The 57,671-nt window shown below is 33.9% G+C and carries 46 protein-coding genes and 4 tRNA genes (1 of these 50 only partly in view); 16 read left to right on the top strand and 34 right to left on the bottom strand.

Annotation, left to right across the window (positions count from 1 at the left end; all coding sequences use genetic code 11):
- From xth to Q9Q97_RS15430, 4 genes are all read left to right on the top strand, one after another.
- On the top strand, positions 1 to 178 hold the end of the coding sequence (gene xth / locus Q9Q97_RS15445) for an exodeoxyribonuclease III (RefSeq protein ID WP_306158655.1). It extends 599 nt beyond the left edge of the window; the window shows 178 of its 777 coding nt (coding positions 600–777); its start codon lies off the left edge, out of view; it ends in the stop codon at positions 176 to 178.
- 8 nt (positions 179 to 186) lie between these two features.
- Positions 187 to 813 carry an alpha-ketoglutarate-dependent dioxygenase AlkB gene (locus Q9Q97_RS15440; RefSeq protein ID WP_306158653.1) on the top strand — a complete coding sequence of 209 codons (627 nt, stop codon included), beginning with the start codon at positions 187 to 189 and terminating at the stop codon, positions 811 to 813.
- 160 nt (positions 814 to 973) lie between these two features.
- Entirely contained in the window at positions 974 to 1,435 is a 462-nt protein-coding gene (locus Q9Q97_RS15435) for a DUF1810 domain-containing protein (RefSeq protein WP_306158651.1), read from the top strand.
- A 160-nt stretch (positions 1,436 to 1,595) separates the two neighbouring features.
- Positions 1,596 to 2,000, top strand: coding sequence for an MFS transporter (locus Q9Q97_RS15430; RefSeq protein ID WP_306158649.1), 405 nt, complete (start codon positions 1,596 to 1,598; stop codon positions 1,998 to 2,000).
- Positions 2,001 to 2,080: 80 nt separating this feature from the next.
- On the opposite strand, the gene Q9Q97_RS15425 is transcribed toward Q9Q97_RS15430, so the two are convergent.
- Complete coding sequence (locus Q9Q97_RS15425; protein ID WP_306158647.1) at positions 2,081 to 3,490, bottom strand: APC family permease; 1,410 nt, start codon at positions 3,488 to 3,490, stop codon at positions 2,081 to 2,083.
- A 437-nt stretch (positions 3,491 to 3,927) separates the two neighbouring features.
- Here Q9Q97_RS15425 and Q9Q97_RS15420 point away from each other — a divergent pair, with 437 nt between their 5' ends.
- The 6 genes from Q9Q97_RS15420 (at position 3,928) to Q9Q97_RS15395 (ending at position 8,167) form a co-directional block, all read left to right on the top strand.
- Positions 3,928 to 4,326: a hypothetical protein gene (locus Q9Q97_RS15420; protein WP_306158645.1), complete on the top strand. Its 399-nt coding sequence runs from the start codon at positions 3,928 to 3,930 to the stop codon at positions 4,324 to 4,326.
- A 42-nt stretch (positions 4,327 to 4,368) separates the two neighbouring features.
- Positions 4,369 to 4,764, top strand: coding sequence for a DUF5958 family protein (locus Q9Q97_RS15415; protein WP_306158643.1), 396 nt, complete (start codon positions 4,369 to 4,371; stop codon positions 4,762 to 4,764).
- Between the two features lie 46 nt (positions 4,765 to 4,810).
- Positions 4,811 to 5,155: a hypothetical protein gene (locus Q9Q97_RS15410; RefSeq protein WP_306158642.1), complete on the top strand. Its 345-nt coding sequence runs from the start codon at positions 4,811 to 4,813 to the stop codon at positions 5,153 to 5,155.
- A gap of 33 nt (positions 5,156 to 5,188) precedes the next feature.
- Entirely contained in the window at positions 5,189 to 5,947 is a 759-nt protein-coding gene (locus Q9Q97_RS15405) for a methyltransferase domain-containing protein (protein ID WP_306158640.1), read from the top strand.
- A 416-nt stretch (positions 5,948 to 6,363) separates the two neighbouring features.
- Entirely contained in the window at positions 6,364 to 7,788 is a 1,425-nt protein-coding gene (locus tag Q9Q97_RS15400; RefSeq protein ID WP_306158638.1) for a HAMP domain-containing sensor histidine kinase, read from the top strand.
- Positions 7,778 to 8,167, top strand: coding sequence for a response regulator (locus tag Q9Q97_RS15395; RefSeq protein ID WP_306158636.1), 390 nt, complete (start codon positions 7,778 to 7,780; stop codon positions 8,165 to 8,167). Before Q9Q97_RS15400 ends, Q9Q97_RS15395 begins: the two co-directional genes overlap by 11 nt.
- Here the strand turns inward: Q9Q97_RS15395 and Q9Q97_RS15390 are convergent.
- A complete protein-coding gene (locus Q9Q97_RS15390) occupies positions 8,164 to 9,327 on the bottom strand; it encodes a C40 family peptidase (RefSeq protein ID WP_306158633.1) in 1,164 nt (387 codons plus the stop codon). The genes Q9Q97_RS15395 and Q9Q97_RS15390 overlap by 4 nt on opposite strands.
- A gap of 250 nt (positions 9,328 to 9,577) precedes the next feature.
- Between Q9Q97_RS15390 and Q9Q97_RS15385 the strand changes: the two genes are divergently transcribed.
- Together Q9Q97_RS15385 and Q9Q97_RS15380 are read left to right on the top strand one after the other, a co-directional pair.
- Positions 9,578 to 10,957: a carboxypeptidase-like regulatory domain-containing protein gene (locus Q9Q97_RS15385; protein WP_306158631.1), complete on the top strand. Its 1,380-nt coding sequence runs from the start codon at positions 9,578 to 9,580 to the stop codon at positions 10,955 to 10,957.
- Positions 10,958 to 11,037: 80 nt separating this feature from the next.
- Positions 11,038 to 12,438, top strand: a complete 1,401-nt coding sequence (locus tag Q9Q97_RS15380) for a carboxypeptidase-like regulatory domain-containing protein (protein WP_306158630.1) — start codon at positions 11,038 to 11,040, stop codon at positions 12,436 to 12,438.
- A gap of 75 nt (positions 12,439 to 12,513) precedes the next feature.
- On the opposite strand, the gene Q9Q97_RS15375 is transcribed toward Q9Q97_RS15380, so the two are convergent.
- From Q9Q97_RS15375 to Q9Q97_RS15360, 4 genes are all read right to left on the bottom strand, one after another.
- Positions 12,514 to 14,778, bottom strand: coding sequence for an aconitate hydratase (locus tag Q9Q97_RS15375; protein WP_306158628.1), 2,265 nt, complete (start codon positions 14,776 to 14,778; stop codon positions 12,514 to 12,516).
- A gap of 124 nt (positions 14,779 to 14,902) precedes the next feature.
- A complete protein-coding gene (locus tag Q9Q97_RS15370; RefSeq protein WP_306158627.1) occupies positions 14,903 to 17,674 on the bottom strand; it encodes a bifunctional aconitate hydratase 2/2-methylisocitrate dehydratase in 2,772 nt (923 codons plus the stop codon).
- A 377-nt stretch (positions 17,675 to 18,051) separates the two neighbouring features.
- Positions 18,052 to 19,005 carry a MoxR family ATPase gene (locus tag Q9Q97_RS15365; RefSeq protein WP_306158625.1) on the bottom strand — a complete coding sequence of 318 codons (954 nt, stop codon included), beginning with the start codon at positions 19,003 to 19,005 and terminating at the stop codon, positions 18,052 to 18,054.
- 78 nt (positions 19,006 to 19,083) lie between these two features.
- Positions 19,084 to 20,514: a peptidylprolyl isomerase gene (locus tag Q9Q97_RS15360; RefSeq protein WP_306158624.1), complete on the bottom strand. Its 1,431-nt coding sequence runs from the start codon at positions 20,512 to 20,514 to the stop codon at positions 19,084 to 19,086.
- Positions 20,515 to 21,003: 489 nt separating this feature from the next.
- Between Q9Q97_RS15360 and Q9Q97_RS15355 the strand changes: the two genes are divergently transcribed.
- Both Q9Q97_RS15355 and Q9Q97_RS15350 read left to right on the top strand, forming a co-directional pair.
- Positions 21,004 to 22,443: an alpha-amylase gene (locus Q9Q97_RS15355; RefSeq protein WP_306158622.1), complete on the top strand. Its 1,440-nt coding sequence runs from the start codon at positions 21,004 to 21,006 to the stop codon at positions 22,441 to 22,443.
- A gap of 341 nt (positions 22,444 to 22,784) precedes the next feature.
- The gene (locus tag Q9Q97_RS15350; RefSeq protein WP_306158619.1) at positions 22,785 to 24,377 is read left to right on the top strand and encodes a peptide chain release factor 3; all 1,593 of its coding nucleotides are present in this window, start codon (positions 22,785 to 22,787) and stop codon (positions 24,375 to 24,377) included.
- A 70-nt stretch (positions 24,378 to 24,447) separates the two neighbouring features.
- Here the strand turns inward: Q9Q97_RS15350 and Q9Q97_RS15345 are convergent, their stop codons facing one another.
- The 20 genes from Q9Q97_RS15345 to Q9Q97_RS15250 all read right to left on the bottom strand — a co-directional run bounded on the left by Q9Q97_RS15345 (position 24,448) and on the right by Q9Q97_RS15250 (position 43,111).
- Positions 24,448 to 25,200, bottom strand: coding sequence for a hypothetical protein (locus Q9Q97_RS15345; RefSeq protein WP_306158617.1), 753 nt, complete (start codon positions 25,198 to 25,200; stop codon positions 24,448 to 24,450).
- A gap of 337 nt (positions 25,201 to 25,537) precedes the next feature.
- Positions 25,538 to 25,849, bottom strand: a complete 312-nt coding sequence (locus Q9Q97_RS15340) for a DUF3467 domain-containing protein (RefSeq protein ID WP_201998146.1) — start codon at positions 25,847 to 25,849, stop codon at positions 25,538 to 25,540.
- 10 nt (positions 25,850 to 25,859) lie between these two features.
- Entirely contained in the window at positions 25,860 to 30,167 is a 4,308-nt protein-coding gene (gene rpoC, locus Q9Q97_RS15335; protein ID WP_306158615.1) for a DNA-directed RNA polymerase subunit beta', read from the bottom strand.
- A 250-nt stretch (positions 30,168 to 30,417) separates the two neighbouring features.
- The gene (gene rpoB / locus Q9Q97_RS15330; protein WP_306158613.1) at positions 30,418 to 34,230 is read right to left on the bottom strand and encodes a DNA-directed RNA polymerase subunit beta; all 3,813 of its coding nucleotides are present in this window, start codon (positions 34,228 to 34,230) and stop codon (positions 30,418 to 30,420) included.
- A gap of 267 nt (positions 34,231 to 34,497) precedes the next feature.
- A complete protein-coding gene (gene rplL, locus Q9Q97_RS15325; RefSeq protein ID WP_008466917.1) occupies positions 34,498 to 34,869 on the bottom strand; it encodes a 50S ribosomal protein L7/L12 in 372 nt (123 codons plus the stop codon).
- Between the two features lie 92 nt (positions 34,870 to 34,961).
- Positions 34,962 to 35,465, bottom strand: coding sequence for a 50S ribosomal protein L10 (gene rplJ, locus Q9Q97_RS15320; RefSeq protein ID WP_091492767.1), 504 nt, complete (start codon positions 35,463 to 35,465; stop codon positions 34,962 to 34,964).
- A 22-nt stretch (positions 35,466 to 35,487) separates the two neighbouring features.
- Complete coding sequence (rplA, locus tag Q9Q97_RS15315) at positions 35,488 to 36,177, bottom strand: 50S ribosomal protein L1 (protein ID WP_008466920.1); 690 nt, start codon at positions 36,175 to 36,177, stop codon at positions 35,488 to 35,490.
- A 13-nt stretch (positions 36,178 to 36,190) separates the two neighbouring features.
- Positions 36,191 to 36,628 (bottom strand): 50S ribosomal protein L11, encoded by a 438-nt coding sequence (gene rplK / locus Q9Q97_RS15310; protein ID WP_008466923.1) that lies wholly within the window; start codon positions 36,626 to 36,628, stop codon positions 36,191 to 36,193.
- A gap of 67 nt (positions 36,629 to 36,695) precedes the next feature.
- Entirely contained in the window at positions 36,696 to 37,247 is a 552-nt protein-coding gene (nusG, locus tag Q9Q97_RS15305) for a transcription termination/antitermination protein NusG (RefSeq protein WP_008466925.1), read from the bottom strand.
- 10 nt (positions 37,248 to 37,257) lie between these two features.
- Positions 37,258 to 37,455 (bottom strand): preprotein translocase subunit SecE, encoded by a 198-nt coding sequence (secE, locus tag Q9Q97_RS15300; RefSeq protein WP_125722465.1) that lies wholly within the window; start codon positions 37,453 to 37,455, stop codon positions 37,258 to 37,260.
- 18 nt (positions 37,456 to 37,473) lie between these two features.
- A tRNA-Trp gene (locus tag Q9Q97_RS15295) sits at positions 37,474 to 37,544 on the bottom strand.
- A 58-nt stretch (positions 37,545 to 37,602) separates the two neighbouring features.
- The gene (gene tuf, locus Q9Q97_RS15290) at positions 37,603 to 38,790 is read right to left on the bottom strand and encodes an elongation factor Tu (RefSeq protein ID WP_026730432.1); all 1,188 of its coding nucleotides are present in this window, start codon (positions 38,788 to 38,790) and stop codon (positions 37,603 to 37,605) included.
- 55 nt (positions 38,791 to 38,845) lie between these two features.
- A tRNA-Thr gene (locus Q9Q97_RS15285) sits at positions 38,846 to 38,917 on the bottom strand.
- Positions 38,918 to 39,004: 87 nt separating this feature from the next.
- Positions 39,005 to 39,085, bottom strand: a tRNA-Tyr gene (locus Q9Q97_RS15280).
- Positions 39,086 to 39,146: 61 nt separating this feature from the next.
- Positions 39,147 to 39,220, bottom strand: a tRNA-Thr gene (locus Q9Q97_RS15275).
- A 90-nt stretch (positions 39,221 to 39,310) separates the two neighbouring features.
- Positions 39,311 to 39,613: a ribosome hibernation-promoting factor, HPF/YfiA family gene (gene hpf, locus Q9Q97_RS15270; protein WP_125722466.1), complete on the bottom strand. Its 303-nt coding sequence runs from the start codon at positions 39,611 to 39,613 to the stop codon at positions 39,311 to 39,313.
- Between the two features lie 32 nt (positions 39,614 to 39,645).
- Complete coding sequence (locus Q9Q97_RS15265; protein WP_306158604.1) at positions 39,646 to 40,539, bottom strand: tyrosine-type recombinase/integrase; 894 nt, start codon at positions 40,537 to 40,539, stop codon at positions 39,646 to 39,648.
- An 89-nt stretch (positions 40,540 to 40,628) separates the two neighbouring features.
- On the bottom strand, positions 40,629 to 40,823 hold the full coding sequence (gene rpsU, locus Q9Q97_RS15260) for a 30S ribosomal protein S21 (RefSeq protein WP_026730435.1): 195 nt from the start codon (positions 40,821 to 40,823) through the stop codon (positions 40,629 to 40,631).
- Between the two features lie 247 nt (positions 40,824 to 41,070).
- Positions 41,071 to 42,210 (bottom strand): acyl-CoA dehydrogenase family protein, encoded by a 1,140-nt coding sequence (locus Q9Q97_RS15255; protein WP_306158599.1) that lies wholly within the window; start codon positions 42,208 to 42,210, stop codon positions 41,071 to 41,073.
- 13 nt (positions 42,211 to 42,223) lie between these two features.
- Complete coding sequence (locus tag Q9Q97_RS15250) at positions 42,224 to 43,111, bottom strand: helix-hairpin-helix domain-containing protein (RefSeq protein ID WP_306158597.1); 888 nt, start codon at positions 43,109 to 43,111, stop codon at positions 42,224 to 42,226.
- 264 nt (positions 43,112 to 43,375) lie between these two features.
- Here Q9Q97_RS15250 and Q9Q97_RS15245 point away from each other — a divergent pair, with 264 nt between their 5' ends.
- Positions 43,376 to 44,845 carry an APC family permease gene (locus Q9Q97_RS15245; RefSeq protein ID WP_306158595.1) on the top strand — a complete coding sequence of 490 codons (1,470 nt, stop codon included), beginning with the start codon at positions 43,376 to 43,378 and terminating at the stop codon, positions 44,843 to 44,845.
- Positions 44,846 to 44,904: 59 nt separating this feature from the next.
- On the opposite strand, the gene Q9Q97_RS15240 is transcribed toward Q9Q97_RS15245, so the two are convergent.
- The 7 genes from Q9Q97_RS15240 to Q9Q97_RS15210 form a co-directional block, all read right to left on the bottom strand.
- Complete coding sequence (locus Q9Q97_RS15240) at positions 44,905 to 45,132, bottom strand: PspC family transcriptional regulator (RefSeq protein ID WP_008466940.1); 228 nt, start codon at positions 45,130 to 45,132, stop codon at positions 44,905 to 44,907.
- A gap of 77 nt (positions 45,133 to 45,209) precedes the next feature.
- A complete protein-coding gene (locus Q9Q97_RS15235; protein ID WP_306158585.1) occupies positions 45,210 to 46,481 on the bottom strand; it encodes a DUF2851 family protein in 1,272 nt (423 codons plus the stop codon).
- A 76-nt stretch (positions 46,482 to 46,557) separates the two neighbouring features.
- Complete coding sequence (locus Q9Q97_RS15230) at positions 46,558 to 47,040, bottom strand: 3'-5' exonuclease (RefSeq protein WP_306158582.1); 483 nt, start codon at positions 47,038 to 47,040, stop codon at positions 46,558 to 46,560.
- A gap of 78 nt (positions 47,041 to 47,118) precedes the next feature.
- The gene (locus Q9Q97_RS15225; protein WP_306158580.1) at positions 47,119 to 48,480 is read right to left on the bottom strand and encodes a pyridoxal-phosphate dependent enzyme; all 1,362 of its coding nucleotides are present in this window, start codon (positions 48,478 to 48,480) and stop codon (positions 47,119 to 47,121) included.
- Positions 48,481 to 48,528: 48 nt separating this feature from the next.
- Positions 48,529 to 50,514: a putative porin gene (locus tag Q9Q97_RS15220; RefSeq protein WP_306158578.1), complete on the bottom strand. Its 1,986-nt coding sequence runs from the start codon at positions 50,512 to 50,514 to the stop codon at positions 48,529 to 48,531.
- Between the two features lie 246 nt (positions 50,515 to 50,760).
- Entirely contained in the window at positions 50,761 to 52,275 is a 1,515-nt protein-coding gene (locus Q9Q97_RS15215) for a SusD/RagB family nutrient-binding outer membrane lipoprotein (RefSeq protein WP_306158576.1), read from the bottom strand.
- Between the two features lie 3 nt (positions 52,276 to 52,278).
- A complete protein-coding gene (locus Q9Q97_RS15210; RefSeq protein ID WP_306158574.1) occupies positions 52,279 to 55,563 on the bottom strand; it encodes a SusC/RagA family TonB-linked outer membrane protein in 3,285 nt (1,094 codons plus the stop codon).
- 444 nt (positions 55,564 to 56,007) lie between these two features.
- Here Q9Q97_RS15210 and Q9Q97_RS15205 point away from each other — a divergent pair, with 444 nt between their 5' ends.
- Complete coding sequence (locus tag Q9Q97_RS15205; protein WP_306158572.1) at positions 56,008 to 56,673, top strand: ribonuclease HII; 666 nt, start codon at positions 56,008 to 56,010, stop codon at positions 56,671 to 56,673.
- 30 nt (positions 56,674 to 56,703) lie between these two features.
- Here the strand turns inward: Q9Q97_RS15205 and Q9Q97_RS15200 are convergent, their stop codons facing one another.
- Positions 56,704 to 57,555 carry a nuclear transport factor 2 family protein gene (locus Q9Q97_RS15200; protein ID WP_306158570.1) on the bottom strand — a complete coding sequence of 284 codons (852 nt, stop codon included), beginning with the start codon at positions 57,553 to 57,555 and terminating at the stop codon, positions 56,704 to 56,706.
- Between the last annotated feature and the right edge of the window lie 116 nt (positions 57,556 to 57,671).

The raw sequence follows: 57,671 nt of genomic DNA, 5'->3' as shown, positions 1-57,671 counted from the left end.
GTTTTGGGATTATTTCAGAAATGCTTATCAGCGAGATGCCGGACTTCGAATTGATCATTTTTTATTGAGTCCGCAAATTGCTAAAATGTTGCGTTCGGGCGGAGTTGACCGTCATGTGCGCGGTTGGGAAAAAACGAGTGATCACGCGCCTGTTTGGATTGAAATTGACAAAAAATAAATAGAATCATGACATTATTTAACGACACCGAATTGTTTACAACAGGTTTGGGAGGAAAAAAAATATTTGACATCCCAGATTCTGAATTGATTTTAATTGATAATTTCTTCTCCAAAGAAGAGTCTGACAGTTTTTATGAAAGAATACTCCGCAAAACCAAATGGAGAGAACATCAAATGGAGATTTATGATAAAACCTATACCGTTCCTAGAATGATAGCTTGGTACGAAGACAAAGATAATGTTGGAGCAGACCCCAAAGGACCAGATTGGACTTATGAATTATTAAAAATAAGAGGCCGTGTCGAAAAAGAAACGCAACTTGATTTTAATACCGTTCTGCTTAATTTATATCGAGACGGAAATGATGGCGTGGGCTGGCATAGCGACAAAGAGCATAATACAGGACCAAATCCGATTATTGCTTCTGTAACTTTTGGAGAAACTAGAATGTTCAGACTTCGTCATAAATACAGCAAAGAAATTCCGCAAATCGAAATTCCGCTGCATCATGGATCTTTTTTATTAATGGCAGGAACAACTAATAGTTTTTGGCAACATCAAGTTCCAAAAACTGCTCGAGATGTTTTGCCGAGGATCAATCTTACCTTTAGAAGAACCAATCGAAATCTTTGATTTTTATAGAATTGAAACTCCAAAAGAAGCATTTTTTATAAAAACAGACGTAAGATATTACTTGCTCTAAAAGTTAAAACATGCACTGTATGAACGTTTTATTAGGCAAAACCTATCTTTTTTACTATTTTTGCAACCTTTTTTTAAATACAATACCGTAATGGCTTATTCGAACAATGATTTAGCGCGTTTCTTAGACGCACAGAACAAACTTTATCTTACTGCTCTTTCTGAAATCAGCAAAGGGAAAAAAGAAACACATTGGATGTGGTTTATTTTTCCGCAAATAAAAGGCTTAGGAAAAAGCGATACTGCAAATCTTTATGCCATTAATGATTTAAAAGAAGCTACTGATTACTTGGAACATCCTATCTTAGGAAAACATTTAATTGAAATTTCAGAATTATTATTAACCTTTAAAATGAAATCGGCTGACGGGATTTTTGGAGATTTAGATGCTCGAAAATTACGCTCTTGCATGACTTTGTTTTCTTTGGTAGAAAATGCAAATCCGGTATTTCAGGAAATTCTAGATGCATTCTTCTCTGGAGAAACCGATCCGCTTACTTTGTCTATTATTAATTCAACTATAAAATCTGTTGATGAACCGGTTGTATTATAACCCGAGTTTACAGCGATTATTTACATTTAAAAGACACTAATTTTAGTGTCTTTTTTTTGTTGGAAGAATATGCACTTGAATAAAATCTAAACAGTAAAATATTCATTTAAAAAGAATTAACCTTAACTTGCATATTATCAACCTCAAATCACACCCAATCATGACCGAAAAAATCAAAACTTTACAAATTATCCATCTTGCCATTTGTGCAGGAGCCATTATCGCTTATTACATTATGGGAGATCTTTCTTTAGAAAAACTGAATATTCCTGTTATCGATTCAAATTCAATACTATATCTTGCCATTCCAGTTCTGGCTTTTGTTTTAAGCAGTATATTATTTAAAGCACAATTAAAACAGATAGATCCGAAATTAAAACTCGAAGATAAACTGCCTGTTTACCAAGCTGCTTCGATTATGCGATGGGCGGTTCTAGAAGGTGCCGCTTTTTTGATCTTATTTGTAAAGCCAGAATTTATAATCTTCGGAATACTTATCCTCATTTATCTTCTTTTTCTAAGACCTACAGAAGAAAGAATTATTAATGATTTATCTGATCGTTAAACTACGAAGCATAAAAAAAGCATCTTGAGAGAACAAGATGCTTTTTTTATGAAATAGCTTTTCAGTCTAAACCAAAAATATTATTCGCTAGGTTTTGTTAAATAATAAACTGGAATTCCAGTTAACATAATTAATACTCCCCACCCGCAAGTTGAGAATTTTGTAATTAATAACGAAATACAAATCGCTGATGCTACAATAATATACACCATTGGCAAAAATGGATAACCAAATGCTTTATAAGGTCTTTCTGCATCTGGCATCTTTTTTCTTAGAATAAAAATTCCGTAGATAGTCAGGATGTAGAAAATCAATACAATTATAATTACGAAGTCCAGCAAATCGCCATATTTTCCTGTCAGACATAAAGCCGAAGCCCAAATACACTGTGCCCAAAGTGCCCATGCAGGAACACTCGAACTATTTAAAACAGCTGCTTTTTTGAAAAACAAACCGTCTTTTGCCATCGTATAATATACTCTTGCACCCGCCATAATTAGCCCGTTGTTGCAGGCAAAAGTCGAAATCATAATCATAATTGCAATAATCAATGCTCCAATATTTCCGAAAATATAATCGGAAGCAACTACTGCAACACGATCAAACTTTGCTGTTGCCATTTCGTCAAACGGAATTACAGCCAAATACATCAAGTTTGTCAAAACATAAATACAAGTCACGATAAAAGTTCCCAGAAACAAACTAAGACCTACATTTCGTTTCGGATTTTTAATTTCACCTGCAATAAAAGTCACACCATTCCAAGCATCACTCGAAAATAATGAACCAACCATAGCTGCCGAAATTCCAGAAATCAAGGCCGTACCACTAATAGGCAGCCATGAACCACTTTCTTTGTCAAATGTTCTTGTGCTCCATCCGTCTGCCCAGTTTGCATCCCAAATAGAAGCTTTCGCGGCAAGCGCTAATCCAAAAATGACTAATCCGAGGAGCGATAAAATTTTGATTATAGTTAAAACGGTCTGCAGAATTTTCCCGTTTTTGACACCGCGACTGTTGATAAAAGTCAGTATGATAATCGTAAGGATCGAAACCAATTGAGCTGCATTTAGTTTAAAAGCGCCTAACTCGTAAAGAATGTTTTCGTCACTTAACGGCTCATATAAATAAGCCGCAAATTTAGAAAAAGCCACTCCTACAGCCGCAATTGTTCCAGTCTGAATAACCGCAAAAAAACTCCAGCCGTACAAAAAGGCAATCAGTTTGTTGTAGGCTTCTTTTAGGTAAACATATTGTCCTCCAGCTTTAGGAAACATTGCGCTCAACTCGCCATAACTAACGGCTGCGACAACAGTAATAAATCCAGACAAAAGCCAGATCAATGTAAGCCATCCTGCCGACCCTACTTGTCGGGCAATATCTGCACTTACAATAAATATCCCGGATCCGATCATAGAGCCAACCACAAGCATGGTTCCGTCTAAGAGCCCGAGTTCTCTTTTAAAATGTTCTTGGTCGTTTTCTTGCATTTTTATTGGTTTAGGTTGGCTAAAGATATACTTTTTTCTGAAATCTTAATCTTCAAATTATAATTTCTATAAATCCTTAAAAAAGAGATTTTTTTCAGCAGGAAATTCTAAAATTAATAAGTGCGATTACGGTTTTCCATAAAATTCAACTTCTTGAAGACTTTACTTTTGAGTTCAATAAAACTTCTAATTCTAAATCATATGCCACTTATAAACTGTCCAGATTGCAAAACCAAAATTTCTGATAAAGCTGATACATGTCCACAGTGTGCTTATCCTTTAAAATCTAAACAATATAATAATAAAACCAATGAGGGCTGTTTTCTTCAAACCTTAAATTTTGGATGCATGTTTATAGTCATCACTTTCGGGGTTATAATCCTATTCTTTGTTCTTATTAGTATTTTTTCTTAATTAATCACAAAAAACAAATTACTATGAAAAATTTTCTCCTTACTTTACTCTTAATCACATTAAACTCATGTTCTTCAAATTATTATTTTGTAAATATTGATGAAGACACCAATATATACGGCTCTAAAGATTCAAAAGAAATAATTGCTACAATTCCAAAAGGATATGGAGCATATATCAATACTAGCGATAATAAATATCGAAAAGTTAAATGGAAAAAATATAAAGGATGGGCTTTAAATCCTGTTTACAGCAATACTCTTATGAGTTCAACCTCTAAATCAAATTCCAATTATACTAAAACCAATTATACAAATAATCAATCAAGTACTTCAGGAGGATCTGTACACGTAAAAGGTTATACTCGAAAAGATGGAACCTACGTAAGTCCACATACTCGAAGTGCTCCAAGACGTCGATAATTTTTTAATATCGTATTGAAATAGTATCTTTATCTTTCATTTATGAATCAACAGGAATTATTAATCAACAAAATTGCTCAAGATAAAATAGATTTTCATCTTGGCTTACATCTTTTGTTAGAAGACAATTATAACTTCAAAGAGCTTTTTACGACTCTACATAACTATATTATTAATTCGATTCCTAACAAAACAGATTATAATACCGAAGCTTATCAAAGAGCGATAAATACTATTCCGCTAAAATCAACTTATACGCCAATTGTAATCTTAAAAAGTTTTCCCACCAAAATTGCTTTTAATAAATTGGCTTCTCTGCCAGAAGATGAAAATAAAAAAGTGATAACCTCCTTACTTTGGATTTTTAAAATTACGGATACCGAAAGAAGAAATACGGAATGCAAAAATGGATGTGGACATTTTTGGCATGAATTATAATAAAATTCCTAACTTTATCTAAGTCTTTAATTTAATTCTAAAACACATGAAAAAAGTTACTTTGTTGCTATTATTCTTTTTTGCTTCTTTAAATACTTTTGCTCAAGATGCCACAGGTGACTGGAAAGGCGTACTTAAAGTTCCAGGTGCCGAACTTAATCTCGTTTTGCATATCACAAAAACAGATAATGGTTTGAGCGCGACACTTGATAGTGTTGACCAAAAAGCGTTTGGAATTCCTGTAACGACAGTTAGCTTCGAAAATTCGGCACTCAAATTTACTGTTTCCAACTTACAAATTGAATATGAAGGTGTTCTCGGAAAAGACCAAACTATCACGGGAACTTTTAAACAAATGGGACAACCGCTACCATTGGTTTTGAAGCGATAGAAATTTTGCTTATTTTTAAATAAAAACAATATTATGACTTGGGATCCTAAAAAATACAACGAATTTAAAGAAGAGCGTTCTAAACCTTTTGATGATCTTACAAGTCATATTATTGACAAACCCAATCTGAAAGTTATAGATCTCGGATGCGGAACCGGGGAACTTACTAAAAAGCTGTCTCAAAAGCTTACGAATGCATTTGTTCTTGGGATTGATAATTCTGCAGAAATGCTATCAAAAGCTCCAAAACAAGAAAATCTTGAGTTTAAAGAAAGAACCATTTTAGAACAAATCGGTGATGAAACCAAATGGGACTTAATTTTTTCGAACGCTGCACTGCAATGGATTGACAATCACGGCGAACTTTTTCCGAAAATTATTTCACGCATAAATCCGGGTGGGCAGTTGGCAGTTCAGATGCCTCAGCAAAACGAAAACATCCTTAATAAGATACTTTTGCAATTGGTGCAAGAAGAACCTTTTGCATCGCATCTTAAAAATTGGACACGTCCGTCGCCTGTGTTAACTTTAGATGAATATGCTAAAATTCTATTCGAAAATGGCGGTCAAGATTTGGTTCTCTATGAAAAAGTTTATCCTTTAATTTCGAATCAAAAAGATGATTTTTTCGAATTCATTTCTGGCTCTGCTTTAACTGTTTACCAAGAAAGATTAAAAGAAGAAGAATTTACAGCACTTACTACCGAATTTAAGAAAAGAATAAATGCTTATTTTCCTTTAGTTCCATCTATTTATGCATTTAGACGGTTGATTATTTACGCTAAGTTTTAATTAAATTATTCATTAAGAATACATTCCAATCATTAAACAAAAGAGAGCTCGTCATTTTTTAATTTATTGTTTCTTTTAATTCTTTTTTCCTCTCCAAAATTGTTCTTTTGCTTGCTTAAAAATTTTATCAAAAGCAAAAAAAGCCTTCCAATCAAATCACAACAAACTAAACAACAAATAGTTAAACAAACAAACTTGAAATAAAAATATTTTTGTTTGAATATTATTTTTTTTGCGAAATCTATAAGATAAATTTTATTATATTTGAGAGAATCATTTTAAAGGCATTTTTAAATAGCAAAATATATTAACAAGTGTTTAATGTTTAATAATGAATTAATTCCCATATTGTTTATTCATAATTGCTAAAAAACACGCAAAAGACAGTTTATTATTAACCTACTAATTTTAAGATTATGTCTAGATTGCAAGCTTTAAAAAACTTTCGTTTTCCCAATGTTTTTATCCTCATTTTAATAGTTTTTGTTTCATGTGCGTTGTTAATCTGCATCAATTTTTTTACTATTAAAATCTTATCTGCCAACAGAGCTTATGTAAATGGAGAATCACATTATTCGAAAGGACAAAAAGATGCATCAAGACATTTAATCACTTATTTATTTACCAAGAATACCATACAATGGAATTTGTTTCTTGAAGAATTAAAAGTTCCACAGGGTGATGGCATTGCAAGGATCACACTTTTAAAGGCTGGAGATAATGAAGTTGCAAGAAAAGGGTTTCTTATTGGCAGAAATGACGAAGATGATTTAGACGATATTATCTGGCTATTTGAAAATTTCAAAAATGTAAGCTTTTTATCTAAAGCTATAGAAGAATGGGGACAAGGAGACAAACTTATTTTTAATTTGTTTGTTATTGGCCATCAGATCAATGCAAAAATCGAACATAATTTGTTAACCGCAGCAGATCAGAAAAAATTCTTAAAACAAATAAGCTCAATAAGTGATCGATTAACTGTTAATGAACGTAATTTTTCAAACACATTAGGAGAAGGAACCCGAAAAATAAAAGATTTACTAATTATTACAAACATCTTTTTTATCCTGATCATAATCTTAAGTGTCTGTTTTTATTATTCTATAATGGTTAAAAGACTATTGGTTTCGAAAAAAGAGACTGAAGTTAAAAATGAAAATCTTATTCTGGTCAATCGTGAATTAGATCGGTTTGTTTATAGCGCTTCACATGATTTGCGGTCGCCAATTACTTCGCTGAAAGGTCTAATCGAAATAACAGCATTGGAAGACGATGCTCAGCAAGTTCGAAATTATTTGCAAATGATGCACCACAGCCTGGAAAGACAAGACCAGTTTATTAGTGATATTATTGACTATTCTAAAAACAAGAGAAAACAAGTCATCATAGAGCCAGTAAGTTTGAAAGAATTGTGCAATGAAGCTATTTTGCAATTAATGCATATTGAAAATGCAGACAGAATTAAATTTACACAAGAACTTTTGGTTGATCAGATTGAAAGCGATGGATTACGATTAAAAATCATTATCAACAACCTGCTTTCAAACGCTATAAAATATGCAGATTGCAATAAACAGGAAATGTTTATCACGATTAAAACCTATTTTAGCGAAGGTCTGAATAAAATAGAAGTAACAGATAATGGAATCGGAATTCACGACGATCATAAAGCTAATATTTTTGATATGTATTTTGGAACAAATAAAAACAAAGGTTCTGGCTTAGGCCTTTATATTGTAAAAGAAGCTGTCGAAAATATAAGAGGAGATATTTTTGTTTTTTCTGAAAGCAGTGTTGGAAGTAAATTTATAGTAACAATACCTAATTCTTATGCCGTATAGATCTCAATTTATAATTATAGAAGACAATTTGATTGATCAATTTGTAACTAAAAAGCTTCTTAAAAAAGGACTTGACATCAATCCTGCTTATATCGCTAATAATGGAAAAGAAGGAATGAATTGGATCTTGAAAAATCAGAACCAAAATCCATTAATTATTCTTTTAGACATTCAGATGCCTATTATGAATGGGTTTGAATTCTTAGAAGAGTTTGACAAACTGCCAGAAGATGTAAAAGAAAATATAGAAATTTTTGTGCTTTCATCGACTCTCGATATCGACGAAATTAAGAAAGTAAAAGAGAATAAGTACGTATCTGACTTTTGGAATAAACCTTTTAGATTAGAAATATTGCAAAATGCTTTTCTGCATGCTTAATTTAAAACGCGGTTTACCTGAGAAAATGCTCTTGTGTAGTAAGGCTCTTTTGTAGAAGAGATAATTACTCCGCCGTGTGTTGATGAGTGTACGAATTTAATTTCGCCTTCTGCAACTTCAACAATCATCCCAACATGGTTGATATGGCGTCTTCCATTGGTTCTAAAGAAAATTAAATCGCCTTTTTGAGCTTCATCTGTACTTACTTTTGTTCCTACGCGCGATTGTTCAATCGAGCTTCTCGGCAATTTAATATCAAAATTATTAAAGGTGCAAATCATTAAACCCGAACAATCAAAACCTGCTTTTGTAGTTCCTCCAGATCTATAGCGAACTCCGATATTTTCTGTAGCATTTGCAATAAGCTGGTCAATTAATTCGGAGTGATTCCCCGTTCGAACCAATGTAGAATCTCTTTTTATTTCTGATACCGCTTCCACTGTTGGATTTGAAACTGGAGTTGAAGAAGCAATTGTATTATTTTCAGTAGATTCTTGAGAAGCTTTTAATGCTTGAATTGCATCTGCTTTTTCTTTTGGAACTTTAATTTTCAGAAGATATCCAACTGGCACTTTTCCTTTAATCGATGGATTCTGGCGTTCCAATTCTGCAACTGTAATTCCATATTCTTTAGAAATGCCGTATTTTGTTTCTTTAGCTTTAACTTCTCTATAAAGTTCTACATCTGTCGAAACTACCTCTGCCGTACTTTCTACGGGTTTTTCAGCTGCTACAGCTATATTAGAAGGAATGATGATCTGTTGTCCTATTTTTAAACCTTCTGTCTCCAAAAGCGGATTGGCTTTCTTTAAATCATCAACAGAGATATTGTATTTTTTAGAAATTCCCCAAAGTGTTTCTTTAGAGGCTACTTCGTGAGTTCCAGAAGTATTAGGAGAGGTATTATTTACTGCAACTTCAACGTTTTTAGTTTTTGACTTTACAGTTTTATTTTTATTCGGAATTAAAAGTGTCGAATTTAGTTTTAATATTTTAGGAGCATTCGGATTCGCATCTGCAATCTCTTTCACTTTAACTCCATATTTTTTAGCAATAACAGAAAGATTTTCTCCTTGCGAGATTTTGTGCTTAATAAAATTATCTTGCGCAAAAGCTCCAACACTGATAAAAAACAATACTATTATTAACCTGTAAACCATATTTACCTTTTAAGTTCTTAAATCCTGCTTTTATTAAGTTTAGTTACATAATTAAACTTAAAAATTACAAATATATTACCTCAAAGGCGAATTTAACGCTTAAAACAATAAAAACCATAATTTTTAACAATTATTTTACCTCAAATTAACAGCCTAGGCATAGAAATTGTGCCAACTTTTTGAAATGCAGTTTTTTAACTAAAAAGATGTATTTTTATACTAATTTAACCAGAACCAAACCCTAAACATTGTGAAAAAACTACTCTACATCGTCATTTTACTGCCTTTTATAGCAAATGCACAAACAATAAACGGGATCGTTAAATCTCAAACTACAAATTTACCAATCGAAGATGCAAACATATATGCCTTACAAGGTAAAATTGGAACCATAACAAATGATAGAGGAGAATTTTCATTAAATAAAGCAAAAGCAAGCGACACACTTCAGGTATCGCATATTGGCTACATTTCGACAAAAATGGCAATTTCCGATTTTAAAAAATCAAATTTTATCATTTCACTGCAGGAAGATATCGAAACCCTTAATAATGTAGAGATAACAAAACATCACGCGAAATTAAAATCTAAACTTGATTTTACTAAACTTGAATCTTTAAATAATGTTCTGTATTCTTTTGGTTCAACAGTAATAAATGGCAAAATTTATATCACAGGTGGAGACATCAGCGAAGAAGAGAATGTATTAAACATTTTAAAAGAAAGAAGCATAAGCTCTGACAATGATCCTAACTTCGAAAAAAAATATCGAGACTTACTTCAGATGCAAGTGTCTAAAAAGTTTTACAGAGAAGATTTGCTTATTTACGACCCTAAAACAGATGTTTGGAAGAAATCAGATATAAAATTCAAGAGAAGAGCTTATCATAATATAAATTATTACAACAATACACTTTATGTTTTAGGAGGAAAAAGAGTAGCTACAAACCAAAGATTTGAATATTTAGAAAACGAAATTGAAGTTTTTGACTTTACTAAAAACAAGATTACCATTGACAAAACCAATCCTCATACAGCTGCAGACTTTGCTTCTTTTGTCTATAAAGACAACATCATTGTTATGGGCGGTTCGATAAAAAAGACTGAAAAAGGACAAAAAACTTTTACCGACAAAGTGCACATGTACAATATCACTTCTGGTTTATGGTATGAGTTAGAAAAAATGCCGGTTGCCAAAGAAGTAAAAGGAGTTTTGATTGACGATAAAATTTTTACTATTGGAAGCAAAGACAACAAAAGCTTATCTGAGATTCAGAGCTTTGATTTAACAAATGAAACTTGGAAAAATGAAGCAACTTTAATTTCGCACCTAGAAAACCCAGCAATTGCTTACAGCGCTAATGATATTTTCATTTTGGAAGATGGTAAGCTGTCAATTTACAATACAAAATCAAAACAAATTAAAGAATACTTTGTTGATCTTCAACTGAGAGGTGCTACCATGCATTTTATAAATGACAAATTGTATATTATCGGAGGGTATTCATTTGGCTCTTTTATGAAGATTCCTTCATCAAAAGTGTACAGCATTTCTATTGACGAATTTGAAACGACCGCACCAAATCGCATTAGAATTTTATCACAAAATAATGTAGCGCAAGCAAATTAATGCTAATACAAGAAAATGCCTTTTAATGCGGGCATTTTTTGAATATTAAAGAATTGAATCCAAAACCAAATTTCTTTATTATGAAAAAACTACTTTTCATTGCCATTTTACTGCCTTTAATTGCAAACGCACAAACAATAAGTGGAATTGTTAAATCTCAAAACAGTAATTTACCTGTAGAAGATGCAAATATCTACGCAGTACGCACTCAAATTGGAACATTAACCAATAAGAAGGGAGAATTTTCATTAAACAATAAATTAAAACCAAACGACACTCTTCAAGTTTCTCATATTGGCTATATAACAGCAAAAATTGCGGTTACAGATTTTATAAAATCAAACTATATTGTTTCTCTTGAAGAAGATATTGAAACTTTAAAAAATGTAAATATTATTGACAATAGGTGGTCGAAATTAAAATCCAAACTTGATTTCACCAAACTCTCGCCTTTAGATCACGGCATTTATGCTTTTGGTTCTGCAGTAGCAAATGGCAAAATTTATGTTATTGGAGGTGATAATAGCGAGCAATGGAATGTTTTAACCGCCATAAAATCTAAAAATATTGGTGGCGACCCTACTAGATTTAGCGACCCTACCTATTTAAACAGATACCTTCAAGAAATAGGAGGCGATTTAGCTAAAACTTTCTACAAGGAAGATCTGTTAATTTATGATCCGAAAACAGATTTATGGGAGAAATCAAATCAGAAATTTAAAAAGAGAGCTTATCATAATATCAATTTTTACAATAATACACTTTATGTTTTAGGAGGAAAAAAAGCACCTCTCGGCAATAAAAAACATGAATTTCTAGATAACGAAATTGAAGTTTTCGACTTTAACAACAATACCCTTGCAATTGACAAAACCAATCCACATAAAGCCGTAAGCTTTGCTTCTTTCACTTATAAAGATAATATTATCGTTATGGGTGGCTCAATAAAATCGACTGTAAAGGGCGTAAAAACTTTTACCGACAAGGTTCATTTATACAATTTAACTTCTGGTTTATGGTATGAGCTGGCAAAAATGCCAGTAGCGCAAGAAGTACAAGGGGTTTTAATTGGCGATAAGATTTTTATAATTGGCAATCCCGACAAGAGAAGTTTTTCTGAGATCCAGAGTTTCGATTTAACAAATGAAAGCTGGAAACACGAAGCAACATTACTTTGTCGACTTGAAAATCCCGCAGTTACATACAATGACGATACTATTTATATGTTTGAAGATGGAAAACTATTCGTTTACAATACAAAATCGAAATTAATTAAAGAATATTATATTGATCTTGAGCTAAAATCTACTGCGATGCATTTTATTAATGATAAATTATACATCATTGGAGGATATGATTTTACAAATTACTACACATCTCCTTCATCAAAAGTATACAGCGTCGCACTTGATGAATTTGAGACTACTAAACCTTACCGAATTAGAGTTTTATCACAAGATAATGTAGCAAACAAAAACTAATCTCATAGATATATTACTCTTCAAAAACAAAAAGCCCTGTTTTCACAGGGCTTTCTAATATATAAAATCTAAATATTAAGCTTTTCCAGCAGCAATTAAGTTTAATGCAGAACCTGCAACAAACCAGCCAATCTGCCCTTCATTGTATGTATGGTTTGCCAAGATAATATCTTTTGAACCATCTGCGTGAACAAATTCTAATGTTAAAGGCTTACCTGGAGCAAATTCTGTTAAATCTAAGAAATTGATAGTGTCATCTTCTTGAATTTTATCGTAATCAGCTTCGTTTGCAAATGTTAATCCTAAAAGACCTTGTTTCTTAAGGTTGGTTTCATGGATACGCGCAAAAGATTTTACCAATACCGCTTTAACTCCTAAGAAACGTGGTTCCATGGCAGCATGCTCACGAGAAGAACCTTCTCCGTAGTTATGATCTCCAACTACAATAGACGGAACTCCAGCTGCTTTGTATGCACGAGCTACAGCAGGAACAGCATCGTATTCACCTGTTAATTGATTTTTAACAGAGTTTGTTTTTTGGTTGTAAGCATTAACAGCCCCAATCAGCATATTGTTTGAAATATTATCTAAGTGTCCGCGGAAACGCAACCAAGGCCCAGCCATAGAAATGTGGTCTGTAGTACATTTTCCAAATGCTTTGATTAGCAATTTAGCACCTGCAATATTTTTACCATCCCAAGCATTAAAAGGAGCCAATAGCTGCAAACGTTCTGAAGTAGGATTTACGACAACTTGAACTCCTGAACCATCAGCAGCCGGAGCTTGAAATCCTGGGTCTTCAGCATAGAAACCTTTAGAAGGAAGCTCGTCTCCAGTTGGAGCATCAAGTCTTACTTCTTCTCCATCTTCATTGATTAATGTATCTGTTAATGGATTAAAACTCAAATCGCCTGCAATAGCTAAAGCGGTTACTAATTCTGGAGAACCCACAAAAGCTAAAGTGTTTGGATTACCATCTGCACGTTTTGAGAAGTTTCGGTTAAAAGAGTGAACAATTGTATTTCTTTCTTCTTTTTCTGCTCCTTCTCTATCCCACATACCAATACATGGTCCGCAGGCATTAGCAAAAACAGTTGCTCCGATTTTATGAAAAGTATCAATAAATCCGTCTCTTTCAATAGTAGAACGAACCACCTCAGAACCTGGAGTAATTGTAAACTGTGATTTTGTTTTTAAATTTTTATCAGCAACTTGTCTTGCCAATGAAGCTGCACGTGAAATATCTTCGTAAGAAGAGTTCGTACAAGAACCAATTAGACCAACCTGAATTTGTAATGGCCAATTGTTTTTGATTGCTTCTTCTTTCATTTTAGAAATTGGAGTAGCTAAATCTGGTGTAAAAGGCCCATTTAAATGTGGCTCTAATTCAGACAAATTAATTTCGATAACTTGGTCAAAATATTCGTGCGGATTTGCGTATACCTCTGCATCTCCTGTTAAATAAGAAGCAATTTTATCAGCAGCATCAGCCACATCAGCTCTGTTCGTAGAACGAAGGTAACGGCCCATTGAATCATCGTAACCAAAAGTTGAAGTTGTAGCCCCAATTTCAGCTCCCATGTTGCAAATAGTTCCTTTACCAGTACAAGACATTGCCGTAGCACCTTCTCCAAAATATTCTACAATTGCTCCAGTACCACCTTTTACAGTCAAAATACCCGCAACTTTAAGAATAACGTCTTTTGGAGCTGTCCATCCAGATAATTTTCCAGTTAATTTAACTCCGATAAGTTTAGGAAATTTAAGCTCCCATGCCATTCCTGACATAACATCTACAGCATCTGCTCCACCAACACCAATTGCAACCATTCCTAAACCTCCTGCATTTACAGTATGAGAGTCTGTACCAATCATCATTCCACCTGGGAAAGCATAATTTTCAAGTACAACTTGGTGAATAATTCCAGCTCCCGGTTTCCAGAAACCGATTCCGTATTTATTAGAAACAGAAGACAAGAAGTCGAAAACTTCATTGCTTTGTGTTTTTGCTCTAGCCAAATCGGTTACAGCATCTACTTTTGCCTGAATCAAGTGATCACAGTGAACCGTTGTAGGAACTGCCACTTTAGATTTTCCAGCGTGCATAAACTGTAACAATGCCATTTGTGCAGTTGCATCTTGACAAGCTACGCGGTCTGGCGCAAAATCAACATAATCAACTCCTCTTCCAAATGCCTTTGTCGGATTTCCGTCCCAAAGGTGATTGTATAAAATTTTCTCTGTTAAAGTAAGTGGACGTCCAACAATTTCACGCGCTTTATCAACTCGCGCAGGCATGTTTTCGTACACTTTTTTAATCATTTCGATATCAAAAGCCATAGATTTTTTGTTTTTTATTATTCTTTTTTGAACATGACAAGTTACAAAAAATAGAGTAATTATTACTAAAAAAGCCCGAGTTTTATGACTCGGGCTTTGAAAATATTATTAAATAATCTATCGATTACATAACTAATTGTTTGTTAGAAGGTGCGAACTTAGTTAAGTTGATACCATCTACCGCAGCAGTGTATTCTTCCATAGTTGGAGTTCTACCTAAAATTGTAGAAAGAACCACAACTGGCGTAGAAGAAAGCAATGATTCTCCTTTTTTACCTTCTGTATCTTCTACAACTCTACCTTGGAAAAGACGCGTAGAAGTTGCCATTACAGTATCTCCTTTAGCTGCTTTTTCTTGGTTACCCATACAAAGGTTACATCCTGGACGCTCTAAGTAAAGCATGTTTTCGTATTCTGTACGTGCTGCACCTTTTGGAGCATCATCATTAAATTCGAAACCAGAGTATTTTTGTAAAACTGCCCAATCACCTTCAGCTTTAAGCTCATCAACAATGTTATAAGTTGGTGGCGCTACTACAAGCGGCGCATTAAATTGAACTTTACCATTTTGAGCTTCAACGTTTTTCAACATTTGCGCAAGGATTTTCATATCTCCTTTGTGAACCATACAAGAGCCGATAAATCCAAGATCTACTTTTTTCACTCCACCGTAGAAAGATAATGGTCTAATAGTATCGTGAGTATATCTTTTAGAAACATCAATATTATTAACGTCTGGGTCAGCAATCATTGGCTCAGCAATCTGATCTAAGTCAACTACAACTTCAGCATAATATTTAGCGTTTGCGTCTGGAGTTAAAGCTGGTTTTTCTGCAGATTTAATTTCAGCAATACGTTTGTCTGCTTTATTGATTAATCCTTGAAGAACTTGTCTTTCGTTATCCATTCCTTTTTCGATCATGATTTGGATTCTGCCTTTAGCAATTTCCAATGATTCGATCAAAGTATCATCTTCAGAAATACAGATAGAAGCTTTTGCTTTCATTTCTGCAGTCCAGTCTGTAAAGGTAAACGCTTGGTCAGCAGTAAGAGTTCCGATATGAACCTCGATAATTCTACCTTGGAATACGTTTTCTCCACCAAACTGATGTAACATTTGCGCTTGTGTAGCGTGAACCACATCACGGAAATCCATATACCCTTTCATGTCACCTTTAAAAGTTACTTTTACAGATTCTGGAATTGGCATAGAAGCTTCTCCAGTAGCCAATGCAAGTGCAACAGTTCCAGAGTCAGCACCAAAAGCAACACCTTTTGACATTCTTGTATGAGAGTCACCACCAATAATGATTGCCCATTCGTCGATAGTAATATCATTAAGTACTTTATGGATAACGTCTGTCATTGAGTGGTAAACACCTTTAGGGTCACGAGCCGTGATCAAACCAAAGTTGTTCATGAATTTCATCAATTTAGGAATATTAGCCTGCGCTTTTTTATCCCATACAGAAGCTGTGTGACATCCTGACTGGTAAGCACCGTCAACAATTGGAGAAATTACTGTAGCTGCCATAGACTCTAATTCTTGAGCAGTCATTAAACCTGTAGTATCTTGAGAACCTACAATGTTTACTTCTACACGAACGTCTGAACCAGCATGTAAAACTTTTCCTGGAGTGATACCAACAGCATTTTTATTGAAGATTTTCTCTACCGCAGTAAGTCCTTGTCCTTCAATAGAAATTTCTTTTGATGGAGCAAATACTAGCGGAGCTTCAATATCTAAAACTTTTGCTGCGAATGTCTGTAATTTTTTTCCAAATACAATAGCGTAAGATCCTCCAGCTTTAATGAATTCCATTTTTTGCGGAGTGAATGACTTAGACATGTCAATCAATTCTTGATCACCGTTGTATAGTTTTTTTGTTTTTGTATTAATTGTAAGAACTGTTCCTGTAGCAACAGAATACGTTTGCTCAAGGATTGGTTCGTCATTTTCGTTACGAATAACATTTCCTTCTGCGTCCGTTTTTTTAACCCAGTTTTTAAGGTCAACACCAATACCTCCTGTAACGTCAACCGTTGTAAGGAATATTGGAGAAATACCATTTGTACCTCCAACAATTGGAGCAATATTTACAAACGGAACATATTTACTTGCTTGTTTACCAGTCCAAAGCGCCACGTTGTTTACACCTGACATTCTAGAAGAACCAACACCCATTGTACCTTTTTCAGCAATTAACATCACGCTTGCGTCTGGATGTTTTGCCTGTAAAGCTTGAATTTCTGCTTGTGCTTCTGGCGTGATCATACATTTACCGTGAAGCTCACGATCTGAACGTGAGTGAGCTTGGTTTCCTGGAGATAATAAATCTGTAGAAATATCACCTTCTCCAGCAATAAAAGTCACTACTTTAATTTCTTCTGCAACTTCTGGAAGCTTAGTAAAGAATTCAGCTTTTGCATAGCTTTCTAAAATATCTTTAGCAATTACACTTCCATTTTTATATGCTTCCTTCAAACGATCTGTATCTGCATCATAAAGGAAAACTTGTGTTTTAAGTACTTTCGCCGCTTCTTGTGCAATAGCTACATCATTACCTAAAGCTAAATCTAGCAAAACCTCGATTGAAGGCCCACCTTTCATGTGCGATAATAATTCAAAAGCAAAATCAGGAGTAATCTCTTTTACTAAAGATTCACCTAAAATAATTTCTTTTAAAAATTTTGCTTTTTCACCTGCAGCACTTGTCGTACCAGGTAAAGTATTGTAAATAAAAAACTTAAGAGAGTCTTCGCGGTGTGCGTTATCAACATCTTTAATTTGGGCAATGATTTCGCTTAATAACTCAGCTCCATCAATTGGTTTTGGGTGTAACCCTTGATTTTTTCTTTCTTCAATTTCTTGAATGTAATCCTGATAAATATTCATAATAAAGCGGATTTATTTTTTTGAGGCAAATTTAAGCATTAAAGACGATAATTAAAAAAAATTTAATAGAACTAGCGTTTTCAAAAATTATTATTGCTAAAAAACGATTTTCACTGCTTGTTTTTATCAATAAATCAATTTAATATTAAAATAATGAATTATTAACATTTAAAAATCTTTTCTTTAACAAAGTCGAAATTCTATGTTATAATGCAAGTAAGTTTTTACCTCTATTTTAGCTAAGAATCTTTCTAAATAAGTAATTATAACGTTATAGTTAAGATTTTAAACGTCGTTGAGAAAGGTTTTTCTAACTTCTAAAAACAAAAAATCCTGACAATAAATTATCAGGATTTATATAAAAATATTTTTAAATTTTACATTAATTTTTTAATAATAACTTCTTCCGTTATTCCTTCAGCATCTGCTTTGTAATTTTTAATAATTCTATGTCTCAAAATACCCGTTGCAACGGCTTGAACATCTTCAATATCTGGCGAAAATTTCCCATTAAAAGCCGCGTGTGCTTTTGCTGCCAAAATTAAATTCTGCGAAGCTCTTGGTCCTGCTCCCCAATCCAAATAGTTTTTCACAAAATCTGTAGTTAAACTATTATCTGGACGCGTTTTACTTACTAAAGTCACCGCATATTCGATAACATTATCTGCGACAGGAATTCTGCGAATTAAATGCTGAAAATCGATAATTTCTTGCGCACTAAACAAAGGATTAATCTCTGTTTTAACATCAGAAGTTGTTCGTTTTACTACTTGAACTTCTTCTTCAAAAGTTGGATATTCTAATTTAATAGCAAACATAAAACGATCCAATTGCGCTTCTGGCAACGGATAAGTTCCTTCTTGCTCAATTGGGTTCTGAGTTGCTAAAACAAAATAAGGCAAATCTAATTTATGATGTTGTCCCGCAATCGTAACCGATCTTTCCTGCATGGCTTCCAACAAAGCTGCTTGCGTTTTTGGCGGTGTTCTGTTGATCTCGTCAGCCAAAATAATATTAGAAAAAATTGGCCCTTTAATGAATTTGAAATTTCTATTTTCATCCAAAATTTCACTTCCTAAAATATCAGAAGGCATTAAATCTGGTGTAAACTGAATTCTTTTAAAATCTAGCCCCAAAGCCTGAGACAAAGTATTTATCATTAAGGTTTTTGCCAAACCTGGAACTCCAATTAAAAGTGCGTGTCCTCCAGAAAATATACAAAGTAAAATTTGATCTACAACGGCGTCCTGCCCTACAATGATTTTCGCTATTTCTTTTTTTAATTCGTTTCTTTTTTGAACTAAATTGTGAATTGCTGTTACGTCAGACATTTATGAATGTATTTAAAATTAAAAAGAGTTAATTCTATGAATTCATAAAACTAACTCTTTTTATTTATTTATTAAAACTTATTTTTTCAACCAATTGTTTGCAAAAGTACAGTCTTTATATTCTCCAATAATTTTGATGTAAGTATCTTTAATCTTAGTATCAAACCATTTTGCAATTGCGTTAATCTGCTTTTCTTTTAATGCTAATTCTTTAATCTTAGTATAATCTTTAGCGTAGTCTGCAGTATGTTCGTCAATTCTGTTTGTAACGGTAATTAACTTATATGTTTTTTTGCCTTTATCATCTGTATTTAAAAGTGGCTGAGAAATTTCGTCTCCTTTTAAATTTGAAACCTGGCTATACAAAGTCGGATCCATTTTAGTCAATTCGAATCGAGTATCTTGAGTTGTAGGATTAACCAATGTTCCTCCGTTTGCTCTAGTTTCTTTTTCGTCAGACTCTGTTCTTGCTGCTTCAGCAAAAGTAATCTCTTTGTTAACTATCTTATTCCTAATATTGGTAATTCTCTCTTTAGCTTCTTTTAAAGCCGCCTCAGAAACTGTCGGAGCAATCAAAATATGACGAAGCTCTACTTCTTGCCCTTTAATTTTTTCTACCATAATAATATGGTATCCGAAAGTAGTTTCAAATGGTTCTGAAACCTCACCTGCCTGCAAACTAAAAGCAACATCTTTAAACTCTTTTACAAAAGGAGTTTTTCTTGTCATTTTATAATAACCTCCGTTTGGCGAAGATCCTGGATCTTGAGAATACAAAACTGCTTTTGTTGCAAAACTAGAACCTTCAAGAACATCTTTTCTTATAGCATTTAATCTATCAATAACTTTTTGTTTGTCTTCTTTAGAAATTTTAGGCTCTACCACAATTTGTGCTACTTCCATTTCAGCTCCAAAAGTTGGCAATTCATCTTTTGGTATTTTTTTAAAGAAATTACGAACTTCTTCTGGAGTGATTTCAACATCTTTAATAATCTTATCTCTCATTTCAGAAGCTAGCTTTTGCTCCTTTAAGATATCAGCAAAATAAGTTTTAAATTCTTCTACAGAACTTTTTTTATAGTATTCTACTACTTTATTGATATCACCAACTTGCTGCGTCATATAGTTAAGACGATCTTCCATCATACCTCTAACTTCGGCATCACTCACAATAATACTATCCTGAATGGCTTGATGTGCGTATAATTTATCTTCTAGAAGTTTACCAAGCATTTGGCATCTTGTAATATCTTTAATAGATCCGCCTTGTGCAGTAATTTCCAAAAATCCTTTATCGATATCAGAATCTAAAACGATGTAATCTCCAACTGTCGCAATAATTCCGTCAATTTTCAATTTTCCGCCAGAAGGAGTTTCTACTGGTTTTTGAGCAACAACATCAGGAATAATTTCTTGCGCTGAGATAATTGGAGTAAAAAAAAGAAAAAAACAAATTGGTAGTGCAAACTTGAAATCAATTGTTTTTAGCTGTAATTTTTTTAATAGCATTATTTTAATTTTTATTTGAATGTAAGCCTGTTTTAGATAATCCTTCTAAAATTATTGATGCTGAACTTAAACATAAATAATTAAAGTATAGTTCTTTCGTAACTTATAACGAACAAAAATAACAATTCAATTACATAATCCAACTATCCGATATACTATTAACATAAAATTATAGGATAGTTTTATTTCGTTAGATAAAATCATCTATTTTGATTTTCTCAATTCAATGAAATACAACTTTATAGTTGCTTTGAAAATTTAAATTTCAGATAAAATAAAAACCTAATTATAAGCATCATAATAAAAAGTTCTTAACACTACAACGTTTTCGCAACAAACTATTTTCTTACAAATTAAAATTAAATCAAAAAAAAATTACTTTAGATGCGTAATTAATAATTTTCATAATCAAAAAATAGTAATATCTGCATTTTAAAGCTTGAATTTTAACAATTACAAAAACAACTATTTAACTTAACCACATCTATTATGAAAAAACCTATTTTTAAGTTATGCCTTATTACGGCATTTACTGGACTGCTGTATTCGTGTTCTACAAATGAAATCAGCGAATCGGACACAAAAGCTGAAAGTAAACAATTTAAAGTTATTGATGTTACACACCACGACGGAAAACCTTTTAGTACAGGAGTTTCTACTTCTTCTACTGGAAAATATGTAGATAATCCTGGCGGAGGTGTTATGATGCAAGCTTTCTATTGGGATGTTCCTGCTGGGGGAACTTGGTGGAATACTGTTAGCAGCAAAGTAACTGCATGGGGAAATGCTGGAATTGGCTCTATCTGGCTACCTCCTGCTTCAAAAGCGCAAAACGGAGCTTTTTCTATGGGATATGACCCAACAGATTATTTTGATTTTGGAGATTACAACCAGAACGGTACTACAGAAACCCGATTTGGATCTAAAACAGAGTTAGTAAATTTAATTACTGCCGCACATACCGAAAACATAAAAGTATATGCAGATATTGTAATCAACCACAACAGCGGTGGCCAATCTGAAGCGAATCCGTTTACTGGAACAAATACTTGGACTAATTTCACAGGAGTTGCTTCTGGTAAATTTCCTCGTACTTATAATGATTTTTACAAAAATAGTTACGGAAATAATGACGAAGGATCTTTTGGAGGTTTTCCAGATTTATGCCACGCTGCCCCAAATGTTCAAAACTGGCTTTGGCTTAGAGCTGACGGAGTTGGAAAATATTATAAAAACACTATGAAATTTGACGGATGGAGATTTGATTATGTAAAAGGTTTTGGTGCATGGGTAGTAAATGCATGGAATGCAAATGTTGGCGGATTTTCTGTTGGAGAATTATGGGATTCTAATGTGAATGTATTAAATGATTGGGCAAACAATGCAAACAGTTCTGTTTTTGATTTTGCTTGTTATTATAAAATGAATGATGCTTTTGATGGAAATAATCTTGCACTTTTGAATGATGATATGATGTGGAAGCGAAATCCGTATAAAGCGGTAACTTTTGTAACCAATCATGATACAGATGAGATTTACAGTAAAATGTTAGCTTACTCCTATATATTAACTCACGAAGGCTATCCTACTATCTTTTACAGAGATTATGAAGAATGGTTAGACAAAAATAAATTAAACAATCTTATTTGGATTCACAACAATAAAGCAACTGGAACAACTTCTATTTTATATTCTGATAACGACGAGTATGTAGCGAGAAGAAATGGTTATAACGGAAATCCAGGTTTAGTAGTTTACATCAACAATTCAGATGTTTGGCAAGAAAGATGGATTCAGACCAATTGGGCTAACACACAAATTAAAGATTTTACAGGAAACTCCTCTTGGTACCCAACAACTCAAGCAGACAAATGGGTAAAAATACAATGTCCTCCAAAAGGATATTCAGTTTGGTCAATTAATCAGTAATTTAAAATGACTATTTCTAAAAGCTGTTCTTTCGAGAGCAGCTTTTTATTTTTGCCAAGATTGTGTTTTTTTTTAGCCACTAATTGCACGAATTTCACTAATTTTTTTCTCTGTCTAAAATAATTATTAGTACAAATTCTTTACGTTTACTTTTCACTACTAAAGATAGCTATAAAATTCGGATTGATTTTTTTGCAAAACAATAATTAGTGAAATTCGTGCAATTCGTGGCAAAAAACTTTTCCAAATTAGCTGCTACTATTTTCAACATTCAATTTGCGAACTGAATATTTTTATTAAGCCGTAATTAATAGTACTTTTGCAACCTATTTATACAAAATATGAGCTTTTTAAAAGAAATACAACGCAGAAGAACATTTGGAATTATATCGCATCCCGATGCCGGTAAAACAACATTGACCGAGAAATTATTGTTATTTGGAGGTGCAATTCAGGAAGCTGGTGCGGTAAAAAGTAATAAGATTAAAAAAGGAGCAACATCTGATTTCATGGAAATCGAACGCCAAAGAGGTATTTCGGTTTCTACCTCTGTTCTTGCTTTTAATTATAAAGATAAAAAAATCAATATCCTTGATACTCCAGGACACAAGGATTTTGCTGAAGATACATTTAGAACTTTAACAGCCGTTGATAGTGTAATCGTTGTGATTGACGTTGCAAAAGGGGTTGAGGAACAGACTGAAAAACTGGTTTCGGTTTGTAGAATGCGTAATATTCCGATGATTGTTTTCATCAATAAATTAGACCGTGAAGGTAAAGATGCTTTTGATCTAATGGATGAAGTAGAACAAAAACTAGGTTTAAAAGTTACACCATTAAGTTTCCCTATCGGAATGGGTTACGATTTTCAGGGAATTTACAATCTTTGGGAAGAAAACATTAATCTTTTTAGCGGAGACAGCCGTAAAAATATAGAAGAAACAATTGCTTTTTCTGATGTTCAGAATAATCCAGAATTGGATAAAATTGTAGGCGAAAAAGCCGCAGCTAAACTTCGTGAAGAATTAGAATTAATTGATGAAGTATATCCAAAATTTGATCGTCAGGATTATTTAGACGGAAAAATTCAGCCTGTATTTTTTGGTTCTGCATTGAATAACTTTGGAGTTCGCGAGTTGTTAGATTGTTTCATTACAATTGCTCCTTCGCCTAGAGCAAAAGATTCTGAAACTCGTACCGTTGAGCCTACCGAAGAAAAAATGACGGGATTTGTTTTCAAAATCCACGCCAACATGGATCCGAAACACCGTGACCGTTTAGCATTTATTAAAATCGTTTCGGGAACTTTTGAAAGAAACAAACCTTATTACCACGTTCGTCAGAAGAAAAATTTAAAATTCTCAAGCCCGAATGCGTTTTTTGCTGAGAAAAAAGAAATTGTAGACATTTCTTATCCTGGTGATATTGTTGGTTTACACGATACTGGAAACTTTAAAATTGGAGATACTTTAACAGAAGGCGAAATCATGAGCTTTAAAGGAATTCCGAGTTTCTCTCCAGAACACTTTAGATACATTAACAATGCTGACCCGATGAAGGCTAAGCAATTAGAAAAAGGAGTCGATCAGTTAATGGACGAAGGAGTTGCTCAGTTATTTACTTTAGAAATGAACAACCGTAAAGTTATCGGAACAGTTGGAGCACTTCAATACGAGGTAATCCAATATCGTTTAGAGCACGAATATGGGGCAAAATGTACTTACGAGAATTTCCCAGTTCATAAAGCGTGTTGGGTAAAACCAGATGATTCTAAAAATGAAGAGTTCAAAGAATTTAAGCGTATCAAGCAAAAATTCCTTGCTCACGACAAATACGGTCAATTGGTATTCTTAGCCGATTCTGATTTTACAATCCAGATGACACAAAGTAAATACCCAAGTGTGAAATTATATTTTACATCTGAGTTTGATTAATTTTTTCTTTTATAAAAATACAAAGGCTGTTTAATGAATTTTAAACAGCCTTTTTTATTATTGATTCAATCTAAATTTCTTTAGTTCTTTTCTCTTGAATATAATTAATGCCTAATCCTCCAGCGATATAAATCCTTGAAAGTTCATCTGCCGAGATAATTATATTTTTTACCAATACATTATCTTTAATCTTAGTTATATCAAAATCGATTGTTTTTGATAAATAATAATCGTCAGCGGTAATGGTAACTTCAAATGTCTTAGAATCCTTTGCAACTACTATCGGAATTAAAAACTCACCAGTTTTCGAATCCATTTTTATATTACTTTTTGATCCATTAATGGAAATCGAAAGATTTCGATATATTTTTCTGTCGAAAGGTTTGTTGGTTTTGGCTTCAAGTAATTTACCTTTTACAAAGATAGACTGCTCCTCTTCATTTTGAACATAAGCAACTTTCCCAACTGTATAATGAGCTGGCTTTTGAACTCTCATTTCTGTTTCTACAGTTGCTTTTTCTTGTCCACTTACATTTGATGCTAACAAAATAGAAGCCGCAACGGCCGCATATTTCAAATTAGCAATTTTAGACGTTTCATTAAATTGAAATTCTTCTTCTAGCTGTGTTGTTTTCAATCTCGCACAAATGTTTCTGTTTTTGTTTTCTGAAATGAATTTAGCTACTTCAGAATTCGTTTTTTTACTCAAATCAATTACATTTTTCATGCAGGAATTACAAAATGAACCATTTGCATTTGGAATCATTTTATCAAAGTTTTCAGAACATGGGCTTGCTATTTCTAAGGTGAATTTCTTTTTCATGGCGCATCTTTTTAAGTTAAAGATCTTTCGCAGATCATTTACTTATATAGAGTGCATTTTCAATTAAAAGGTTGGGAAGAAAGCAGAAAAAATTTTATACTAAAATTTAAAAGCATAAAAAAAACGCTAACAGAATTAGCGCTTTTTTATAACTTGAATTAAATCAACCTTTACTAAGTCATTATATTTCAAAATTCAATCTTTTTTAGGCAACACCAATTTAAAATAATACTTTACTGAAAAGAAATTTAGTCGATTAAAGTAAATTAAATCAGACAAACTGCATTCTTAACTATGCAGTAGCAAAAAAAAGCCCCTTAAAAAGGGGCTTTAAAATTTATGCTTGTCCAGTTGGACCAAAATTAAGCGGAATTGGTGCTTGTTCCGTTTCTTTGATTTCGCCATGAGCTGCCTCAAATCTGTGGATATTTTCACCTATTGCACGCAATAATCTTTTAGCATGTTGTGGTGTCAAGACAATTCTTGACTTTACCTTGGCCTTAGGAATACCGGGCATAATGCTCACAAAATCTAAAACAAACTCTGATGATGAGTGGTTGATGATCGCAAGATTAGAATAAATTCCTTCTGCGATGCTTTCATCTAACTCAATATTAATTTGCTCTTGCTGTTGTTTCGGATTACTCATAGTTTCCTAATTAATAAATGTATTCTTCTTTATTAGCCATCATTTCGTTATAATCGTCTTTAGATCCTACGATAGTGTTATCGTATTCTCTCATACCAGTTCCCGCAGGAATTCTGTGTCCAACAATTACATTTTCTTTTAATCCTTCTAGATCATCTACTTTACCAGCTACTGCAGCTTCGTTAAGTACTTTCGTTGTCTCCTGGAATGAAGCCGCAGAAATGAATGATTTAGTTTGTAACGAAGCTCTTGTAATACCTTGTAGAACTGGCGTTGCAGTTGCAGTGATTACATCTCTTGCTACAACAAGATTTTTATCTGTACGTTTCAATAATGAATTCTCATCACGTAATTCACGAGGCGTAATAATCTGACCTGGTTTCAATACTGAAGAATCTCCAGCATCTTCAACCACTTTCATACCATATAATTTATCGTTTTGAACGATGAAATCTTTAGTGTGAATTAATTGGTCTTCTAAGAATAAGGTATCACCTGGATCCTGAACTCTTACTTTACGCATCATTTGACGAATAACTACCTCAAAGTGTTTATCATTGATTTTTACTCCTTGAAGACGGTAAACCTCTTGAATCTCATTTACCAAGTACTGTTGTACAGCAGCTGGACCTTGAATTCTTAAGATATCATCTGGTGTAATTGCACCGTCAGACAATGGAACTCCCGCTCTTACGAAGTCATTTTCTTGTACTAAGATTTGGCTAGAAAGTTTAACTAAATACTTTTTAATCTCACCAAATTTAGATTCGATAACGATCTCACGGTTACCTCTTTTGATTTTACCGAAAGATACAACACCATCAATTTCAGATACAACCGCTGGGTTAGAAGGGTTACGAGCCTCAAGAAGCTCAGTAATTCTTGGTAAACCTCCCGTGATATCGCCTGCTTTAGAAGAACGACGTGGGATTTTTACTAATACTTTACCTGCTTTAATTTTCTCACCATTCTCAACCATTAAGTGTGCACCTACTGGTAAGTTGTATGAACGAATCAATTCTCCTTCTTTACCGTAAACCAATAAAGTTGGAATTAATTTTTTGTTTCTAGCTTCAGAAATTACTTTTTCTTGGAAACCAGTCTGCTCATCGATCTCAACCATGAACGATTGTCCTTGCTCTAAATCTTCGTAAGCAATCTTACCAGTAAACTCAGAAACAATTACACCGTTATATGGATCCCATTTACAGATTACAGTTCCTTTAGCAACAGTGTCTCCGTCATTAACAAAAATACTAGATCCGTAAGGAATGTTATGTGTATTTAAAACAATACCAGTTTTCTCGTCAACCAATTTCAACTCAGTTGAACGTGAAACTACGATATCAACAGAATTTCCTTCTCCGTCTTCTCCTTTTACTGTTTTTAAATCTTCAATTTCTAATCTACCGTTGAATCTTGTAACAATACTAGACTCTTCAGAGATACCTCCAGCAACCCCTCCAACGTGGAACGTACGAAGTGTCAACTGTGTACCTGGCTCACCAATAGACTGAGCTGCAATAACTCCGACAGCTTCACCTCTTTGTGTCATCTTACCAGTAGCTAAGTTTCTACCGTAACATTTTGCACAAATACCTTTTGTAGCTTCACAAGTTAATGGAGATCTAACCTCTACTTTTTCAATTGGAGAAGCTTCGATAGTTCTCATAATTGCTTCAGTAATTTGCTGACCAGATTGAACCATTACTTCATTAGTAAGCGGATTAATAACGTCTTGCAATGCAACACGTCCTAAAATTCTCTCTCCTAATGATTCAACGATTTCCTCATTTTTCTTCAATGCAGATACTTCAACACCTCTAAGAGTTCCACAGTCTTCGATGTTTACAATAACATCCTGAGAAACGTCATGAAGCCTTCTTGTCAAGTAACCAGCATCGGCCGTTTTAAGAGCCGTATCCGCAAGACCTTTACGAGCACCGTGAGTAGAAATGAAGTACTCAAGGATCGAAAGACCTTCCTTAAAGTTAGAAAGAATCGGGTTTTCAATAATCTCACCACCACCGGCAGTAGATTTTTTAGGCTTAGCCATCAAACCACGCATACCTGTTAACTGACGAATCTGCTCCTTAGAACCCCTCGCCCCAGAGTCAAGCATCATATATACAGAGTTGAAACCTTGCTGGTCTTCTCTAATATTTTTCATTGCTAACTCTGTTAACTGAGCATTCGCAGAAGTCCATACGTCAATAACTTGGTTGTAACGCTCGTTATTGGTAATAAGACCCATGTTATAGTTGGTTGAGATACCTTCAACTTGTTCTCTAGCATCTGCAATCAATTTAGTTTTTTGTTCTGGAATTCTAATATCACCTAAAGAGAATGATAAACCTCCTCTAAATGCGAATTTATACCCCATATCTTTCATATTATCCAAGAAAGCTGCCGTTGTAGGTACATCAGTCACGCTTAAAATGTGTCCGATAATATCTCTAAGGTTTTTCTTAGTCAATACGTCATTGATATATCCAGCTGCTTCAGGTACTACTTCGTTAAATAATACACGTCCAGCAGTTGTTTGGATAATTTTATACACTAATTCTCCAGCGTCATTAAAATCTTTTGCTCTAATTTTCACACGAGCATTCAATTCTAATCTTCCTTCGTTTAATGCAATGTTTACTTCTTCAGCAGAGTAGAAAGTCAAATCCTGACCAATAATTTTGTGATCTTCTGTAGAAATACGCTCTTTGGTCATATAGTATAGACCCAAGACCATGTCCTGAGAAGGTACGGTAATTGGAGCACCATTTGCAGGGTTCAAGATATTGTGAGAAGCCAACATTAATAATTGCGCCTCTAAAATAGCTTCTGGTCCTAATGGTAAGTGAACCGCCATCTGGTCACCATCGAAATCGGCGTTAAATGCCGTACATACTAATGGGTGCAACTGGATCGCTTTTCCTTCAATTAATTTTGGTTGGAATGCCTGAATACCAAGTCTGTGCAAAGTAGGAGCACGGTTAAGTAATACTGGGTGACCTTTAATTACATTTTCAAGGATATCCCAAACTACTGGCTCTTTTTTGTCAATAATTTTCTTAGCAGATTTTACTGTTTTAACAATACCTCTTTCAATCAATTTACGGATTACGAAAGGTTTGTATAATTCAGAAGCCATATCTTTTGGCAATCCGCACTCATATAATTTTAACTCAGGACCAACGACGATTACCGAACGAGCAGAATAATCCACACGTTTTCCTAAAAGGTTTTGACGGAAACGTCCTTGTTTACCTTTTAATGAGTCAGATAATGATTTTAATGGTCTGTTAGATTCTGTTTTAACAGCAGAAGCTTTACGTGTGTTATCGAATAATGAATCTACAGATTCTTGTAACATACGTTTCTCGTTTCTTAAGATAACTTCTGGAGCTTTAATCTCCATTAATCTTTTCAAACGGTTGTTACGGATGATTACACGACGATATAAATCGTTCAAATCTGAAGTTGCAAAACGACCTCCATCAAGTGGTACAAGTGGACGTAATTCTGGCGGGATAACTGGAACCACTTTCATAATCATCCATTCTGGACGGTTTTCGCGGTTTTCGTTAGACTCACGGAAAGATTCTACAACTTGTAATCTTTTTAAAGCCTCAGTTTTTCTTTGTTTAGATGTTTCGTTGTTAGCGCTGTGTCTCAATTCATAAGATAATGCATCAAGATCAATACGAGCTAATAAATCCATGATACACTCTGCTCCCATTTTGGCAACAAATTTATTTGGATCTAAATCATCTAAATATTGGTTTTCCTGTGGAAGAGTATCTAAAATATTTAAGTATTCTTCTTCAGTTAAGAAATCTAATCTTTGTAATGATTCTCCATCTGCATTTTTAGCAATACCAGCTTGAATTACTACATATCTTTCGTAGTAAATGATCATATCTAATTTCTTAGATGGAAGACCAAGGATATAACCAATTTTGTTTGGAAGAGAACGGAAGTACCAGATGTGAGCAATTGGCACAACAAGGTTGATGTGTCCTACTCTATCACGACGTACTTTTTTCTCAGTAACTTCAACACCACAACGGTCACAGATAATACCTTTGTAACGAATTCTTTTATACTTACCACAAGCACATTCGAAGTCTTTTACTGGTCCGAAGATTCTTTCGCAGAAAAGTCCATCACGCTCTGGTTTGTGAGTTCTATAGTTAATTGTTTCCGGCTTTAAAACCTCTCCTCTTGATTCTTTAAGGATAGATTCTGGTGAAGCCAATCCAATAGAGATTTTGTTAAATCTTTTTACTGGATTTTTATCTTTATTGTTTCTGTTATTCATCATAGTTTTTACTATTGATTTATTTGCAATTAAAAAATTGATTTTAGATTTATAATCTACTCTTTAAAAAATAAAGAGTTAATCATTCAGCTACTACCTCGGGTTACTTCTCTAAACCTCAAATCTAATTTGAAGCGCTAGTCATATAATGTATATGAAAAATCGGAACGGGTTACGGGTATAAATCTTTAAAAACTTATATAAATGAGTAATCAGTCCCGATTTTTATCGGGACCGATTACAAAACTTTTTATTATTCTTCCAAACGAAGATCTAATCCTAGACCTTTCAATTCGTGCATTAATACATTGAATGATTCTGGCAAGCCTGGTTCTGGCATAGTTTCACCCTTAACGATAGCCTCGTAAGTTTTAGCTCTACCAATAACGTCATCAGACTTAACAGTTAAGATTTCACGTAGTGTACTAGAAGCTCCATAAGCCTCAAGTGCCCAAACCTCCATCTCTCCAAAACGCTGACCTCCAAATTGAGCTTTACCTCCAAGTGGCTGTTGAGTAATCAACGAGTATGGTCCGATAGAACGTGCGTGCATCTTATCATCAACCATGTGTCCTAATTTAAGCATGTAAATTACACCCACAGTTGCTTTTTGTGCAAAACGCTCTCCAGTTCCACCATCAAATAGGTAAGTATGTCCAAAACGTGGTACGTTAGCCTCATCAGTCAAAGCATTGATCTCGTCTAGAGAAGCACCGTCGAAAATTGGAGTAGCAAATTTTCTACCCAAGTTCATACCAGCCCATCCAAGAACAGTCTCATAGATCTGACCAATGTTCATACGTGAAGGTACCCCAAGTGGGTTCAACACGATATCAACTGGCGTTCCGTCTTCCAAGAAAGGCATATCTTCATGACGAACGATTCTTGCAACAATACCTTTGTTACCGTGACGTCCTGCCATTTTATCCCCTACTTTCAACTTACGTTTCTTAGCAATATAAATCTTCGCTAATTTTAAGATACCAGATGGCAACTCATCTCCAACTGTAATAGTGAATTTCTCTCTTCTTAAAGCTCCTTGTAAGTCGTTCAGCTTAATTTTATAGTTATGAATTAAATCATTAACCATTTTATTAGTAGCATCATCAGCAACCCATTGACCTTTACTTAAGTGAGCGAAATCTTCTACTGCGTAAAGCATTTTTTGAGTATATTTTTTACCTTTTGGTAAAACTTCTTCACCCAAATCATTCATTACACCTTGAGATGTTTTTCCGTTAACGATCAAGAATAATTTCTCTACTAATCTGTCTTTTAATTCAACAAATTTAGTTTCGAATTCCATTTCAAGAGCTCCTAAAGCATCTTTATCTTGAGTACGTTTACGTTTATCTTTTACGGCTCTTGCAAATAATTTTTTGTCAAGAACTACACCATGTAAAGATGGAGAAGCTTTCAATGAAGCATCTTTTACATCACCAGCTTTATCTCCGAAGATTGCACGAAGCAATTTCTCCTCTGGAGTTGGATCTGATTCTCCTTTTGGTGTAATTTTTCCGATCAAAATGTCGCCAGGCTTAACCTCTGCTCCAATTCTGATCATACCGTTTTCATCTAAATCTTTAGTAGCCTCTTCAGAAACGTTAGGAATATCGTTTGTTAACTCTTCGTTTCCTAACTTAGTATCTCTAACCTCTAATGAATAATCATCAACGTGGATAGAAGTAAAAATATCATCACGAACTACTTTTTCAGAAATTACAATCGCATCCTCGAAGTTGTACCCTTTCCATGGCATGAACGCAACTTTTAAGTTTCTACCTAAAGCTAATTCTCCATTTTGAGTAGCATATCCTTCTGATAATACTTGTCCAGGAACAACTCTGTCACCTCTTCTTACGATTGGTTTCAAGTTGATACTTGTTCCTTGGTTTGTTTTTCTAAATTTAATTAAGTTGTATGTTTTCTCATCAGCATCAAAACTAACCATTCTTTCATCTTCAGTACGGTCGTATTTAATAGTAATGATATTAGCATCAACGTATTCTACAGTACCATGACCCTCAGCATTAATCAATACTCTTGAGTCAGAAGCAACTTGACGCTCTAAACCTGTACCAACAATCGGAGCTTCAGGACGGATCAAAGGAACCGCCTGACGCATCATGTTCGATCCCATCAACGCACGGTTCGCATCATCATGCTCCAAGAAAGGAATCAAAGATGCAGAAATCGAAGCGATCTGGTTCGGTGCAACGTCTGTATAATGAACTACATTTGGCTCAACAACTGGGAAGTCACCCTCCTCACGAGCAATAACGTTGCTAGCTGTAATTTTACCAGTTTCATCCATTTCAATGTTTGCCTGAGCAATCATTTTTCCTTCTTCTTCTTCTGCACTTAAGTAGATTGGAGTACTTTCTAAATCAACTACACCGTTAGTAACTTTACGGTAAGGAGTTTCAATGAATCCCATTCCGTTTACTTTCGCGTAAACACCAAGAGAAGAAATCAAACCAATGTTTGGTCCCTCTGGAGTTTCAATTGGACATAAACGTCCGTAGTGCGTGTAGTGAACGTCACGAACCTCGAAACCAGCTCTTTCTCTAGAAAGTCCACCTGGTCCAAGTGCAGATAATCTTCTTTTGTGTGTAATCTCAGCAAGTGGATTCGTTTGATCCATAAATTGAGATAACTGGTTAGTACCAAAGAAAGAGTTGATAACCGAAGATAATGTTTTAGCATTGATCAAATCGATTGGTGTAAACACCTCGTTATCTCTAACGTTCATTCTCTCACGAATAGTTCTAGCCATACGTGCTAAACCAACACCGAATTGTTGAGACAATTGTTCACCAACTGTTCTAACACGACGGTTTGATAAGTGATCGATATCATCAATCTCTGCTTTAGAGTTGATTAATTCGATCAAATATTTAACGATTGTAATGATATCCTCTTTAGTAAGCACTTGCTTATCCATAGGGATATCTAAATCTAATTTTTTGTTCATTCTGTAACGACCTACTTCACCTAAGTTGTAACGTTGGTCAGAGAAGAACAATTTATCTATAATACCACGAGCAGTTTCCTCATCAGGCGGTTCAGCGTTACGCAACTGACGGTAAATGTGCTCTACAGCTTCTTTTTCAGAGTTAGTTGGATCTTTTTGTAACGTGTTGTGGATAATAGCATAATCTGCTTGGTTATTATCCTCTTTGTGTAACAAAATAGATTTAACGTTAGAATCGATGATCTCTTCAACATTATCTTTGTCGATAATTGTATCACGATCAAGGATGATTTCGTTACGCTCGATAGAAACTACCTCTCCAGTATCTTCATCTACGAAATCCTCGTGCCAAGTGTTCAAAACACGCGCAGCAAGTCTTCTTCCAATATATTTTTTAATTCCTGTTTTAGAAACTTTAATTTCTTCTGCTAAGTCGAAAATTTCTAAGATATCTTTATCTCTTTCGAATCCGATAGCACGGAATAAAGTTGTTACAGGTAATTTTTTCTTTCTATCGATATAAGCGTACATTACGCTGTTAATATCTGTAGAGAATTCTATCCAAGAACCTTTAAAAGGAATTACTCTTGCAGAATAAAGTTTAGTTCCATTTGCGTGGAATGACTGTCCAAAGAAAACTCCTGGAGAACGGTGTAATTGAGATACTACTACACGTTCAGCACCATTGATTACAAAAGTACCGCTTGGAGTCATGTAAGGAATTGTTCCAAGATAAACATCTTGTACAATCGTTTCAAAATCTTCGTGTTCTGGATCTGTACAGTATAGTTTCAACCTAGCTTTTAATGGCACACTATAAGTAAGACCTCTCTCTATACATTCTTGAATTGTATAACGTGGTGGATCAACAAAATAATCTAGGAATTCCAATACAAAGTTGTTTCTTGTATCTGTGATTGGAAAGTTTTCCATGAAGGTGTTGTATAACCCTTCGTTGCCTCTTTCGTCAGATTTCGTTTCTAATTGGAAGAAATCTTTAAAAGATTTAACCTGTACATCCAAGAAGTCTGGATAATCAGGGATATTTTTTGTAGAGGCAAAATTCAATCTTTCAGTCTGATTTGTTATCATCAATGGACAAAATTTTGATTAAAAAAAAGTAATTTTTTTTGTGTAAATACACACTGTTTAATCTATACTTTCTTATTATAATCAATACATCTTTAAAAATTAAAATTTAAATAAAGTTCAATTTTCTTTCTTCGTATTGATCTAAAACTTTTTCGTATTTTAAACTATGGGATAATAAAACTTGATATATATTTTATTATACGAAAAATGGTTTAGGCCTTTGAGTGTTAACCCAAGACCTAAACCTAGTTCTTAAACTGAGTTTAATTATTTAAGCTCAACAGTAGCTCCAGCCTCTTCTAAAGATTTTTTAAGACCTTCAGCCTCTTCTTTAGAAACACCTTCTTTAACGTTGCTTGGAGCACCGTCAACTACATCTTTAGCTTCTTTAAGACCTAAACCAGTTAATTCTTTAACTAATTTTACAACAGCTAATTTAGAAGCTCCTGCATCTTTCAATACAACTGTAAATTCAGTTTGTGCTTCTTCAGCAGCACCGTCTCCACCTCCAGCAGCAACTACTACAGCAGCAGCAGCAGGCTCGATTCCGTACTCATCTTTTAATATTGTTGCTAATTCGTTAACTTCTTTAACTGTTAAGTTAACTAATTGTTCTGCGAATTGTTTCAAATCTGCCATTTTTTCTATCGTTTAAAATGATTTGTGTAAAAAATATAATTTAATTATTGTGCGCTAATTAAGCAATAAGGAAGCAAGCTCCCTTACGTTGATTACTCTGCTCCTTCTTCTTCGCTTCCAGCGAATTTGTTTTGTAAAGCAGAAATAATTCTTTGAGCTGGAGATTGTAATAATCCAATGATTTCTCCAATAAGCTCTTCTTTAGATTTAATTGTAGCTAATGCATCTAACTGATTATCTCCAATATATACTTCAGAATTGATGTAAGCTCCTTTTAAAACTGGTTTATCAGATTTCTTACGGAAATCTTTAATGATTTTTCCAGGTGCGTTAGCAACATCAGAAATGAAGATAGCACTGTTACCAGATAAAACTGTAGGTAAATCACCATAATCATTATCAGAAGCTTCCATTGCTTTTGCAAGCAAAGTGTTCTTTACAACCTCTAATTTGATACCTGCTTTAAAACAAGCTCTACGTAAGTTTGAAGTTGTCTCTGCGTTTAAACCAGAAATATCAGAAATGTAAATGATATTTGTACCAGCTAACTGCGCAGTTAAATTTTCAATCGCGATTGATTTTTCTTCTCTAGTCATACTAAAAATTTTTAACTACCAATTATACTGCTTTTGGGTCTAATGCAATAGCAGGACTCATTGTGCTTGTAAGGTGAATACCTTTAATGTATGTACCTTTAGCAGCAGTTGGTTTAAGTTTTATTAATGTTTGAATAATTTCGTGTGCGTTCTCAACGATTTGCTCAGCTCCGAAAGAAACTTTACCAATACCAGCGTGAACGATACCAGTTTTATCAACTTTAAAGTCAATTTTACCAGCTTTAACTTCTTGAACAGCTTTAGCAACATCCATAGTTACTGTACCTGTTTTAGGGTTTGGCATTAAACCTCTAGGTCCTAAAATACGACCTAATGGACCTAATTTACCCATAACAGCAGGCATAGTAATGATCACATCAACATCTGTCCAACCGTCTTTAATTTTTTGTAAGTAATCGTCAAGACCAACGTGATCTGCTCCTGCTTCTCTAGCTTCCGCTTCTTTGTCTGGAGTAACCAATGCTAATACTTTAACGTCTTTTCCTGTTCCGTGAGGTAATGTAACTACACCTCTAACCATTTGATTCGCTTTTCTTGGATCAACACCCAAACGAACTGCGATATCAACAGACTCATCAAATTTTGCAGAAGCAACAACTTTAATTAATGCCGCAGCATCTTTTAAAGAGTATAATTTGTTCTTTTCAATTTTTGAAGCAGCCTCTTTTTGCTTTTTTGTTAATTTTGCCATTTCTTTTTCTTAATTAAAAAGGAGCATCTCCTGATACAGTTATACCCATAGATCTAGCTGTTCCAGCAACCATACTCATAGCTTTCTCGATTGTGAAAGCGTTTAAGTCAGGCATTTTGTCTTCAGCAATAGTTCTAATTTGTTCCCAAGTAACGCTAGCTACTTTTTTACGATTAGGCTCACCAGAACCAGATTTTAGCTTTGCAGCTTCCATTAACTGAACTGCTGCTGGAGGAGTCTTAACAACAAAATCAAATGATTTGTCTTTGTACACAGTGATTTGCACTGGACAAATTTTGCCAGGTTTATCTTGAGTTCTAGCATTAAATTGCTTACAAAACTCCATGATGTTAACCCCAGCAGCTCCTAAAGCAGGTCCAACCGGTGGCGACGGGTTCGCAGCACCTCCCTTAACTTGTAGTTTAACTACCTTACTAATTTCTTTAGCCATTTTTAAAAAATTTAACACTGTAATCAATGGAAGCGATTACAATGGTTTATTATAGTGTAACAAAAAATTATACTTTTTCTACTTGCATAAAGCTTAACTCTAATGGAGTCTTTCTTCCGAAAATCTTAACCATTACCTCAAGCTTACGCTTTTCTTCATTGATTTTCTCAACAGATCCGTTAAATCCGTTAAATGGTCCATCAATAACCTTAACCGTTTCTCCAACGCTAAATGGAATAGAACGAGTATCTGTATTAACAGCCAACTCATCTACTTTACCTAACATACGGTTTACTTCAGAAAGTCTCAAAGGAACAGGTTCTCCGCCTTTTGTCTCTCCTAAAAATCCAATAACACTAGTAATTGACTTAATAATATGAGGAATCTCACCAACCAAGTTAGCTTCGATCATAACATATCCAGGAAAATACACTTTATCCTTAGATGATTTTTTCCCATCTTTTACAGTAACTACTTTTTCAGTAGGAACCAAAACCTGAGAAACATAATCCTCCATACCTAATCTCGCAATCTCAGTCTCGATATAAGCTTTCACTTTATTCTCTTGACCACTAACCGCTCTAACTACGTACCATTTTTTCACATTATTATCTGCCATCACAAAAAAATTATCCTTTTAACCAGTTAAAAAATCCAGCCAAAGCTTTTGCAAAAAATTCGTCTACTCCCCATGTTGCCAAAGCGAATAAAATCGAAAATACAGCCACAACAATTGTCAATTTTTGAACTTCAGCCCAAGATGGCCAAGTAACATTTGACTTTAACTCTTCGAAAGCCTCTGATAAATAATTAGTAACTTTTGTCATTTGATATATTTTTTATTGCACGGGCGGAGGGATTCGAACCCCCATCAACGGTTTTGGAGACCGCTATTCTACCCTTGAACTACGCCCGTAATTAAAGCCAGTTGTTTCAATTAAGAATCAACTGGCTTTTTATTTATTTTAATAGAATTACTCTACGATTTCAGTTACCTGACCAGCACCAACTGTTCTACCACCCTCACGGATAGCGAAACGTAAACCTACGTTCATAGCGATTGGGCTTAATAAAGCAACCTCGATAGTTAAGTTATCACCTGGCATTACCATCTCTACACCTGCTGGTAAAGAAATAACTCCTGTTACGTCAGTTGTACGTACGTAGAACTGTGGACGGTAGTTATTGTGGAATGGAGTGTGACGTCCACCTTCTTCTTTTTTCAAGATATAAACCTCAGCTTTGAATTTAGCGTGTGGTTTTACTGAACCTGGCTTAATAATAACCATACCTCTTTTGATATCAGCTTTATCAATACCTCTTAACAATAAACCTACGTTATCTCCAGCTTCTCCTCTATCAAGGATTTTACGGAACATCTCAACTCCTGTAATAGTAGAAGTTAATTTTTCAGCTCCCATACCAATGATTTCAACAGGATCTCCAGTGTTAGCAACTCCAGTTTCGATACGACCTGTAGCAACAGTTCCACGACCTGTAATTGTAAATACGTCCTCAACTGGCATCAAGAATGGTTTAGCTACGTCACGTACTGGCTCTTCGATCCAAGCATCAACAGCTTCCATTAATTCGATAATTTTAGGTACCCAGTTTGGATCATTATTTAATCCTCCTAAAGCAGAACCTTGAACTACAGGACCATTATCTCCATCATACTCGTAGAAAGATAATAAATCTCTAATTTCCATTTCAACAAGCTCTAATAACTCAGCATCATCAACCATATCCACTTTGTTCATGAAAACAACGATTCTTGGAATACCAACCTGACGTCCTAAAAGGATGTGCTCACGAGTTTGTGGCATTGGACCATCTGTAGCAGCAACTACTAAGATAGCACCGTCCATTTGAGCAGCACCAGTAACCATGTTCTTTACGTAATCCGCGTGACCTGGACAGTCAACGTGAGCGTAGTGACGGTTAGCAGTTTCGTACTCTACGTGTGATGTATTAATAGTAATACCTCTTTCTTTCTCCTCTGGAGCGTTATCGATTTGATCAAACGATTTTGCTTGACAGTAACCAGCATCTGACAATACTTTTGTAATTGCAGCAGTTAATGTAGTTTTTCCGTGATCTACGTGTCCAATTGTACCTATGTTTAAGTGCGGTTTGGAACGATTAAAATTCTCCTTTGCCATTTTACTTAATTTTTAATCTTAGTTATATATTAATTTTCAATTTCCTACTTACTTGAGCCAATGTCGGGATTTGAACCCGAGACCTCTTCCTTACCAAGGAAGCACTCTACCCCTGAGCTACACCGGCAGAGAGTTCTGATTTTAGATTTTCAGAATTTAGATTTCAGATTTTTCTTCCAAAATCTACAATACCAAATCTCGACTTCTTGTTTTGTGGGGAGAGCAGGATTCGAACCTGCGAAGTTCACACAGCAGATTTACAGTCTGCCCTCGTTGGCCGCTTGAGTATCTCCCCTAATAATTTATGATTCCATTATTTTAAAGAACCAATTTCAAATCGTATTTGAAATTTTCTGAGCCGATAGAGGGACTCGAACCCACGACCTGCTGATTACAAATCAGCTGCTCTAGCCAGCTGAGCTACATCGGCGAATACATTAAAAAAGTCCGCTATTTCTAACGGACTGCAAATGTAGCTATTTTATCTTTTAATCAAAACATTTTTTAAAAAAAATTTCAATTAAATGTGTGCTCTAATTTTTTCCTTCCTTTTTACAAGTAAACGTTCTAACGATTCTGCCGAAAGCTCAACCGCCTCTTCAAATGTTTTACACTGTTTTTTTACCAGAAAATCATCACCAGGAACATTAATCTTTATCTCCACCATCTTATTCTCTTTATCACTCGTTCTTTCCACTTTCAAAAAAACATCTGATGAAACCACTCGATCGTAGTATTTCTCTAGCTTACCCATTCTTTCCTGGATAAAATCGACCAATTTTCTGTCGACAGTAAAATTAACTGCATGAACATCTACCTTCATAATAAAAATTTTAGGGTTAACATTTAGAACTGCTATTTATTTCTTGGATGCGCACCTCTATACACTTTTTTAAGTTCCGCCAAACTATTATGAGTATAAACCTGAGTAGACGCCAAACTAGAATGCCCTAGCAATTCTTTAACTGAATTCAAATCTGCCCCATTGTTTAATAGGTGAGTTGCAAAAGTATGCCGAAGCACATGCGGACTTTTTTTTACCTTTTCTGAGACCCTACTAAAGTATGAATTTATTAAACGATAAACAAAAGATTCACTCAATTTTAACCCTTTTTTCGAAACAAAAAAATAGTCATAATCTGCCACACTTTCCAAACCATCTCTTTCTTTAATATATAAGTCAATTTGATCTGCAATAATTGGCAAGATTGGAATAATGCGTTCTTTATTTCTTTTCCCTAAAACTTTAATTGTATTATTTGAGCGATCTACATTTTTAATCATCAAGTGAATCAGCTCCGCCCGACGCATTCCTGTAACATAAAACATCTCCACAATAAGCTTATCCCGAATTTCTTCAAAACCAACAGGCACATCTATTACTGTAAGCAAATCTTGCAATTCTTTTTCTGAGAAAGGAATCTGAATTACTTTTGGCGTTTTTAAAGATTTATGCTTCAGCATCGGATTAATTTCAATCTGTTTGGTCTTTAAAAGAAATTTATAAAAAGCTTTTAAAGAAGCCATTTTTCTATTAATAGACACATTTGAAATATTCTGATCAACCAAAAAAACAATCCAACTTCTCACCTGACTATAATTTACCAAATCAGCATTTTCCTGATCAAAAGATTCTTTCAGAAACAGCTCAAAGGACATTATATCATTTAAGTAAGCCCCAACCGTATGTGAAGAATACTTCTTTTCTAATAAAAGATAATCTGAAAAAGCTTCTTTGTTCGTTTTCATTGAATCTAAAAATTAAGCATAAAAAAACCGTTAGCATCAAAATTAAAACATTTTGACCACTAACGGTAATTATTTTCGAAAAGCTAATACTAACTTTCTAAACTATCTTTCAAGCCTTGAATGTAAGCCGCTTTTTGGATTTGAGCTCTTTTGATAACAGAAGGCTTAATAAAAGCAGTACGTGCTCTTAATTGACGAACAGTTCCTGTTTTATCAAATTTTCTTTTATAGCGCTTTAATGCTCTATCGATATTTTCTCCGTCTTTAATTGGTATAATTAACATAATATAGACACCTCCTCTCGTTAAGGCTGCAAATGTATGTATTAATTATGAATTATGACTTATAAATTTTGAATTATTTTCACTAAACTCGATTTAACCGAGTATGCGTGAGGGATTGCAACGGAAATCCTTTTTGTTTTTTCTTTAAAAACAAAAAGATTATAGTGGAAAGCCCGACCCTAAAAACAAAAGCTTCTACGCGTTTGCTAAATGCTTTTGTTTTTAGGGGCACGCCCAAAATGATATTTTATTTCAACAAATTTCTAGAAATAACAAGTTTCTGAATTTCGGTTGTTCCTTCTCCTATTGTGCACAATTTAGAGTCTCTGTAGAATTTTTCTACCGGAAAGTCTTTAGTATACCCATATCCTCCATGAATCTGAACGGCTTCATTAGCAATTTTGACACATGCTTCAGAGGCATACATTTTTGCCATAGCGCCTGATGTCGTAACTGGTTTATGTTTTTGTTTCAAGAAAGCGGCTTTATGAAGCAATAATTCCGAAGCCTCAATTTCTGTTGCCATGTCTGCCAACTTAAAAGAGATTCCTTGGAAATTACTAATTGGCTGTCCGAACTGATGTCTTTCTTTTGAATATTTCAATGCAGCTTCATACGCGCCTTTTGCAATTCCTAAAGACAAGGCACCAATAGAGATTCTTCCGCCATCAAGAATTTTCATGGCTTGAACAAAACCTTCGCCAACTTCGCCTAATCTATTTTCATCGGAAACACGGCAATTATCAAAAACCAATTCGGCTGTTTCGCTTGCTCTCATTCCTAATTTATTTTCTTTTTTCCCTGATGAAAAGCCTTTCATGCCTTTTTCGAAAACAAAAGCGGTCATTCCTTTAGAATCGCCTTTTTCACCAGTTCTCACTACAACAACTGCAACATCTCCCGAAATTGCGTGTGTAATAAAATTTTTAGCTCCATTTACAATCCAGTGATCTCCGTCTTTAACTGCCGTAGTATTCATTCCTCCAGCATCAGAGCCTGTATTGTGTTCTGTCAATCCCCAAGCTCCTATATGTTCGGCCGTAGCCAGTTTTGGAAGCCATTTTTTCTTTTGTTCTTCGTTTCCAAAAGTTAAGATATGATTGGTACATAAAGAATTATGAGCCGCAACAGACAATCCGATAGAAGGATCTACTTTTGAAATTTCTTCTATTACTGTAACATATTCATGATAACCCAAACCAGAACCTCCATATTCTTCTGGAACTAAAACGCCCATGAAGCCCATCTCGCCAAGTTGCTTAAACAACGGAATCGGAAAAATTTGCGCTTCATCCCATTCCATTATATAAGGTCTAATATTTTTTTCTGCAAAGTCTTTTATCGACTGTGCGATCATTAGTTGTGTTTCGTTGTAATCAAAGTTCATGAGTTAGTTTCTTTTAGAACTCCAAATATAAACTAATTATTTTTGCTTTTTCAACAGGAAAATCTTTAATTTTTGCTAAATCCTCAATATTATTAAAATTTCCGTTCATACTTCTATATTTTACTATTTCTCTTGCAAGTCCATATTTAAAGTATGAGAATTGAGCTAATTCTTTTAGTGACGCCTCATTTACATTTATTTTCTTCATATTTGAAGGGATTTGAACTTTAAAATGGCTACTCAATTCATTTATGACTTCTGGCGAAAGTCCCCAGATGTCTTTCATTTGTTCCATTGACACAAATGCTCCTAAGATTTCTTTTTGCTTTAGTATTCTAGAAGATAGTCCTTCTCCTATTCCGTAAATTTTCATCAAATCTTCTTGAGTTGCCTGATTAATATCCAAGATTGGGAGCTTTTCTTTTTTCGGAAAGCTTTTTACAGCAAATTCTTTTTTCTCTACAGGGGAATTACTTTTATACTGTTTCCAATCTGGAAACTTAAACAAAGGAGAAATTTTGTTTAATAATGAATCTGAAATTCCTGTAACTTTTTGAAATTCTTCTGCTGAGTTTACATATTTATTTTCTTTGCGAAATGCCATTAAACGGTCAATTTCTTCTACAGACATTCCGAGTTTGTAGCCTTTATAATCTGAAATAAAATTTGGATTGAAAAGATAAACCACCGGCTTTGCGCTTGTAAGACTTAATTTCTCCTGATCGATTTCTGATTGCAGCGCTAGCCACTGCTCTTTTTCTACATTACTGGTTTCTGAAATATTAAAATCAGCGAATAAATAAACCAGCTGCAAACCGATTATTAGAACAAAAAGCATAAAAATGCCTATTCGCTGCTGTTTTGTAAAATGGAAATACTTATTGAGAAACTTAAAATTCATGATAGAAAATACTTTTAAAAAACAATTTAAGAAAAATCTTTCAAATTTATTAAGAAAATTAGTAAGAAAAGTAGTTTTTAAAAAATTATCGAATCTGTTACAAAACCCCAATTAATTTAATGAATATCAATACTTAGAGAATCTTTCTTACGAGTACTGTAAAAAAAAGAAACATTTTATAACTTAAAAGATGATAATTGTTTTTATTTTTTACAAAAAACAATACATTTGGCACTTAATAACAATAAACCAATATTATATAGTATGTCAATAATGAGAGTTAAACCAATATCTGCCTTTGAGGCCGATATGAAAAAAAGTGATTTAAAAAGGGTTTTAGGAAAATGGAGCCTTACTGCAATTGGAGTTGGTGCCATTATTGGCGGAGGAATTTTTGTATTAACGGGTACTGGAGCCTATTACCATGCAGGTCCAGCATTAGCAATTTCGTTTATCATCGCAGGTATTGCTTGTGTTTTTGCGGCTCTTTGCTATTCTGAATTTGCATCAATTTTACCTGTAGAGGGATCTGCTTATGCGTATGCTTATGGTACAATTGGAGAAATTTTTGCCTGGATTATTGGATGGGGACTTATTCTCGAATATGCAATGGGATCCATGACTGTAGCGGTTTCCTGGTCTGGATACTTTAATAAATTGCTAAAATTATTTCACATAAAACTTCCTGATTGGCTTACAACAGATCCTGCAAGTTATACTGGAGAAGGTTTCTCTATGAATCTTCCTGCTTTCTTGATCGTTATTTTAGTTATTTCATTACTTATTAAAGGAACAAAAAGCGCTGCCAAAGCCAATAATGCTATTGTAATCCTTAAAGTTTCGGCAGTAATCTTTGTAATTGTTGCTGGTCTTTTCTTCATCAATACTGCAAACTGGAGCCCATTTATTCCTGAAGCCACTCAAATTATTGAAAAAGAAACTACTCACAATGCTTACGGAATTGGAGGAATCATTTCTGGAGCTGCTGCAATTTTCTTTGCTTATGTTGGTTTTGATGCTGTTTCTACTCAAGCTGGAGAGGCTATCAATCCTAAAAAAGATGTTCCTTTTGCAATCATCGCTTCTTTATTAATCTGTACTACTTTATATATTCTAGTTTCTTTAGTATTAACTGGAATGATGAATTACCAAGATTTTAACCCGCTAGGAAAATATCCTGAAGCTATTAAAGCTCCTGTTGCTTATGCTTTTGATATTGCTGGACAAGGTTGGGCTGGTTCTATTATTACTGTTGCAGCTACTATTGGTTTAGTTTCTGTATTAATGGTAATGATTATGGGACAATCTAGAATTTTCCTTGGAATGTCTAAAGATGGTTTAATTCCACAAGTTTTCTCTAAAGTAAACCCAATTTCTGGAACACCAAAAACGAACTTAATGATTCTTGGTGGTATTATTGCAACGGTTGCTGCTTTTACTCCAATCAACAAATTGGCAGATATGACAAGTTTTGGTACTTTGTTTGCCTTTACTATGGTTTGTATCGCGGTTTGGATTTTAAGAGTAAAACAACCAGGATTAAACAGAACATTTAAAGTTCCTGCTCTTCCGGTTATTGCTGTTTTGGGAATCGCGATCAATTCTTATTTAATTTTCAATTTAAGTTTAGATGCTCAATTATTATCATTTGGATGGCTTATAATTGGTATTTTAGTTTACTTTGGATATAGCAAGAAAAGATCTAAACTTAATAATACAACAAGCGAAGAATAATAAATACATCTTCATAAAAATAAAAAAAAGCTCCAAACGTAAATTTGGAGCCTTTTTTTTTATAAATCGAATACTGAAGTTCTTTTGGAACGGATTAAATCTTTTAGCCTAATCCAGAAAGCCAGAGTCAGGTAAACTCCAAATCCTAAACCGGCTGTGACAAAGGAAATGTAGATAAAAAACAATCGCACGCTTGTTACCCGCATTCCGAGTTTATCTGCTAATCTTGAAGAAACATGGAAACCATATTTTTCGAAGAAGAATTTAAGTTTTAAAATTGCTGACATCTATATTTTAGATTTATGACTTTAGATTTTAGATTTACAAAAATAACAATTATCTAATTATCAAATTTTCTAATTCGCTAATTATTTTTAAGCAACTCTATTCCTATTGCGCATTTTAAGCAAGCTTTACGCTCACAATATTCATTTTTGAGTTCTAATAGGGTTTGGCTTTCAAATGCAGTTTTAGACTTAATTCCGAACGAATTGAACTTATCGATAATGGCATTTTTCTCAGAAGTGACTTCATTCATAAAATCAATTAAGTCCTCAGCAATTGATTCTCCCATAATACTTGAATAGGCAAACTGAAGCGGAATAATTGTATTGATAATCACTAAATCTATAAATGATTTAGAAAGCATTTTTAATTTCTTCGGACTTTCTTTATCAAACATATAATGATTTTGCCAATACAAACTTGCAGAGACATTTAACAAACGATACACAGCAGTAACAGATTTTAAATCAACTATTTTAGAAAACAGGTTTTGGTGTTTATGATATAAAGCCGCCAATTGAGAAAGTCTAATCGTCGGAAAATTATCTGGACGAAGTTTAAAAAATTGAAGTGGATCTGTATACGTTTTTTCTATTTGATATTTATGTAATAGATAAAAGTAACGAAACTTTAAGTCTTTATAATAAACGTCTTCTTTTTCTGCTTCTAATAAATTTGAAGTTCCAAAAAGAAGCGCTTCTAAATTTTCGACTTCAAAGCTTTCTTTTCGAATGACTGAAAAAGGAATTACTTTAGAAATTTGCAAAAAAGTATTTCCATTCATATTTAAACCAAAATTTTTAGCGAGAAGACAAAATAAAACCGCTTCCCAATCTTGATTAGTTTCTTCCAGTAATTGATAAATAAACGTAGATTTTCGCTCTAAACGCTCAAAAAATAATCTTTCCTGCCAGTTTTTGAAAACAAAACCATCAATTTGCTTTAATTCTCTTTCGCAAGAAATCCATGTTTTTGGAGCAATCAATGCGGTATAATTTTCTATTATTTCTTTTGAAACATAATCTTTAAGAACCAAAATAGGTATTTCTGTATTGTTTTCTCTAAAAATAGCAGTATCATTCTCCCAAACCACATGAAGAATAACATTTTTATAGGCAGGGTCTTTCTCATGGTTATGAAGGTACCAGTCTGAAGATTTTAAATGAATCTCGACATTGCCAGCCCATTTTTGATTTCCAATTTCTATGTGAGCATTAAAGAAATCAGGTCCAGAAAGTTCTAAATAATCACCTGTTTTAATAATGGTAATTAGTTCGTTTTGAACAGATTTCAAATTCAACGTATCAAATTTCTTGAATTTCCAGAGATAATGAAGGAAGCCTTCTTTCATTTAGATTTTATAGTATGATTACAAAATCTAAAAGTAATTAAATTTTAATATTATTCTTACAAAATAAAAAAATATTTTAACGAAGCATATACAGCTTTGCGCAAGCTCTTGCATCAGATAAAGCTTCGTGATGATTGAGCTGAATTTCCATCTCACGACAGCAATCGCTCAATTTGGTTGGCTTGATGCCTTTAGCTTTATATATTTTGACTGTGCATTCCCATTTCAAAGCGATATTTAAATCTTCATAATTCAAACCATGCAACAGCATTGTTTTCATCAAAACATTACGATCAAAGCTTTCATTATGTGCTACGACAACTCTGTTTTTTAGTCGTTTTTCAATTTCGGGATAAATTTGAAAGAAAGATTTTGCATTAGCAGTATCTTTTGGATAAATGCCGTGAACGCGAATTGTAAACGGATTATATTCATTGTTCGGCGGTTTTATTAAAGACACATATTCATCAACGATAATTCCATTTTCGACTGTAACAATACCTACCGAACATGGATGATATCCTGTTGCAGTTTCAAAATCAATAGCTGTAAAATTCATATTCTATTTTTAAAAGACAAATCCATAAACCCAATTGAATTACAATAAGGGTTTATGGATTTTTTTATTTGAAATGGCTTATTTTATTGAGCCAATAATATCATATTTCGTGATAATGTGATGATGTCCGTTTCCTAAATCAACCAAAACAGCATCGTTTTCTTTGCTGAAAAGTTTTGAAACTTCTTCAATTGGTGTTCCTAATTTTACAATCGGGAAAGGTTTACCCATTACGTCCTTAATTGGTTTTTCGGCAACGTTTTTATCGGCAACGTAGCTTCTAAATAAATCTGTTTCGTCTACAGAACCAACAAATCCGTTGATATCTACAACCGGAATCTGCGAAATTTTATATTTACGCATACGCTCAATTGCATGCGAAACTAGCTCTTCTGTACGTACAACGATCAATTCTTTATCGATATGATCTTTGATAACGTCTTCGGCTTTTGTTACGTTTTCTTCTAAGAATCCGCGCTCACGCATCCAGTCGTCGTTGAACATTTTTCCAACATAACGGCTTCCAGAATCGTGAAATAATACCACAACAACATCTTCTGGTTTAAAATGCTCTTTCAGCTGTAATAAACCTTTTATACAAGCTCCAGCTGAATTCCCTACAAAAATTCCTTCTTCAAGAGCAATCTTTCTAGTGTAAACGGCAGCGTCTTTATCAGTTACTTTTGTAAATCCATCAATTAAAGAAAAATCAACATTTTTAGGCAAAATATCTTCTCCGATACCTTCTGTTATATAAGAGTAGATTTCGTTTTCGTCGAAGATTCCTGTTTCGTGATATTTTTTAAAAACAGAACCGTAAGTATCAATTCCCCAGATTTTAATATTCGGATTTTTTTCTTTCAAATATTTTCCAACTCCAGAGATCGTTCCTCCTGTTCCCACTCCTACCACAAAATGTGTAATTTTTCCGTCTGTCTGTTTCCAGATTTCCGGTCCAGTTTGCTCATAATGTGCCAAAGAATTTGACATGTTATCATATTGATTCACATACCAAGAATTTGGTGTTTCTTCTGCTAAACGCTTAGAAACTGAATAATAAGAACGTGGATCTGTTGGCTCAACATCTGTAGGACAAACGACAACCTTTGCACCAACAGCACGAAGAATATCCATTTTTTCTTTAGACTGTTTGTCTGAGATCACACAAATTAATTTGTATCCTTTTACGATTGCCACAAGTGCAAGTCCCATTCCTGTATTTCCTGAAGTTCCTTCAATAATAGTTCCTCCAGGTTTTAGTCGGCCATCTGCTTCTGCGTCTTCAATCATTTTTACAGCCATTCTGTCTTTTACAGAATTACCAGGATTAAAGGTTTCGACTTTTGCCAATACTAACGCATCAATTTCAGCAACAATTTTGTTGAGTTTTACAAGCGGCGTGTTACCTATTGTTTCTAAAATATTATTTGAAAAGTCCATTTTGTATTATTTAAATATTTGATTTTATAATAAATCTTCAACTCTTTTTTATTCGAACCAATTCCAAACCAAACCAAAACGCAACACAAAGTCACGATACGGATTATTAGGCGTTGCATAATAATTACTTTGTGAAAATAAAGCATTAAAATGTTCGGCTTTTAAATAAAAACGGGTCTGGCGTATTCTCGCATTCACAAAGAAATCGAATGTTGCAAAACCTCCGATTTTTTTATCCTGCTGCACAAAAAATTCTGCGATTACAGGATTATAATCATCTCCATAATATTTTGTCATATAATTAAAGACAAGTCCCGTTTGCATAAACAATGCCTTTTTAAAGAAATGACCAGAATAATAGAATGTATTTCTAGTTACAAAATCGGGTACATTTAAAATTAAATCTGACTGATCTACTTTCTGATATAAAAGGGTATTATCTAAAGCAAATTTTCCAAATTTAAATTCACGGCTTGCTTTTATTTCTAAATAATTAATTGCATTTCCGTATTGAAAAGGTTTTACAATTTGAATATCAGCTGCTTTCTGCGCAGCTGAGGCATCATCCTTAAAATATAAATGATCGTTTAAAACGGTGTATTGAACTTGACCTGTCAGCCAAGGTGTTGTAATTTCTGCACTTAATGAATTAATTTTTTCATTCTTAAAATCATTCGACCAATTATACTGAATCCAGCTGCTCTGATACAAATTATAATTATTATTCGGCAACTTATTGATATTGCGATATCTAAAATCAAACTTGATTTTTTCGCTCATATCGTAACGCAGTTTAGCATCTAAATCTGAAAGAGATTGATTGGTAATTGATCTTGAATATAAAAATCTACCATTCCATTTGTTTTTTTGGTATTCGTACTGAGCACCAAAATTATTAAACTGCAAAAACAAATTGTCTGGAACTGCATTTCGGGCTGTATCCACGATAATTCGGTTGTACTTATAATTAGATCTGTAATCGTCTATAAAAAATATGAATTTACCTAACAGCGAATTTTCATAAGCTGCACCTACCTTATTATATAGTCTTTCGTATTTAGTCTGATCATTAATATTACTTGCCGCATACGAATCTCCAAATCGCGGTATGCGTTTTGTCGTGCCATCACTACCAGTTACACTTGAAAGTATGGTTGGCTGTTTATATTCGTAAGCTTTATACTCGTAATTAAATTGGTGCGTAATGTATAAATTATTGCTTCCATCATTCGGATTTACTCTGAAAGCATGATCAAAAAACAATCTTCTTCCTTTTAAAAAGGATTCTGCATCAGTTAAATAAACCTGCAATCTTTGTCGGTTTTTATAATCTGGATTATCGCTTTCAAAATCATTATCGTTTGTAATACCTCCATTTTCCTCATTTAAAATATCCTGATTCGCAAAATGTGCGTTTATTGCATATCGTCTGCTAGTTGTAGCATAACTGGTTGTAATTCTTAAATTTCCTGCACTAACCAACTGATTAATATAGTCTCCCTCTGATCTTAATCCTTTGTAAGCAATCGAGAAATTTAGGTTTTTAGAAACGTTTAACGTGATAAAAGAATCTACATTCTGTCCTTTATTAATAGTAGTATTAAAAAACAACTCTGTAAAAGGTGTTGCAACAGAATAATATCTAATTTGATCTGCTTGCATATAAATAGAATGTTTTCCGGTAAAACCAATTTCTGGATACGGAGAAAAACTTGTCAAGCTATATTGTAGCGTATTTAAAGGCTGTCCAATATTAGAAAATTCTTGAAGACCAAAAAGATCTTTCCTAAGATGATTTTGTCTGTAAGCACTTTTAAGAGTCAGCGATGTATCGGCATAAATGGTATCGTGTTCTAAAGTGACAATTTTATATTGGTCTATTGTCGCTATTTTTTTCTTTTTCTTTTTTAGAGTATCCGTAATACTAGAATATTCCGAATTCATATCTAAATTACTTTTAGAAGCTGGTTTTTTTTCTTGCGAAAACAATAATGTTGGAACAACTAATAGATATAAAAAAATGAATATTCTCATTTGATGGCTTTGTATAAATTTATTTTGACAAATTTGCTAAGCAAAGGTAAGATAAAAAGGTATAAACGAAAAAACATAATATATAATATGAAATTGAAATAATTTCGGTCTTTTGGAAACGAAAACCCCGTATACAAAAGTATACGGGGCTTTCAAAAAAAATCAAAATATTTATTTTTCTTATTCCCTTAAGAGGGTATAATTATTTTAAATCTTCAACTTCATTGCTTATGGATTATTCTAAAATTAGAACTTATCCCAGAACAATTTAGTGTTTAATAAATCTCCACCAATATCAGCAGCAGCTTTAGTATAGTTTGCTTTATTGATACTTGTTTCTACTCCTGGATACGTATATCTAACAGGCACTGTAAAAATAAGTTTGTTGATAGCTGCCTGAGGCGCTTTTAAAACTGGGAAATCCAATCTTCTGTAAGACGTCCATGCTTCGTATCCTCTGTTATAAAGAGCAAACCATGCTTGATTACCGATCTTCTCTTTATATGTTGCTCCACTTAAAGCATTGTTATAATCTACTTTTGGACTTGCAATGTAAGCATCAATAGCAGCAGTATTAGTCACTCCCCAGTCTGCCATAGAAGCCTTAATACCTTCCTCGTAGTAAACTTTTGCTTGAGCAGAACCACCTGGAATTAAATTTTTCTCAGCAGCTTCTGCCAATAAGAAATTCAACTCAGCGAAATCAAAGATAGTTCCTGGGAAAACTGGATTGTTTAATGTTGAAGTTATCTGAGAATATGATGTATAAACGTTACCTGCACCATAAGTTCCCCCTACGAAAGTTCTTCCTGAAGGAATAACTGGAGCTGGAGAAGTTAAGTTAGTAAAATATTTAGGCATCCTTGGGTCACCTCCAGGAACAACAGCATCCATTGCAGAAACAAAAGGCTCAGCAGGAATAAAATCAAATCTCTGACTTGTTACTAAGTCAGCATATAATGGGTTTTGATTTCCTGATGTAGTTAAATAAGTCAACTTTGTATTATCTTGATTACCAGCCAAAGCACCAGAAGCAAGAGCTGCTTGAACTTGAGTAGTTGCATAAGCAGGATCAACATCTGACATATTAACTGCCATTCTAATGATTAACGAGTTAGCAAATTTTGCCCATTTAGCATTACTTGCAGCATTACCAGAATAGATAATATCTGCAGAACCAAAGTTAGCTACAGTATTATTTGCTTTTAAAACTGCAGCAGATGCACTTAATCTTTTGATAAGATCTTGATAGATCGTTTTTGCATCATCATAAGCTGGTAAAGGATATTTTTGAATATCAATTGCCTGAGAATAAGGAACGTTTCCAAAAGTATCTACCAATACGCTATAAGCATAAGCTTCTAAAATATCGATAAGGGCTAATTTATTTTGCTTAGTTGCCTCATCTGCAGGAGTTGCTGTAGCTGTTGCTGCAATCATAACTCTTGCATCATGAAAATCTGCTAGAACATCTCTGTACAAAACCAAAAAGTGCGTATCAGGAATTTTTCTGTTTGTAATGTTATACTGGCTTTCATCCGGATAAGTCGTCTCTGTCCATTGCTGTGCAAATAATCTAAAAACATTATTATTCACACTAGTGCTAACCATTTGATCGACTAATTTCTTCTCCGCATTTGTAAACAAAAATTCTGCTTTGGTTGTTGTTGGTCTTTTAGGATCAACATTCATATCTGTAATGTCCTGGCTGCACGAAACCATCATACCCACCACAGACATTAATAAAAGTACTTTTTTCATGATTTAAAATTTTAATGTTAGGTTACAACCAATATTTCTTGTTGTAGGAAGTGAACCTCCTGAATAACCTGCTGATAAGTTACCTGAACTTAGACCACTTTCTGGATCTGCATCTGGAAGATTTTTACTGATGATCCATAAGTTAGAACCTACTAAAGAAAGACGTAAATCATTCAAACCTGCTTTAGCTATAATGTTTTTAGGGAAACTATAAGTAATACTTACCTCTCTTAATTTCACGTAACTTGCATCGTAAACAAATGCTTTTTGTGGGTTATTATTATAACCATAGATACTTCCAGCTACCTCAGGACTTGGAGTTCTTGTAGTATTAGGAGTTCCATCTTCATTTACTCCAGGTAAGATAACACCTCCACCATTAGCAAGTGTGTTTCTTACAGGATTTCCTAACTCATTGTTTCCTGCTGTAGTTGTATATAAACCAGAGCTTTGTCCATAATACTGATCAAGAGAGAAAATATCTCCTCCTTTTTGAACATCAATTAAGAAACCTAGAGAAACTTGTTTATAAGCAAATCTATTACGAATACCACCAATCCAGTCTGGAGTAACATTACCAATTACATTATTGGTAGTTGCTGTCTGTAAATAAACTCCATTTTTAGTTACTCTTTGTCCGTCTTTGTAGACATAATCTTTACCAAGGATGTCTCCATAAGGATTTCCTTTTGTACCCACAATACTAACACCGCCCTGGAATGTACCAATTGTTAATACATCAACACCAGGTGTTAAAGCTACAACTGTATTCTCATTTTTAGACCAGTTTACGTTAATATCCCAAGAAAAGTCATTTGTTTTGATAGGCGTTGCATTGAACATTACCTCGACACCTTTATTCTCAACAGATCCTGCATTCACAAATTTAGAAGAGTAACCTGTTGCAGTAGAATAGTCTACTGGAAAGATTTGATCCTCACTTAAAGTTTTATAAACACTCACATCAAAACCTAATCTTCTGTCAAAGAATTGCATCTCTAAACCAATTTCTTCAGATTTAGTTTTTACAGGGTGCAAATCTGGATTATTTCCAATGTTTGGTCTTGAATAAAGCTGATTTGTACCGTATGGATTAAATTTAGTATAGGCATCTTGCAATGCATAAATCTCAATACTTCCTTGTGGGTTTTCTGCATAACTTGCTCTTAATTTACCAAAAGTTAACCATGGAGCATTAACATGTTTTGTAAAAACATAACTTCCAGAAGCAGAGTATGTATTTACATCATTATTACCTTCTGGCAACATAGAGAATGCATCATTACGTACTGTACCTTCTACGAAAAGGAAATCTCTGAATCCTAATGACGCAGAAGCATAAACACTGTTCACAGCTGAATTCTCTTCAACCTCAATTGGGAACGGAGAAGCATTTACTGAATTTGATAATGCATAGATTCCTGGAATAATAAGTCCGCCATCTGTAGAAGACAATGTAGAAGTACGTCTTGTTCTTAAAGCATTATAACCAGCCAAACCTGTCAAAGAGAAATCTTCAGTCAGTTTTTTATTGAAGTTCAATGTAAACTGATAGTTTTGCTCAGAAAACATCCCAGTATATTTTTGGTATCCTGAACCAACAGCTAAACGGTTAATCCCAAATGTTGCAGCCAAAGATCCTACCGCCTTTCTTTCTTCACGCAATTCTGAATAAGAATCTGTACTGATTTTTCCTGTAGCATTTAACCAATCTGTAATTTTATAATCTAACTGACCATACCCGATGAAACGATTTCTTTCGTCTGTCTGATAATTTCTATATCTTGTAAAATATGGATTATCAGCATATTTAGGATTGGTATTTCCATTAGAAGGGTCTGCCATATTCCAAGAAATATTTTGTCCTCCTGAATTTTGGAAAACTTCTTTCTGAGATTGAATATCTACGTTAGTTCCCCACCATTGACGGAATGTTCCCATGATATTATCACCACCATAACCAGTAGTATTTCTACCCTGTGTATCTTGTGCAAAATAATTTGCAAAAACAGTTGCAGAAAGTTTATCAGTTAATTTGTGGTTGAATTTAATACTTGCATTATTTTTCTTCAATTCACTATTTGGCAAAATACCAGTCTCTTTATAGTTATTATAGTTGATTACGAAGTTACTTTTGTCAGTACCTCCTTCAAAAGAGATTGAGTTATTGAATGTCTGAGCAGTTTGAAAAAATGTAATTGGACCATTTTTAGCCGCTACCCATGGAGATTTTTGTCCAAATTTTGAAGAATATGGAGTATATGATTCCCAAGTGTAAACTGAAAGACTTGGATCAAATGCAACACCGTAAGAAGCGTCATCAGTTGTACTTACCACTTGGTTACCGTTTTTATCGATAACAAAAAATGCACCTGTTGGCCCAACCGGAACACCTTTTGGGTTTCCTGCAGCATCATACGTTGGTCCATACCCTTGTCCGTATTTGTTTTGGTAAACAGGGAACGTTTTTTTATCAACAGTACCAACTCCAAACTCACTTGAGATAGTAACTCCCATCCCTTTTTGAGCTTTTCCTTTTTTAGTAGTAATCATAATTACACCATTACCAGCCTGAAAACCGTACAAAGCAGATGCAGCAGCACCTTTTAACACGTTTACTGACTCGATATCATCAGGATTAATATCCATACCAGCATTACCATAATCGTATGTATTACGTGCACCAGCTGTTTGTGCTCCATTGCTTGAGTTCACGTTCTGGTTATTAATAGGCATACCATCAACAACAATAAGCATTTGGTTATTTCCAGTAAGGTTTTTAACCCCTCTTGAAACTGCGTTTGTAGATCCACCAAAATTTGTGTTTTTTCTAATATATACCCCGGCAGCCTTACCAGAAAGATCATTAAGGAAGTTTGCGCTTGAAACTCCTCCAACTAAATCTTCACCTTTTATTTGCTGAGTAGCATATCCAAGAGATTTTTTCTCTCTTTTAATACCCAAGGCAGTAACTACAACACTCTCTAATTCTTGAGTATTACTAGTCAATTTTACAGTTAAAGCTGTAGAGCTAGCTACAACTTCCTGTGTTTTCATTCCAATGTAAGTAAAAACCAAGACTTCGCTTGACGTTGCTTTGATAGAAAATTTTCCATCAAAATCTGTTTGCGTTCCGCTTTTAGTTCCTTTAACTAATACACTCACACCTGGAAGAGGCATTCCTGCATTATCGGAAACCACACCCGAAACAGTTCTTTCTTGCGCAAAGGTTAGTTGCGTAATCAGCGCCACTAAAAGCACTAAGAATCCATTTAACTTAAGTTTCATTTTAAAAAATTTTGAATTAGTATCCGGCAAACATCTTAATATTTTCTTAAAATAACAACACACCCATTTAACGCTAAAACGTTTTCGCTTTAAAGATACTTCAAGAAAATTACGAAAACTCAGCATTTTTTTAAACAAACTACAACAATATCAGACACATACATAAAATTAGAATGATTCTATTTAATTTAATTTTAACAATTAATTAACATAGTTTTAGTAGAAAACGCTTTTTACTTAACAATAAAAAGCGTATATAGTGGATAAAAAACTGACAAAACAATTTGTTATTTTATTGATTTAAATGATCATTTTGTTTCGCAAATGTTAATTCAGTCGATTTTTAAAAATTTATTTAACAATTTATTAAAGTTTTTTTATCGTTATCGACATTTGCGAATCCGAATAAAAAAACACAATATTTGTATTTATAAAAAAGCATAAATGTTACAACTTAATTATTCAGGATTTGCCTTAGAAACCGGAACAGACGAAGCAGGAAGAGGATGTCTGGCTGGCCCAGTAACAGCCGCTGCCATAATTTTACCTGAACATTTTGAAAATAAAATTCTGAACGACAGTAAACAATTGTCTGAAAAAACCAGAACGCTTTTAAGGCCAATTATAGAAAAAGAAGCTTTGTGTTTTTCTGTAACACATTTGTTTCCAGACGAAATTGACGAAATAAACATTTTAAACGCTTCGATGAAAGGAATGCAGGAATGCATTTTAAAATTAAAGCACGTTCCCGAATTTATAATTGTTGACGGAAATCGCGCCTTGAATGCTAAACTTGGACTAAAAAACACTTTTGGGAAACAGTTTTCTCCAGATGAAATTGCTCTTCTAAAATCGATTCCAAACCAAAGTATTATAAAGGGTGATGGGAAATATTTAAGCATTGCTGCCGCTTCTGTTTTAGCCAAAACGTATCGTGACGAGTACATGGATCAAATTCATGAAGAATTCCCGATGTATAATTGGAAACAAAACAAAGGATATCCAACAAAAGAGCACCGAGAAGCCATTAAAGAATTCGGGACTACAAAATACCATAGAATGAGTTTCAGACTGTTGCCAGAACAGTTGGAACTCGATTTCTTTCAATAAAAAAACGACCTTTATGGTCGTTTTCTTTTATTATTTTTTGCTTTTTAAAAATTCAGCAAATTGTTTGGTATCGTAATAAAACGGTCTCACAGCTGTAATTTTACCGTCCTTCAGATCAAAATGTTCTGAAATGGGGACCGACATTGTTTTCCCCGATTTTTTAGATCTGCAATTTATCGTAAAATACATGATTACTTCATTTTTAGTAGCATCGCTAAAATAAACCGGTTCTTTTTCTATTTGCAGATCAAAAAACTCAGCCGATTTTGCAAACATTTTAGTCCATTCGCTAAAACCAACATAAGTTCCTCCGTAAGGCAAACCTGTAGCTTGATTATAAACTGCGCCGTCTGCAACTACAGTTTCTAAAGCATCCAGATTTCTTATTTTAAATAGACTTTCGTAATATTTCGCTACCACTTTTAGATTGTCTGCTTCTAGGTTTTTCAAAATATCCGCTTCAGACAAAGTTGCTCCTTTATCCCAAAAACCAATAATTTTGCTCACCTGACCTTTTCCATTCAAACGCGCAAAATCTCTTCCTGCCAAAACAAGATTGTTTTTAGAATCCAGAACTTTCCACTCCCAAGTCACATAATTGTCTTTTACAATTTTAGGTCCCGACGTTAGTACAGCATCTGGGTTTTTCTTGTAAAATTCGTTGATAACATTATTAAAAGCCGCAATTCCTTTTATTGAAGCCGAAGGATCTTCAAAAGTACTGTCTTCTAACCAAATCGATTTGATCATCTTTAATCTGGTATCGCTGTTTTTTTCCTGCCACACTTTTTCATAAACTGCAACTGGATATAATTTATCTTTCTTTTGGGCAAAAACACCATTAAGCACAAAAAGAAAACAGAATAGGTAGATTTTTCTCATAAGCAATCAGATATAAAATTTAACTTCTTAATACTAAGTACTCAAATTTAGCATAAATCCCTAATAAAATTACGCTTTTCATCTAAAAAAAGCACGCTGTCTACGATTTTTAAAAC

Source organism: Flavobacterium sp. DG2-3, from assembly GCF_030730925.1.
In the GTDB taxonomy this organism is placed as follows: Bacteria; Bacteroidota; Bacteroidia; order Flavobacteriales; family Flavobacteriaceae; genus Flavobacterium.
Note: the sequence above shows the minus strand (reverse complement) of the source record. Positions and strands in the feature narration are given on the sequence as shown.

Coding starts and splice junctions, on each gene's coding strand:
- Q9Q97_RS15440 (WP_306158653.1), top strand. CDS start 187: ATGACATTATTTAACGACACCGAATTGTTTACAACAGGTTTGGGAGGA.
- Q9Q97_RS15435 (WP_306158651.1), top strand. CDS start 974: ATGGCTTATTCGAACAATGATTTAGCGCGTTTCTTAGACGCACAGAAC.
- Q9Q97_RS15430 (WP_306158649.1), top strand. CDS start 1,596: ATGACCGAAAAAATCAAAACTTTACAAATTATCCATCTTGCCATTTGT.
- Q9Q97_RS15425 (WP_306158647.1), bottom strand. CDS start 3,490: ATGCAAGAAAACGACCAAGAACATTTTAAAAGAGAACTCGGGCTCTTA.
- Q9Q97_RS15420 (WP_306158645.1), top strand. CDS start 3,928: ATGAAAAATTTTCTCCTTACTTTACTCTTAATCACATTAAACTCATGT.
- Q9Q97_RS15415 (WP_306158643.1), top strand. CDS start 4,369: ATGAATCAACAGGAATTATTAATCAACAAAATTGCTCAAGATAAAATA.
- Q9Q97_RS15410 (WP_306158642.1), top strand. CDS start 4,811: ATGAAAAAAGTTACTTTGTTGCTATTATTCTTTTTTGCTTCTTTAAAT.
- Q9Q97_RS15405 (WP_306158640.1), top strand. CDS start 5,189: ATGACTTGGGATCCTAAAAAATACAACGAATTTAAAGAAGAGCGTTCT.
- Q9Q97_RS15400 (WP_306158638.1), top strand. CDS start 6,364: ATGTCTAGATTGCAAGCTTTAAAAAACTTTCGTTTTCCCAATGTTTTT.
- Q9Q97_RS15395 (WP_306158636.1), top strand. CDS start 7,778: ATGCCGTATAGATCTCAATTTATAATTATAGAAGACAATTTGATTGAT.
- Q9Q97_RS15390 (WP_306158633.1), bottom strand. CDS start 9,327: ATGGTTTACAGGTTAATAATAGTATTGTTTTTTATCAGTGTTGGAGCT.
- Q9Q97_RS15380 (WP_306158630.1), top strand. CDS start 11,038: ATGAAAAAACTACTTTTCATTGCCATTTTACTGCCTTTAATTGCAAAC.
- Q9Q97_RS15375 (WP_306158628.1), bottom strand. CDS start 14,778: ATGGCTTTTGATATCGAAATGATTAAAAAAGTGTACGAAAACATGCCT.
- Q9Q97_RS15370 (WP_306158627.1), bottom strand. CDS start 17,674: ATGAATATTTATCAGGATTACATTCAAGAAATTGAAGAAAGAAAAAAT.
- Q9Q97_RS15365 (WP_306158625.1), bottom strand. CDS start 19,005: ATGTCTGACGTAACAGCAATTCACAATTTAGTTCAAAAAAGAAACGAA.
- Q9Q97_RS15360 (WP_306158624.1), bottom strand. CDS start 20,514: ATGCTATTAAAAAAATTACAGCTAAAAACAATTGATTTCAAGTTTGCA.
- Q9Q97_RS15355 (WP_306158622.1), top strand. CDS start 21,004: ATGAAAAAACCTATTTTTAAGTTATGCCTTATTACGGCATTTACTGGA.
- Q9Q97_RS15350 (WP_306158619.1), top strand. CDS start 22,785: ATGAGCTTTTTAAAAGAAATACAACGCAGAAGAACATTTGGAATTATA.
- Q9Q97_RS15345 (WP_306158617.1), bottom strand. CDS start 25,200: ATGAAAAAGAAATTCACCTTAGAAATAGCAAGCCCATGTTCTGAAAAC.
- Q9Q97_RS15340 (WP_201998146.1), bottom strand. CDS start 25,849: ATGAGTAATCCGAAACAACAGCAAGAGCAAATTAATATTGAGTTAGAT.
- rpoC (WP_306158615.1), bottom strand. CDS start 30,167: ATGATGAATAACAGAAACAATAAAGATAAAAATCCAGTAAAAAGATTT.
- rpoB (WP_306158613.1), bottom strand. CDS start 34,230: ATGATAACAAATCAGACTGAAAGATTGAATTTTGCCTCTACAAAAAAT.
- rplL (WP_008466917.1), bottom strand. CDS start 34,869: ATGGCAGATTTGAAACAATTCGCAGAACAATTAGTTAACTTAACAGTT.
- rplJ (WP_091492767.1), bottom strand. CDS start 35,465: ATGACTAGAGAAGAAAAATCAATCGCGATTGAAAATTTAACTGCGCAG.
- rplA (WP_008466920.1), bottom strand. CDS start 36,177: ATGGCAAAATTAACAAAAAAGCAAAAAGAGGCTGCTTCAAAAATTGAA.
- rplK (WP_008466923.1), bottom strand. CDS start 36,628: ATGGCTAAAGAAATTAGTAAGGTAGTTAAACTACAAGTTAAGGGAGGT.
- nusG (WP_008466925.1), bottom strand. CDS start 37,247: ATGGCAGATAATAATGTGAAAAAATGGTACGTAGTTAGAGCGGTTAGT.
- secE (WP_125722465.1), bottom strand. CDS start 37,455: ATGACAAAAGTTACTAATTATTTATCAGAGGCTTTCGAAGAGTTAAAG.
- tuf (WP_026730432.1), bottom strand. CDS start 38,790: ATGGCAAAGGAGAATTTTAATCGTTCCAAACCGCACTTAAACATAGGT.
- hpf (WP_125722466.1), bottom strand. CDS start 39,613: ATGAAGGTAGATGTTCATGCAGTTAATTTTACTGTCGACAGAAAATTG.
- Q9Q97_RS15265 (WP_306158604.1), bottom strand. CDS start 40,539: ATGAAAACGAACAAAGAAGCTTTTTCAGATTATCTTTTATTAGAAAAG.
- rpsU (WP_026730435.1), bottom strand. CDS start 40,823: ATGTTAATTATACCAATTAAAGACGGAGAAAATATCGATAGAGCATTA.
- Q9Q97_RS15255 (WP_306158599.1), bottom strand. CDS start 42,210: ATGAACTTTGATTACAACGAAACACAACTAATGATCGCACAGTCGATA.
- Q9Q97_RS15250 (WP_306158597.1), bottom strand. CDS start 43,111: ATGAATTTTAAGTTTCTCAATAAGTATTTCCATTTTACAAAACAGCAG.
- Q9Q97_RS15245 (WP_306158595.1), top strand. CDS start 43,376: ATGTCAATAATGAGAGTTAAACCAATATCTGCCTTTGAGGCCGATATG.
- Q9Q97_RS15240 (WP_008466940.1), bottom strand. CDS start 45,132: ATGTCAGCAATTTTAAAACTTAAATTCTTCTTCGAAAAATATGGTTTC.
- Q9Q97_RS15235 (WP_306158585.1), bottom strand. CDS start 46,481: ATGAAAGAAGGCTTCCTTCATTATCTCTGGAAATTCAAGAAATTTGAT.
- Q9Q97_RS15230 (WP_306158582.1), bottom strand. CDS start 47,040: ATGAATTTTACAGCTATTGATTTTGAAACTGCAACAGGATATCATCCA.
- Q9Q97_RS15225 (WP_306158580.1), bottom strand. CDS start 48,480: ATGGACTTTTCAAATAATATTTTAGAAACAATAGGTAACACGCCGCTT.
- Q9Q97_RS15220 (WP_306158578.1), bottom strand. CDS start 50,514: ATGAGAATATTCATTTTTTTATATCTATTAGTTGTTCCAACATTATTG.
- Q9Q97_RS15215 (WP_306158576.1), bottom strand. CDS start 52,275: ATGAAAAAAGTACTTTTATTAATGTCTGTGGTGGGTATGATGGTTTCG.
- Q9Q97_RS15210 (WP_306158574.1), bottom strand. CDS start 55,563: ATGAAACTTAAGTTAAATGGATTCTTAGTGCTTTTAGTGGCGCTGATT.
- Q9Q97_RS15205 (WP_306158572.1), top strand. CDS start 56,008: ATGTTACAACTTAATTATTCAGGATTTGCCTTAGAAACCGGAACAGAC.
- Q9Q97_RS15200 (WP_306158570.1), bottom strand. CDS start 57,555: ATGAGAAAAATCTACCTATTCTGTTTTCTTTTTGTGCTTAATGGTGTT.